Source organism: Desulfofustis glycolicus DSM 9705, assembly GCF_900130015.1.
In the GTDB taxonomy this organism is placed as follows: domain Bacteria; phylum Desulfobacterota; class Desulfobulbia; order Desulfobulbales; family Desulfocapsaceae; genus Desulfofustis; species Desulfofustis glycolicus.
The window spans coordinates 115,343-173,013 of sequence record NZ_FQXS01000007.1 but is presented as its reverse complement, the minus strand read 5'-3'; the positions used below and the strand labels follow the sequence as shown (position 1 = coordinate 173,013).

The window sequence follows — 57,671 nt, the reverse complement described above, 5'->3', positions numbered from 1 at the left end:
TCCCTCCTTCTTCACAGAATTGAGTGGTCGCATTCCGACTTTTTCAGGCTTCCTCTATTCTACCAACCTCATTGATGGAGGAAAAGGGGAAGTCCCCTTTTCCATCTCCTTTTTCTAACTGCGAAACAACCGTCGCTTGCCCGGCACCGCCAGGGATTTCTGGTAATCGCCGCTTTTTTTGAACAATATGCCGAGGTAGGGGATTTCCCTGACCAATGCGTCGCCGCTATGAAAGTCCGGATCAGCCTGCAGGGCGCGGATCCAGTTAATCAGCTCCCGGGTCGCCGGTTTCTTTTCGACGTTTTCCAGAGAGCGAATCTCATAAAAAACCCGAATGGCCGCGGCGGCAAGCGCCTCACTGATATCGGGGAAGTGCGCGGCGATAATGCGGCGCATCATATCCGCATCGGGAAAGGCGATGTGATGAAAATTGCAGCGACCGAGAAAGGGGTCGGACAAGTCTTTCTTGGCGTTCGAGGTGATGATGATCACCGGCCGATGCTTGGCTCGAATCGTTTCATCAGTCTCAAGGATATCGAATTGCATCTGATCGAGAACATCGAGCATATCGTCCTGAAAATCGGTGTCGGCCTTGTCGATTTCATCGATCAGCAGAACACAGCGCTGGTCCGCGGTAAAGGCCTGGCCGATCTTGCCCATCCGGATATACTCTTTTATACTGCTGACATCTCTCCGGGAATCACCAAATCGGCTGTCGTTGAGTCGGGTCAGAGTATCATAATGATAGAGGGCCTCGATGAGCTTCATACTCGACTTGACATTGAGCACGATCAACCGCATGCCGAGCCGTTCGGCAATGGCGTGGGCCAGCATGGTCTTGCCGGTACCCGGTTCACCTTTGATCAACAGCGGCATCTCCAGCTTCCTCGAGATGGTGACGATCCGCGCCAGTTCTTCGTCAAGCACATACGTGATGGAGCCGTCAAATGTGTTATCCAGCATCATTACTCCTTGTTGATCACTCTCGTCTCATTACCGTTCAGTTTTTCGAACGTGGCGCCCGACGATCCGTTCGGCGCCGACATACCAGAGCAGGGCGAACAGCTGCAGCGTCGCCATCAGAGCGAAACCGGCCCGGTATCCTTCCGGAGCATAACCTCCATCCGGCCCGACCGGCCACCACTCGATAATAGTGCCGATCAGCCACTGCCCGAAGAAAGCAGTGGAAAAAACCAACAGATTGAGCGCCGTCGATACCCGGCCCGATAAATGCAGATCAAAGGCCTGAGATAATGCAGGATACGCGAGAATACCCGATGTACCAAAGAAGCCAAAGGCCAGCCACAGCGGCAGCGCCCAAGCCGTCGGAGCGATAAGCAGCAGGATCTGGATGACGAGAAACAGCCCCATGCCGATCGCCGCGAGCGACATCAACCTGCCGCCGCGACGGACATAGCGACCGGCTCCGCTGCCAAGAAAGATGAAGCCGCAGATCATCGCAATGGCTATTGCAAACAGCGAGACGGCCACCCCATCCCGATCCAGCCCGGCCACATCCCGAAACCACGGACCGGCCCAGAGCCCCTGAATTGCCAATAACGCCGTCTGGGACATGGTGGTCAGCGGGGCTGCACGCCAAAATGAATAACTCGAGAAGACCTGTTTTACCCCCTGCAACTGACGAGCCAGCGGTTCGACGGCTACCCCCTCGTTTCGTTCCGGCACCACGAGAAACACGATAACGGCAACCGCCACGGTCGCCCCGGCCAGGACCAGGAAGACGCCGCGCCAGTCGGTCAGCCCGAGCATCAGCTCCACCGGGTAGGTGGCGGCAAGCGCCCCCAGGCCGCCGCTGGCCATCTGAAAACCGTTGATCAACGGCCAGTACTGTCGATCAAACCAGATCGTATAGGCCTTGAAAGCTGCCATCAGGCAAGACGAAACACCGAAACCGATCAGCGCCCGGCCGACAATGAGCCCGATCAAACTTTCAGCCCGGGCGAACAGCAGTGCGCCGAGTCCGGCAAAAAGCAGCAGCAGCGCCTCGATGCGGCGAGGTCCGAAGCGGTCGAGCAAAACTCCGAGCGGCAGTTGAAACGAGGCAAAAGCGATGAAATAGGTTGCCGTCAGCAGACCAAGTGCCGAGGGTCCGATACCCAGGTCGACCGTGAGATCGGCGGCAATGACCGCATTGACGACACGATAGAGATAGGAGAGAAAATAGCCGGCGGCAAATGGCAAAAATACCCGCCCGAGGATCTGCGGCAACGACAGGTTCAGCATCGATCGATGGCCCGGCAAAGTGCGGGCAGGGTTTCAGCGGCGTCACCGGCGAAAAAATAATCGGTCATGATGTTTATCCCGCCGAAGCCGTGCTGGCCGAGAACCTGTTCCCGGTTGAACTCGAAAATTATCCCGCCGTTGCCCTTAACTGCCGGTACCAGCCCGGCCGCCGGATAGACCTGGGCCGAGGTGCCGGCAACGAGCAGCAGATCGCACTGGTCGATCAACTCCTCGATCTCGGCCAACGCCCTAACCGGTTCACCGAACAGCACGACGTTTGGCTTGAGCGGAAAGGTACATTGTGCACAGCACGGTACATCCTCGACGTCGAGCACGCCCTCGTCCATTGGGGCCAGCAACCCGCAACGCAGGCAGTGCAGGTGCTGATGCTCACCGTGCATCTCGTACACCGCCTGGCTCCCCGCCTGCTGATGGAGGCCATCGACATTCTGGGTAATCACGCCGTGCAGCAGCTGCCGTGCCTCCAACTCCGCCAAGGCCCGATGGGCTGCATTGAACCGCCTGCCAACCAGCACCCGGCCAAGCGCCCGATACAGCCGCCAGGCCTTGGCCGGATCGGCATAAAACACGTCGAGCGTGGCATATTCATCCGGTGAAAAATTGGTCCACAGACCACCGGGACTGCGAAAATCCGGGATACCGCTGGCGACAGAAACGCCGGCGCCGGTCAGCGCCAGCGGCAGCCGGGCCGACTGCAGCGCCCGGGCCGCGGCCTGCAAACCACTGCCGGTCTCTTCACCAGTGATGACAATCACTGCGCCTCCTCTTTTAAACAATGCCGCTCATGAGCGGCAGCTACTGCCCCGCTGGTCGATTCTCCACCGAACACCATGCCCATTGCTCGCCTGTTACCACACTCATAGTTGCCGGTTGCCGGGCGATATGCAACTTCTTTTTCTGCGCTCAGCCGCGAGACAGGCGCCAGCTGGGATTACCATACTGGTCGGCCTGACCCGACGCAGGTCGTCAGACCTTGAAGGCACCGACGATCTCATTGAGTTCGGAAGAACGGTCGAGCAGGGCCTTGGCGTTGTCTTTCACCTCGTTGCTGCTGCCGGAAATATTCTGAGCGGCCGAAGAGACTTCGGTGATGTCTTGAGAGATGACCGAGGACATGGTCGAACTCTGGTTGACATTCTCGTTGACCTCCTGGATCCCCTGACTCGCTTGGGCGATATTTTCGGCAATCTCTCTAGTGGTGGCCGTCTGTTCTTCGACCGCCGTGGCGATGGTGCCGACAATTTCGTTGACTCCGCTGATTACTTCGGAGATACGATTAATTTCTCCTCCGGTCGACCTGGTGGTCGTTTGCACGTCATCGATCAAGGTCTTGATGTCAAGCGTTGCTTCCGCCGTCTGCTTGGCCAATTCCTTGATCTCGTTGGCGACAACGGCAAATCCTTTGCCCGCCTCACCGGCCCGGGCCGCCTCGATGGTGGCATTGAGGGCGAGCAGATTGGTCTGTTCGGATATCTCGGTGATGGTCTCCGTCACCTTGCCGATCTTATTGGCCGCTTCGCCGAGTTCAACCATCTTTTCCGAGGCATTTTGCGCCTGCTGGACTGCTTCCGTGGAAACTCCACGCGCCTTTTCGGCATTCTCGGCGATCTCGTTGATCGTTGAACTCATTTCTTCGGCGGCCGTCGCCACCATATTGGTGTTGGTCGCCGACTGTTCCATGGCCGCCGCCACGTTGCTCAAATTGGTACTCATCTCTTCGGCGGCGGAAGCAACGCTGACGGCACGCTGGGATGTCTGCTCGGCATGTTCGAGCAGGCTTTCGGAAATGCGCGACAAGAGTTGCGAACTCGATCCGACACTGGTGGAGTTGTCGGCAATTTTTCTGATAATATCCTGTAGCCTTTCAATAAACGTGTTGAACCAGCGGGCCAGTTCGCCGACCTCGTCGTTTGTCTCGCAGGGGAGTCGCTTGGTCAGATCGCCCTCTCCCTGGGCGATGTCCTTCAGGCTGACAACAGCGGCGTTGATCGGATTGACAATCGCCCGGCTCACCGCCCAAACGAGGCCGAGTCCGGCGACGATACCGACCACGATGCTGCCAATCAACAGCATCATCGCGGTGTTATAGGTTGATTCAGCGGCATCGCTTGCCGCCTGGGCGCTGGCCAGATTCATTTCGGTCAACTTGTCCATTTGATCACGCATCGCTTCAAATTTGCTGCTCGTTTCCCCAAGGGTCAGGGTCAGCGCGCGTTGCCGCGATTCTTCGGAATTTCGAGCCACCTCCTGGAGAACCTGGCGCGATGAAGTCTGCCATTGTTGGCGAGCCTGATCATGGATATCGACAATCGCCTTCTCGTCGGCGGACGTGGACAAGGCCTTGAAATTTTCCCAGCGCTCGAGGGATTGGTCGAAATTTGTCTGATAGTCGTCAAGCAGCTGTTTCGCCACGTCCGAGCCGGGTTCGGCAAAGATCAACGAACGTTCGGCGACGAGGAGTTGCTGCAGATCTCGATCGGCCTCGATCAAGTAGTCGATACTCGGCAACCGGACACTGTAGATATCGATGAGATTTGCCTGGATGCTCTGCATGCTCCGAATGGAAAACAGACCGATCACCGCCATGATGACCAGCAAGATGAAGCACACAAAAAAGATCTTGGTCCTGATACGCACGTTGTTCAAAAAGTTCATAAGAAACTCCCCTTCAATCTGGCACTATCGCCATCAACCTCACCATAGAGCGGCTGCATTAACGTCAATAAATGCTATCGCAGATAAGAGCAGCTGGTCAAGCTCGGCGGGAAAAAGAATTATTGCCGTTGGGAAGGAAACACAGATGGAAGCGCCGCTGATCAGCTATTCACGTTCAAGGCAAGAAAATCAGCCGGCGTGCAGCCGTCGATCCGGAAATGTTCGGCACAGGCCACTGCATGGCTCGAGAGAACCCGGGTCAAACCGCGACAGAGGCAATCGAAGCGGGAATCATGCACGTTACCGGTCGCTTCGTCCATGAACACCTTTTTGATCTCGATCGGCAGGCACAGGCCACCGGGATGATTGTTGCTGAGATATTCGGCCTGGTAACCTTTGCCGGCGAACACTTCATCCACCGCAGTCCGGTTGATGATTCCCGGCACCTCGATGGTGTGCAGCCCGTCCAACAACAGATCAAGCAGCGGTCGGAAACGGTCCCGGTCGACAAAATGGGTGCCGACGTTGAACAACGGCGGATCTCCGGGAAGCCGGGAATAGTTGTAGGAGTGCAGATCGTAGACGACGTAGCCGGAAAAACGCTGCTCGAGTGCGCCGATCACGGCGTCGAGAACCCGGTAATAGCTGCGGTGCAAATCGAGAATTAGCCGTTTCTGCCGTTCGGGCGGTACCCGCTCCCTGACCGTTTGTCCCCAGGCTTCCCGGTAGATACACTGTTCCGGACAACGGTTGATATCATAACAATATCGGGAATGATGCACGGTTAGAGAGATGGCGAACGAATCGGCGATCGCCCCGGTAAACGGATCCTCCTCGAAACGTCGTTGCTCTTCGGAAACCAGCACATCCCCGGCGATCTCAGCTGGAATGTCATGGCCATCGTGGATTGCCGTGACCACCGCCGGCACATAGCGGGCAATGGCAACACTGTATGCGCCGCCGGTAACGGTGGCCCGGAACCGTTTGCCGGCGGCGATGCGTTTGATGATTTCAGCTTCCGTCAGCACGTCCATCTCTCATTCTCCCGATAAAAATGAATCAGCGCACGGAAAGCGGCCGCTCCCGTGTCTTCCATCTCAATATCTCGACCGGCACCGCGGGGGCATGCCCCGCGGCTTTTTAACGAACGAGGGTTATTGTAGAGCGCTTTGCCAGATCTCTCAATGACGTATCGCTGCCATTGGCACAAAAGCGTCGCTCGCCGGCCGTCGCCATGGTACATTTTGTCTCCAAGCGGCCAGCCCTGCATGTCAACGGTACCGCCGAGAAAACGATACTCGCATTTCAGAGACACCGACTATGAATTTCATTTATGAGAAAATCACCTATCTGTTCGATCCGCTCCATCATCGATGGGAACACGAACGGTTGGCAAAAAAAATATCGGTCGGCCTTGTTCTGTTTTTCCTCGCCGGTCTACTGTGTATCGAGTTGCAGCGTCTTGGGCTGCTGCCGGCCTCGCTGGCCGCCCTGATCCCGCGGAGCCATTTTTCGGCAATCGAAATGGCTTTTACCGTGGTGCTCATTCTGGAAGTCATCAGTCTTATTTTTACCCTGCCGTGCTCTTTTTCCCGCTCGGTCGGCAAGCAATTCGAACTGCTTGCCCTGATCCTGCTGCGCAACTCGTTCAAGGAACTCTCCGAGTTTCCGGAACCGATCGCTTTTGCCGGTAACGAAGAGGCGGTGCTGCGCATCCTCTCGGACGGGTTCGGCGCACTGGTAATTTTTGCGCTGCTCGGCGTGTACTACCTGATTCAGCGGAAAAAGCAGGACGAGACCATGACATCGACCGACCTGTTTAGCTTTGTCGCCGCCAAGAAGGGAATTGCGCTGCTGCTGCTGGCTGCTTTTATTTTTATGGGATTACGCAGCATTTACCTGACCCTGACCGATGTCAGCCATTCGGATTTCCTGCACGACTTCTACACGTTGCTGATCCTCACCGATATCCTGGTAGTGCTCATCTCGCAATGCTTTCAGCCGGGGTTTTACGCGGTCTTCCGCAATTCCGGTTTTGCCCTGTCGACGGTGATCATCCGGATCGCGCTGGCAGCCCCACCCTATTTCAACGTACTGCTCGGCATCGCCGCAGCGCTGTTCGCCATTTTGCTAACCATCGTCAGCCAAAAGATCTTCAGCGGACTGCCGGGCAAGCGTCGCTGACGCCTCCCGTCAGATCCAGATACCGGCCACCGGCCGCTGACACTGCGGGCACCGACCATTTGTCAGGTGGTTGGCAACAACGAGAAATCCGCTCCGTTCAATCAAGGTGCCGGAACAGGTAGGACAATGGGTCGTTTCACCGTCGCTGCCACGCATATTGCCGACATAGACATAGCCAAGACCGGCCGCATGGCCGATATCTCTGGCGGTCAACAGTCGCTGCGCCGTGGTTGACGGACGATCGAGCATTTTGAAGGTGGGGTGAAATCCGGAAACATGCCAGGGGATTTCCGGGTCGCAGCTGACCAGAAAATCGGCAATCGAGCGCAACTCCTCGTCCGTATCGTTGAGTCCCGGGATGATCAGCGTGGTCACCTCGACCCAGACCCCCTGCTCCCGAAAAAACCTGACGTTGTCGAGAACGGGTTGGAGCCGGCCACCGCAGACGGTCCGGTAGAATTCATCACGGAAAGACTTGATATCGATATTGATGGCACTCAGTACCTCCGCCAGCATCTCTGCTGCCGCTCGGCTCATGTAGCCGTTGGAGACAAAGATGTTGTGCAGCCCTTTTTGCTGAGCGGCCCGGCAACAATCGTAGGCAAACTCGAAAAAGACCGTCGGCTCGCTATAGGTGTAACTGATCGATCGACAGCTCGCGGCGGCCGCCTCGTCGGCGATTGCCGCCGGTTCCCGGTAGCGGTACGGTACCACCTCGTCGACCTGACCGGATATCTGTGAGAGCGTATGGTTCTGACAATGCAGGCATTTGAAATTACAGCCGGCCGTGGCCACCGAGTAGGTCAGGCTGCCGGGCAGAAAATGGAAGAGCGGCTTTTTCTCGACCGGGTCGATGTGCTCCGCGGCGACCTGACCGTAAACGAGTGAATAGAGCTCTCCGTCACGGTTTTCCCGAACACCGCAGATACCCCGCCGTCCCGGTTTGATGGTGCAGTGATGGGCACACAGATCACAGGACACTGTGCCGTCGGCAGCGTTTTGATAGAGGCGCGCTTTCTTCATCTTCTCTCCGGCCGTGTTACCTCGCCGATCCGGACCGGCTCAACAGCGCGGCGAGTCGTTTTTTCAGGCCGGCCAGCCGTGAATCCGGACGAAAATCTATCTTCCGTTTCCCGGAAAACAGGCCATCCGTCCGCCGGTCGGGAAGAGCCAGTCTCTTGAATCGACGATTCCCCGAGTTATCGACAATACTCTCCAGATGCCACCGCTTCATAGACACCCCCGCGACCAACGAGACCGATCCAATACCGCGGTTCCTGACATATACTATCATACCGAACGGGGTCCTCGTCAATTCAGGGGACACGTAAATGGCAAGATAAGCGCTCAGCACTCGTCGCAGCGCTGCCAGGTCTCGCCTTTTTTCAGATAGTGGGGACGAAACCGCGCTTTGTAGTCCATGGCCGGAACGCCGGCGATATAATAGCCGAGATAGAGATAGTCAATCCGTTTCTGGAGACAGAAATCGACCATGGTCAGGATATTGAAGGTGCCGAGGCTTCGCTGGGCCTCGTCGGGATCGAAATAGAAATAAACGGCATTGAGCCAGTTCTCACCAATGTCGATAATACCGTTACCGATCAGCCGACCGTCAAGCCGATAATGCAATTCCAGGGACGTGACGATATGGTTGAGAAAAAATCCGGAATAGTAACCAAGAGCGGTGTTGTTCTTCTGCGGGTAGCGCTGCCGCAAAAACCGCTCACAGAGCTGCAGGTTTTCATCATTCATCTGCACCGAGTTGAAATGAACGGAGAGATCGTTGTTTTTTCGCAGGACTCGGCGCTGGCTACGGTTCATACTGAACTCGCCCGGGTGGAGCCGGATCGGGATACACGCGGAACAGGAGGTGCAGCGCATGGTGTAGAGGCTGTTGCCGTTGCGTCGATAACCAGCGGCGAGAAACAGCTCCATGACATGATCGGTCAGCGGGCCGAACAGCGCCTGATAAAACGTCGCTGTGTAGGGCAACTGATAGGGGCAGTCCATGCGCATATTGACGAAATATCGGTCGAGCTGCCGCTCGAGCCGGGCGATCTCAAGACTGCACTGACGATCATACCAGGACATCTCCTTGACTCCCGCTCTATCTGCCGGACACGCTCACCCCTGTCGATGCGTCGGCTGGGGTCGCGGCGGTTGGGGACGCGACGCCCCCTTTCGTTTGCTGATCATGCCGACCGAGCTGCGGCCGTCGCAGGTAACGGACAGGGGCCGCTGCAACCTGAGATGGCGGACCCAGCGTCCGTCATGGGTCGGAGCGGCCTGCTGCAGCCACTGCCAATCGATCCGATCCTGCCCGTCAGCTTCCTTTGAACCGTTGTTTTCGTCAACCGTCAGGTAGGGGATTCCCAGAGAGGTAAGGTTCTGGAAAAAATGCGACCCCTGCGACGGATCGGCACGCAACTGCCGATTGCGCACCTCAACGATGGCCTGGACATTGGAGATATCACTCCACTGCACCGGGATACCGAGCCAGTGGTCGTTGGTCCCCCAGCGCCCCGGGCCGACCAGCAGGAAGTGGCGCTTCTCAGTCACCAATTGCCGGTTGAGCTGGCCGATCTCCCGCGCGATATCACGCGTTGCTGTGGTATCGAACGTATCAGGTTTGACATAGATGATATCCCGGATCGTGGTGATCTGGCCATGACCAAGGCTCTGCGTTGAATAGACGATCGCCGTCTCGGCATCCTCCGGATGGATTACCACATCCACCCGCTCTGCGCCGGTCACCATTGGCCTGATCTGGAGCAGGTAAAAGGTGCTTTCCGCCAGCGTCGGACCGAGTTGCACGGCAAACTCGATCTCAACCTCGCTGCCCATACCCGATCGGCCGATGGCCAGCAGTTCGAGCAGAATATCACCCAGCGGATAGGCGGAGTATTTGAGGATTTGGGCGAACGTCAAGATCTTGACGCCCGGCATATCGACATCGCGAATACGATGTTCGTCCGGAATATAGGTCGAGGCAAGCAGTTGCACTGGCAGGTCGGGGGCGACATCCTGGACGTTGTAACGCACCAGGTTTGCGTTATACCGGTTCAGGCAATCACCGGAAGACAGATCGAGTGCGTAGAGCTGCCGCTGGCAATTGGCAAGGACGTCTTCAACGGCCGAAAACTGGATCAGTTTTTGCGGATAGGCCGGCGAAAAACGCAGGTTTTTCTCACCCTCCACTACCGTCTTACCGATCCCCAACGCAATATGGGCGATCCCCTCGTCCGGCAGCATGCCCTGCACCGGATAATAGTTATGGGACTGGGCCACCCCGGAAATGGCCGGATACCACCTGCCGTTGTAGTCCTTGCCGACCAGCTCCTGGATGATCACGGCCATTAAATCCTCGCGGGAACCAGAACCGACGCCCCGGGAGTAGGCCTGCGGGCTCTCGAACCAGATGGAGGCATAGACCATCTTGATCGCCGACTCGAGTTGACCGAGACGGATCGAAAAATCGGGATGGTTGTTGGCCAGAAAGTAGGTCGAGTAGAGCCCGGCGTATGGTCGGAACTGCCCGTCTTCAAGCAGGCTGGAACTGCGTACTGACAACGGAAAATCACATCGCTGCAAAAAGATTTCCAGCTCCTGACGGAGCCAGGAGGGCAGCCGGCCGTCGATAAACAGATCGGCGATATGCTCGTCGGTTACCGCCAGCGGCTGGGTGAATTGATTCTGGCTGATAAAATCGTCGAACCCCTGGGCGGTAACCACCGCCGTTTTCGGAATGGCGGCAGGGTACCGCTTCAGGATGGAGTGCTTGTTTCCCGGTCGCTGCAGGCACGCCCAGATAAATGCCAGACCGCGGGCCTTGCCGCCGATCGGTCCGTTGCCGATCTTGACGAATTCGGTAATCTCAGGGTCGTAGTGTTCGGGATCGAAACCGGTAATAACGCCTTTTTGCCGGAGCCTGCGCAACGCCCGCACTTTTTCGACGATGTCATCGCGCATTGACGGAATTTTGTTGATATCGCCAATAAAATCACGATGCAACTGGCGCGCCAGACCAACTTCTGAACGGGCCATCATCCAGTTGGAAAAATGGTTGCGCACCGCATGGTAACGCAGGCTCGCCTCCGGCACCATGCCGACCGCCCGTTCGAACTCCATGACATTGGAAGCACTGCAGACCGGCGTCCCGTCAGGCATGCGAAAGATGAAATCGCCAAACCCCAGGTAGGTCAGGCAGAATTCATGGAGATCGTTATAAATCTCAGACGACTGTTTGGCGATGAAAACCGCCGGGATGGATTCCGCCCGGATCCGGTTCTGCTCCTCCGAGGAAATCATCAATAACGGCAGATCCGGTACTTCTGCTCGAATATCAGCCAGTAGCCGCTCACCGGCGCAGGCATCGATCCGGCCGTTACGGGGAAAGCGGGCATCGGATATCACCGCAAAGACATACGGTTGATACGCCTCGTAGAGTCGTCTCGCGTCCTCGTAGGTGTGGGCCATCAGAATCTTCGGCCGAGCCCGCATCCGCAGGAGGCGATGCCGCTCATTGATGCTCTCGTCGAGCACCGCCTGAGTCTGCTGCACCACTTCACGGTAGATAGCCGGCAAAAACAGCGAACGAAAATCGGGCGAGTCCTCGACGTAGATAATCACCCGCACCATGGCCCGGGCCGTATCGTTATCAACGTTCGCGTGGTCTTCGACGTTCTTGATGATGGCCATCAACAGATCGTCCTCACAGCACCAGAGAAAAATATTATCGATATGGTTGGCCTGGTAATCCAGCGGCAGCGGGTAAACGGAACGCAGGTTGTGGGCCATCAGGATGACCGGCAGCCGTGGCCGGTTCTCCTTGATCCTCCGGCCGAGCTCAAAGGCGTTCATACCGCTCAGGTACGGCATGGTGATAACCAGGTCGTAACGCTTCCTGGCCAATACCTCGAGCGCCTCTTCACCGGTTGACACCCGGGTCACCTTCGGCGCCTTGCTCAGGTTGAGGCCGTGGTATTCGTGAATCAACCGGGTGGTGATACTGCCGTCCTCCTCCATGATAAAGGCGTCATAGAGACTCGAGACCAGGAGGATTTCCTGGACCTTGAAAGGCATCAGTTCGTGAAAAACCTTGAAATGCGGATCGAAAGCCGTCGGCAGGATTGTGGGATGTACGGTCATGGTGATGGCACTCCGGGTTGCGGGGCGAGACGTCGGTCGCGTTTATCTGCTTGCAGTGCCAGTCTATTCTTGATCAACAAAAAATGAAACGACAAACAAACCCGGCCGGGGGGTTTTGACCGAATCCGCCGCCGGTGACTTACAAGTCCTCGGCCCGATTGACGTTGCGCCAGGCACCGCAGAGATCGGCGGGGATCTGCGGCTGATGGACACCGGGCCGGCCGCGCAGCTTGCTGATCCGCAAAATGCCGTCGGCAAGCAACTGGTCGAGCAGCGGTGCACAGCGAAAATCGTACCAGGCAAAGAGCGGTTCGCTCCGGCCGCTCAGCGGATTGAACGGAATCACTGCTATCGCACCCGGTCGACGCTGCTCCAGGAGCCAGGAGATGGCCGGCGCCGATGCATCGGGCATATCGCAGGCCACTACCAGCCAGGAGGTCCAAGCGCGGTAGTGCAGGGCCGCACCGATACCGGCGAGCGGGCCGGCCACCCCCGGCAAGTCGGTAATTCGGGTGAGGTTTCGGCACGCTTCAGGCATGGCGCCGCCTCCGGAAACAACACATTCGTCAACAAACGGGCGCACCCGCTCGACCGCATGTTCCAACCAGGTTCGCCCATCGCTGGCGGGCAGCAGGTGCTTCGGCCGGCCCATTCGCGAACTCCTGCCGCCGATCAGCACGCACCCCCAGACCGGCGTCAGACCGCTGCACCTATCGAGCCAGCCCTCGAGCACGTCGCAACACACCGCCACTTGCTGCCGCCCGGTGCAGTAAAAGCGAGGACGCAACGGCTCGGCCGGCACCGATTCGGCCTTCTCTCCATCGCCGCAGACCAGCAGCTCCGCCGTCGCCGCGAGCCGCCGACCGGCGACAAAAACCAGATCAACGGCGATTGCCGCCCGGGCAACGCGCTGCCGGCAGGCCTCGTCTTCGACGGGCCATGGCTCGTCAAGAACCCTGGCCCTGATGCCGCGGGCGGCCAGGCAGTCGATCAACTCGGCGAGCAGGGACTGCGAGTCAGAGTTGCACTCAACCCGATGAACCGCGCAAATCGGCAGATAGCTGGGAAACATGGTGATGGGGGCGGTCAGCCGCGACAAAACGGAGACGATGTTCCGGCCGGCAGCGCGCCGCAGCTGCGGCCTCGCCGGAAAAACTCCTCCACCGCAGCGCGGCCGGCAGCTCCCGGATCGAGTGAATAATCATTGACGTAGAGACCGATGTGATTATCGATTACCGACTCCTCGGTCTCCTGGGCGTGGCTGCGAATATAGTCGCGGCAGCGCTGCGGGTCGCGACGGGCAAACAGCAGGCTCTCCCTGATCCGCTCCTCGATTCCGGCCAGTGTTTGCTCCGGGAGGGTTCGACGCGCGGCGATACAGCCGAGCGGAATGGGCAAACCGGTCGTCTCTTCCCACCACGCCCCGAGATCCTGCAGACATGTCAGACCATGCTGCCGATAGGTGAAGCGGGACTCATGGATGATTACCCCTGCGTCGACTTCACCGGCGGCAACCGCCGGCATGATGCGGTCGAACCGCATCTCGACGGTCTCCACTCCAGTCGGGAGAAACAGAGAAAAGAGCAGCGCCGCGGTCGTATAGACGCCGGGAACGGCGACCCGGCCTCCGGGAATCGTATCGAGTGTGCGGTTATCGGCGGCGACCAACAGTGGCCCGCACCCCCGACCGAGAGCGCCACCGACACTGAGCGCGCAATAATCATCGAGCAGATGACCGAGGGCATGAAACGACAACTTGGTCACCGCCAGGCGTCGTTTAAAAGCCCAACGATTCAAGGTCTCCACATCTTCGAGCAACGGCTCGGCGAACTCCGGCTCACGCTGAGAGCACCAGCTGTTGACCAGCGCGGCAAAGATGAACGTGTCATTGGGACACGGCGAAAAACCAAGCGTCAACAACGGTTTCATAGCACCTCCCGGAGACCGTCGAGCAGCAGCGCCGTAACCGAAGCGGCCCGCTCACAAGCCTCTTCGATCTTCCAGGCCGCACCGGGGCGATCCTCAACCAGATTGGAGATGACCCGTACCTCGACCATGGGCAGCGAATACTCCCGACAGGCACGGGCAATTGCAGCGCCTTCCATATTTTCGCACAGGGCCTGATACCGCCGCTGCAGGGAATCACCGCGGGCTGCGGTGCCGCTGGCCCCGGCAACGGTGACGAAGGTGCCCAGGCGATAGCTCAACGAAGCCGCCTCGAGAATCTGCCGGGCTCGCCGCAACAACGCTGCATCCAGGACAAAGTCGCGGCATCCGGCGCCTGACGAGGCATCGAGCGGCTCGATGTCGGTGCCGAAACTAACGCCGAAATCCCCGAACAGCTCCCGTTCGGCGAGACAAATGTCGAGCAGCCGGGCTGCCGGGCCATCCGGTTGGCGACGGCGATAACCACCGGCGATGCCGAAATTGACGATGGCCCGCGGTCGTTCGTGCTCAGCGGCCAATCGCCGCGTCACCGAAACGGCAGCCTCCAGCGGACCGACTCCGGACAGACAATAGGCCAGATCGCCGGCGTCACGGCAACGCGCCAGCAGCGGCTTCATTTCAAATTCTGTTGCAGCGACAGCTAGGAGCATGGTAGAAAAACCCGCTTTACGGTAATGGAGGTGACGTGCTAACGTGCTGCTCTCTTTCTAACCCACATGACGGGACGTCACAACGAACAATGAAAATCGGCGGGGCGTAAGGGCTGGCCTGTCCCGCCTCCTGCTGCTGCGTTGCGGCCTGATCGTCTAGCCTCCAAGGCCAGCAGACAGGCCATCCATGGCCTGGAGAGAACCGTTCGGACCTGATTTTCCGGCCCGCCGGACCTTCGCGATGCAGCCTCCGGCAGAACCGGTCAGCTCGGAAAACCGATTCTCATATAAAAGAAATGGACTCTGCGATGCAAGAGGATTTGACTCTGGCAGCCTACGATTACGATCTGCCGGAAAGCCATATCGCCCACTATCCCGCCAACCGACGGGACGACTCGCGTCTGCTCGTCCTCAATCGGGCCACCGGTGTTCGGCGTCACCTGCACTTTCGCGATATCGTCACCTTCTTTCAGCCCGGAGATCTGCTCGTCGTCAACGATACCAAGGTCTTCCCGGCGCGATTGTTCGGCACCAAAGAATCCGGGGGGAAAGCCGAACTGTTCCTGCTCTCCTATCCCGCACCAGTATCGGGTGAGAAAACGGACGGGGCGGTGCGGTTCGACAGTGAGGCCCTGATCAGGTCGTCGCGCCGGCCGGCTATCGGCTCCCGAATTATCGTCTCCGACTCCTGCTCCTGCCGCGTTCTGGCCCACCGCGGCGGCGGCAAATGGCTGGTCCGTCTCGCTATTTCTGCAACCGGCGGACTCGACCAATTACTCGGTGAAGCCGGTCATATCCCGCTGCCGCCCTATATCAAGCGACCGGCAGGCCCAACCGTCGAGGACAAGCGGCGTTACCAAACGGTATATGCCAATCGCCCCGGCGCCGTCGCCGCGCCGACCGCCGGCCTGCATTTCACCACCGATCTGCTGATGGCCCTCACCGCCCGAGGCGTCCGACAGACCACGATCACCCTGCACGTCGGTTACGGCACCTTTGCACCGGTACAGAGTGAAGATATCAGAGATCACCATATTCATCGGGAATTTATCGATATCTCAGAAGAAACGGCAGAGCTGGTAGCGGCAACGAAACAGGACGGCGCCAGGGTCTGGGCGGTGGGAACCACCACCGTCCGAGCCCTCGAATACGCCGCTTTGGGCACCGGTTCAATCGAGCCGGTCTGCGGCTGGTGCGATCTTTACATCACTCCGGGATTTTCATTTCAGGTGACCGATCACTTGCTCACCAACTTTCACCTGCCCCGCTCGTCATTGCTCTTCCTGGTGGCGGCACTCTGCGGCAGGGACCGGCTTCTGGCCTGTTATCGGGAGGCGATTGATCGCGGTTATCGATTTTATTCCTACGGCGATGCGATGGCCATTATCGGCTGAGTTGCGACACCGACCGTTATTTGCCGGCAGCGGCGGGGCAACCGGCACAACCCGTCCCGGTCTGGCAGGCCGGTGGCGGCGCCGCCGGGGTGCTTGCCGGTGTTTCTTTCGGTTTGTCTTCTTTCGGCATATCCTTGGTTGAGGCGTATCCGTCGCTATACCAGCCACCCCCCTTGAGCTGGAAGGAGGTCATCGATACCAGCTTCCGAACCGGCCCGCTGCAGTGCGGGCAACTCTTCAGCGGCGGATCGCTCAATTTCTGCTGCACTTCAAAAACAGAATCACAATCTGAACATTGATACTCGTATATCGGCATGGCAACACTCCATCATGTATCTCCCCAGTTGCTCGAAATTTCGAACAAACCGAAGCGAGTCGGGGGGCAGGTTTTTTTCCCGTCGCTACTGTAATGACCCCACCTGCAGATGTCAACACAATCGCCCGATTTTCCCATCTCCCGTTCGACGTCGGCACCACGATGGTAGTTGTCGATGGTGTCGGGCCGGCCGAACCCTCCCCCATGCTTGTTGTTGTGCCGGCGATCTGGTATAGGTTACACGTTTATCGTGACCCTGCAACCGGCAGGATCCCGATCCCCCAACACAATGGAAAGAAGCGATGATCGGCGTCTATGATTCGGGAATCGGTGGATTGTTGTTGGCCAGGAAACTGGGCGAGCGTTATGCCGATCGGTGTGTCAGTGTTTTCTGTGATACAGCCGCGTCCGGCCTCGCCGCCCGAACGCTCGAGCAGGCCGCCGAACGATGCCGTAGCGGGCTCTCTTACTTGACCGAACAGGGCGCCCGGCTGATTGTCATCGCCTGTCATGAAACGGTGATGGACGTACTGGCCAGACCGGGAAAACCGTCGGTGCCCGACCTTCCGCTCATCGATGCGGTCGGCGTAACCGCACGAGCAACCCAATCGGTCTCGACCGGCGGAAGAATTGGCATCATCACTTCGAGAACCGTCGTCGAAGGCGGCATCTACGAACCACTGCTGCAGACTTCAGCGGGGGAAAAAGCGCTCTTTTTTCAAGCCTGTCCATTGCTGCTGCCATTGATCGAAGAGGGATGGTACAATACGGTGGCAACCAGGATGATCATCAAGCGATATCTGCGCCCATTGAAAGAGCTGCAGATCGACACGCTGATTCCGGCCTGCTGCTCGTATCAGCTGGTACTGCCCCTCATTGCCGCCCGGTGCGGTCGCCGGACACGGGTCGTAGACCCCGGTGGGGCACTGATCGACGCCGTGGCCGAGCAATTGGTGTACGATGATACGGACGGCGCACACCCGGGCCGTCCGCGCTATCTGGTCCATGTAACGCAGTATCACGATGGAATCAGTCGGGTACTGCAGACAATCTTCGGTCGATCAACCGATCGCTACGAGGTTCTATGATTCTCTTATCGCACGCTCACCGTCTCGCCGTGCTACCGACAATTTTCCTGTTGCTCACGCTGCTGCCGCCGCTCTGTGGTGGTGCTGCCGGAGAAACTGCAGAGCTCGTGGTGCAGCGTCTGCAGGTTCGCTATCAGCAACTGACCAGTCTCCGGTTCCAGTTTGCCCAACAAACCAGCGGCCAATTTGCCGGCCGTCCGAAAATCGGCAGCGGCAGCGGCATCCTGGTTAACAACGAGCAGCAGACGCTGATGCGTTGGAATTACGACAGCCCCGACCAGCAGGTCGTCATCAGCGACGGTGTTTCGGTATCCATGTATTTCAAGGATCTCAACCAGATGATTATCGCTCCCGCCGATACCGCGCAAACCGACGTACTACTCTCGTTCTTCACCGGTGATCGTGCCCTCGGCGAGACCTTTCTGATCCTGCCACCCGAGCCAATGGTGGCTGCAGCTGCAGCCGATCAGGGACGGCACTTCACCGGCGCGCAGCTCGTCCCCCGGCAACCGCACACGCAACTGCGCAGTGTGCATCTCTTTATTGACGACGATTCACTGATCAGGCGCATCGACATGATGGATCATTTCGACACGAGGACGATAATCGATTTCACTTCGATCGATCTCGATCCCATTGATCTCCAGGACGCGGCCGCCATCGAGCAGGCTTTTTCGTTCACGCCACCACCCAGCACCGAGATTATCCGGCAACAACAGTAAAATGCGGCAGAGGCCGCTGCCGCTCTAAGAGCAGGTCCGGCCTGTCGACCAGTCTTCAACAAAACGGATTACAACCATGCCATCTGACAACGACACCTTCGAAGCACTACTGAAAGCCAGCGAGGAAACATCATTTAGAAAACTGTCCCCCGGACAGAAACTGACCGCGACAATCGTCGGCATCGACGGCGAGACATTGTTTCTCGATGTCGGCGCCAAGAGTGAAGGAATTATCGATTCGTCTGAATTCGTTGATGAAAACGGGAAAGTAACGGTAACCGTCGGCGACAATATTGAAGTCTATTGCCTGAAAAGCGGCCCGTCCGGACAGGTTTTCACCCGGCGGCTCGGCGCCGGCAGCGCCGGCGCCCATCTGGAAGAGGCCTGGCGCAATGCAATTCCGGTCCAGGGAACGGTCAAGGCGGAAATCAAAGGAGGCTTCGAGGTCACCGTGTCATCGTCAGTCCGGGCCTTCTGTCCCTATTCGCAAATCGGTCTGCGCCGGGTCGACGACCCGGCTGCAGAGTATCTCGGCAAGCAGCTGGAATTTCTGATCACCCGCTTTGAAGCCGGTGGTCGCAACATTGTCGTCTCTGCCCGCGCCCTGCAGGAAGAAGAGCGGCGAATCAAGCGGGAAGAACTGCAACAAACCCTTACCGAAGGTCAGGAGGTGGACGGGGTTGTCTCTTCGATCCGCTCCTTTGGATTGTTTGTTGATATCGGCGGGGTTGACGGCCTGGTACCGATCTCCGAGGTAGGCTGGAGCCGGGTCGACAATCTGGCCGACACGTATCAGGTCGGGCAACCAATCAAGGCGGTTATCAAAGGTCTCGATTGGCAAAATGACCGAATCAGCCTGAGCATCAAGGAAACACTACCGGACCCCTGGCAACAGGCCGCTACACAATTCGGCACCGGCAGCCGACACACCGGAACCGTCTGCCGGCTGGTCCCATTCGGAGCCTTCGTTACCCTGGCACCGGGTGTCGACGGTCTACTCCACATCTCGAAGCTGGGCCAGGGGCGCAAGGTAAATCACCCCCGGGAGGTGGTTGAGGAAGGTCAGCAGATCGAAGTGATCATAGAAACCGTCGATCCCGATGGTCGCAAAATTTCCCTGGCGCCGGCCGACTACGTGTCGCCGGCAGCCGCAATCGAAAAGGAATACGAGGAGTTGCATTCCTATCGGACGACGCGCCAGCAGAAGCGGAAAGAAAGTGAATCGCTGAGCAGTTTCGGAGCCCTGCTGAAAAAGAAACTCGACCAGAAAAAGAGTTGACCGGCCGCCGACAGAGCCTCAAACCCGCTTCAACGAGGCTGATCGCCCTTGTGTACCAGCAGGCTCTGCCGATGCATCTCGAACATGATTACCGCACCGGCCACACTGCTGTTAAGCGACTCCATACCGCCGGCCATCGGAATGGTCACCAATCGATCGCAATGGCGCCGTACCAGCGGCCTGATCCCCTGTCCTTCATTGCCGACGACGAGGCAGACCGGCAGGTCGAAGTCGGTCTGGTAAATAGATTCAGCCGCCTCGTCCCTGACCGCGCCGAACACCCAGGCACCCGCCTTTTTCAAGCTCTGCAGCGCACCGGCAAGATTAGTCACCTGGCAGAGATGAACCAGCGACAAAGCGCCTGCGGCCGCTTTTGCCGCCGTACCGCCGAGCGGGGCCGAGCGTTCCCGGGTCGTGATGACAAACCGCACGCCGGCCGCGTGCGCCGAACGAATGATTGCTCCGAGGTTATGCGGGTCTTGCAGCGAATCGCAGGCCAGGAGCCGCGGCCGCTGCCCGGCGGCAACCGCTTCGGAGAACAGGGCGAGCAGATCATCGAATGGCATGAGCCGAGCCGCCGAACCGCGGGCCACCACCCCCTGATGATTGATATTCCCCTCCGGACTGCCGGTGATCTTGATGCGTTGCGTAAAGGAACACTTGATCCCCGCCGCCCGGGCGCTCTCGATCAATTCCTGCCAGCGGTTTCCCTGTCGATCTTTTTGTAGGATCAACTCGGTGATCCGTTCCGGATCCCGGCGCATCGCCTCGGTTACCGAATGAACACCCCAGAGCAGATCTTCGCTATAGCGGATACGCTGCTCACCGGTACGGGGCCGCTCTTTTCGACGTGGCTCCGTCATGTTCGAAAACCGCTCAACGGACTGCCGTCGATGCCTCGCCGGCAGCGCGCCCGCTCCGCAAAGATGATGCCACACAACATGCTGACCGCATCATCGAGGCGATCGTTAACAATCAGGTATTCATAGTCGTGCCGCTGCGCCATCTCCTGACGGGCGTTCGTCAGGCGCCGGCTTATCGTCTCTTCATCGTCACTGCCTCGACCACGCAACCGCTTTTCCAATTCATCGAGATCGGGCGGAGCGACGAAAATCGATACCGCCGGGAAGGTTCCGGCCGCCCTGACAAGGGCCGCTCCCTGCACGTCGATATCGAGAATCACGTCATTGTCCTGTTCCAATCTGCTCGACAGTGGAGAAATGGCGGTCCCGTAATAATTGTCATGGACCTTGGCCCACTCGAGAAACGCGTTATCCTGGATCATTGCGGAAAAACGATCGGTATCGACAAAATAGTAGTCTCGCCCGTCAACCTCTCCACGTCGCGGCGACCGGGTGGTATGGGAGATGGAGAAGACAAGGTGCCCGACCTCTTGCATGACCCGCCTGAGCAGCGTCGTCTTTCCGGTACCGGACGGCGCGGAAACGATAAAGAGGCTACCGCCCATCAGCGCTCTCCGTCTGCTTCCAGGCGCGTCGCCTCGCGCGCCTCGGCCAGATGCGGGACAGTCTGCAGCGCGGCGACGCGCTGGGCTAGGGTGTCGGGCTGCACCGAAGAGAGAATGACATGATTGGAATCGGTGATTATGATCGAACGGGTCCGGCGGCCTTCGGTCACATCAATCAGACGCTCAGCATTTTTGGCCAGTTCCTTGAGCTTGCGGGCCGGGGACGAGCCGGTATTGATCACCGCGACAACCCGCTCCACCATAACCGTGTTGCCGTAACCGATATTGAGCAGTTGCATTGTGTTGTCTCAACAAGCGAAGGTTGTTCGTGGTCGAAACCCGGCTATTCGATATTTTGGACTTGTTCCCGCATCTTTTCCAACTCGCTTTTCAACGCGACGGTTTGCTGGGCAATGCGGGCATCGTTGATCTTTGAGGCCATGGTATTCACTTCCCGCAAGAACTCCTGGATGAGGAAATCAAGGGTGCGACCGACCGGTTCGGGCGACTCGAGCAAATCATCAAATTGCTTGATATGGCTGTGCAAACGGACCAATTCTTCGGTAACATCGGTCTTGTCTGCCAGCATAGCCACTTCCTGGGCAAGACGGGCCGGATCGAGCTCGACATGGCCGAGCAATTTGTCCAGCCGTTCCTTGAGGGCCGTCTCCCGCTGGCTGATCAACTCCGGGAGATGATCTTCAATACTTGCCAAAACGGTGGCAAACGAACGCAATCGCCTGCCGAGATCTTCGCTGAGGTGAGCCGCCTCTTTTACCCGCATTTCCAGGCAGCGCTGCAAGGCTTCGCAGACCACCCGATCGATGGACGGCGCGATGGCATCGAGATCTTCAGAACGCTGCTCCCTGATCAGGATGTCGGGCAGATTGGCAAAATGCAGCAGATCGATGTCCGGGGAGAGACCGGTATGCGCGGCAAGACTGTGCAGCGCCTGCTGGTACGTAGCCGCAATCTTGGCGTCAAAGCGAATCGACACCAGATCGGAAAAATCGCCCCCGACCGACAGCGACAAATCTACCCGGCCCCGCTGGTGAAACTCGGCAACCCGCCGGCGTATCCCGTCTTCCAACTGGCCGTAATCACGCGGCAGCCTGATCTTGGCATCGAGAAAACGGTTGTTGACACTGCGCACTTCAACACTCCAGATCCTGCCATCACGCTCACATTCAGCCCGGCCGTAGCCGGTCATACTCTTCCATCCCATGATCATTCCCCGACCCGATATTCCTGCCGGCTCTCTTGAAAACTATTTGATGAAAAAACGGAGCCGTTCGGCCCTTCCGCTGTTGGCAAGGCCCCTCGTTCATCGCCTGCGCCACTCGGCCGTAGCCTACATGACAGATATAACGTGCCGGGCCTTTCGCGGCAAACAGCAAAAAAAAAGCACGGGTCGATCACCGCACCCCGTGCTTTTTTACAAATCCATCGCGACCCTTGGCCACGCCTCTGCTCAGCCGGCCGTGATTACTTGGCCATGGCGGCATCGAGTTCGACGATGATCTGATCGGTAATATCTATCCCCTGGGCAGCATGCAAGACACCGCTCCGAGAATCGATGAGCAGCGAATAGCCGTTGGCTTCACCGTAATCCTTGACCACTTTCTCGAGGGTTTTCAAAATAGGGTCCAACTCCTTGTCCTGCATCGCCTTCAGTTCAAAGCGGGCATCTTCAGCTTTTTCCTGAGCCTCCCGCCGTTTCCTCTGAAAATCCCGCATCTTCTCTTGCTTCGTATCTTCACTCCAGGCGGAACTCTTCTTTTCTATGTCTTTCTGCATTGCCAGCAACTCATCTTCTTCGCTCTTCAGCGTTGCCTGCAGTTCCTGCATTTTGTCATCAAAGCGAGCCTTGGCGGCTTTACCGGCGGCACATTCAACGAGTACCCGCTGGACGTTCATCACTCCCAGTTTCACATCCTCGGCCTGAACGCCTCCGGACCACAGCAGCAAGACAGCGCACACCCCGATACCGGCACTGCGCAAGAATCGTTTCAACATGACTCCCCCAAAAATAGATTGCGGGCCCGCAGGCCCGCAATCAAAAAAACAAAGAACAAAATTATTCGGCAATGACAAAGTCGTCACGGCGGTTCTGGGCATAGGACAACTCATCCTGTCCATGCACCAGCAATCGCTCTTCACCGTAGCTGATCGTCGTCAACCGCTCCTCAGGAACACCAAGATTGACCAGGTATTTCTTGGCACTGAGTGCGCGCCGTTCACCCAAAGCCATGTTGTATTCGTTGGTGCCGCGCGGATCGCAATTGCCCTCGATGCGAACCGTGCCGTCATCGCCTTTCATGAAATCGGCATTGACCTGAATCCGGGAAACCTGATCCTGCCGGATGTCAGAGGAATCGAAATCGAAATAAACGGGCAGCATACCTTCCGAAGTTCGTCCCTCGGATATTCCAACTCCTTTCGACTCAAGAGACTCTTCCTTGCCCATCGCACCGGCGTCGCCGGTGGAAGGTTTCATCGCTTCATCCGTATCGCTGTCGGCACAACCAGAAAACAGGACAAGACTGAGAATCATCAACGCGGGCAGTAAGGCCCGTACTCTGCTCCACATGGTAAAACCTCCCGAAATTGTATTTTTTTTAAGTGCGACGTGTGCTCGCGGAAACGCGCTGATAGTTCCAAGCGGAGTTTCAGCCGGAGTTTGCTTGGAACCTCTTATTGGACTCTAAATATAAAAAATCGTGTAAAAAAACACAAGAACAATCGACAGTCGCCGGCGCTTATTTGTATTCCAGCCAAAACCACTTTGCTCTGGTGCTATTTTTGATTTCAGTTTACAATAGACTGTTGATTTTTCAAAAATCCCGACAACTCCCCGTATCACCGGCATTGCCCAGGAGACAAATAGATGGCCAAAATGCATGTTAATCCCAATCGCGCCACCGACAAAGCCGTGCGAGCAATCGACCGCAAACGCGAACAGGAACGCCGCAAGATGTTTATCTTTGCGAGAGATCACGCAGATCTACTGGCAACCAAACTGGTTCAGCGACTGATTGATAAAAAAATTATCGAAACGACATCGGTTGAAGATATCCGCAACGCTTTTGAAAAACAACTCCGCTCCTTGCATCTGCTCGAAGAGTTCGATCTGCAACTGAAACTCGCCCCGGTGCGAACACTGGTCCAAGACCCCAATATCGTAACCCTTTATTTGACGCAGTTCATCATCGAAGACCTGGTTGACCACGGCAGCATCCAGGATGTCTTTGGTGAAGATATCGACATTTACCGGGCCGTCGATTCCGTTACCAAGGCGCTTCGCCCGAAGTGAAGCACCCCGTCGCGACGCCTGCACTTGTCTTTGCCGACGAGCAGGGTCGTATCCGTGATTTTCCAGATCTGGCCATGGCCGGCATGGCCCATGAGCAGATCGTCCGCCCGGCCACCGCCGACCTGATCGAGTTGCCCGAGGGCAGTGAATTATTCGTCCTGCCGGGCCGGTTGCCGGTCGGTACCGACCCGGCAACCGGCGAACCGCTGCTGCTTGAAGAACATCCCGGTCAACCGGGCAAGCCGATCCTGGCGGTGGCCGCCTTCATGGCCCCTGCCCATACGGCACTTTACACCGCCGCTTATCAGCGCCGTGCAGACGCACCGCTCCTGCCGCTCTTCGCTTACACCGCCGTCGGCTGGCACCTGGGGCGTTTCTGGGTTACTGGTTTTCGCAGCGATAGCGATCAGCGCCAGGATGCACGCAATTTCAGGCAAGAGCAGATTACCCGCTTGACCCAAAAGTTGTTGAAACGACACCGGGATAATCGTCTGATTCAGCATCTCGGCATCTGTTGCCTGACCTACCATTGCCCGGCTGCCCGGAATTATTTTCTCGGGCGCTGGGAAGCCCCGCTGCCCTCCTCACCGATCTGCAATGCTCGCTGTCTCGGGTGTATTTCCCTCCAGGAATCGGGTTGTTGCCCGTCCACCCAGGATCGCATCGCATTCGTGCCAAGTTCTCGGGAGATCTGCGAGATAGCCGTGCCGCACCTGCAAACAGCACCGTCACCGATCGTCAGCTTCGGCCAGGGATGCGAAGGTGAACCGCTCCTGCAGGCCAATCTGCTGGCAACATCAATCCAGGCCATCCGCCGACAGACGACCAGGGGAACCATCAACTGCAACTCCAACGCCTCGCTGCCCGACGCCGTCGATCGCCTGGCCCGTGCCGGCCTGGACAGCCTCCGCGTCTCGCTCAATTCCGCCAGAGCGTCCTACTACGAAGGCTATTACCGGCCTCGGGGTTATCGGTTTGCCGATGTTCGTCAATCAATCCGCACTATGAAAAAGCGGGGTAAATTTGTTTCCCTGAATTACTTCATTCTTCCGGGTTTTACCGATACGATCGGGGAACTCGAAGCGCTTGCCGATCTGGTGCAGACCGACGGCGTCGATTATATCCAACTACGTAATCTCAACATAGACCCGCATTACTATTTTTCATCCCTTGCCGTGCCAGCCGAACCCGGTATCGGCCTGCGCCACTGGCTGACACAACTGAAAACACGATTGCCCCATCTGCGCTTCGGCTACTTCAATCCCCAGGTGAATGCTGATCGGTAATGATTGACAGAACATGGCAGGCTGACTGAACATTTTCTATTGAATTTTTTTTTCATTCTATTATGCTAATAAGAAATTTTATCAATTTTTATTCATCTCGGGATAACTATTATGGATATTGATGATCAGTCACCGAAAATGAGGCTCACCGCACAGCGCCAGATCATCCTTGAAGAACTCGGCAAGGTGACCTCGCATCCGACCGCCAACGAGGTCTATGATATGGTCCGCAAACGGCTGCCGCGGATCGGCCTGGGCACCGTGTACCGTAACCTCGAATTGATGGCTGAGACCGGGCTGATCCTCAAGCTGGAGGTAGGCGGCACGCAGAAGCGCTTCGACGCCACGACAATTCTCCATTATCACGTTCGCTGCAGCGAATGCGGACGTGTCGACGACATCGAACTGCCGGTCCAGAGCAAGCTTAATCGGCTCGCCGCCAAAGCCTGTGATTACCAGATCCTCGGCCACCATATCGAATTTTCCGGAATCTGTCCGGATTGCGCCCGCGCCGCCGCCAAACAGGTAACGATCAACTGAGAACCTGTAGCCGGCATACCGGCATGAGACAAAACGAAACCGGCCCCTGCTCTTTCACAGAGCAGGGGCCGGTTTCGTTTTTTTATATGAAAATCAGTTCCACAGGCTGAACTCCCCGGGCTGGTTGGTTCTCTCGGAGGCTGCATCGCGTAGGCCCGGCGGGGCGGAGAATCAGGCCCGAAGGGTGGCGGCCAGGTCATGGATGGCCTGTCTGCCGACCTCGGAGACCAGCCGATCAGGCCGCAGCGCAGCAGCCGGAGGGAGGATCAACCAGCCCATCCGACCACGATACCGATTTTCATGCTTCGTTGTGACCATCAGTCATGGAGGTTAGAACGACAGGAGAAGGCGCGGGTCAATCAGAGAAAAACGACCCTGCAGAATCGCCGTTTGCCGACCTTGACTATCTTCGTGCCGCTCGGCGCCACCGTACAGCCGCTGTCGGTTATCTTCTCACCATCGATACTGACAGCCGACTGATCGATCATCCGCCGGCCTTCCGAAGTAGACGAGACGAGACCGGCATCGGCGAGCAGTTTCGGCAGCCACACCGCTTCGGTCGCCGTCAGTGCATATTCAGGCAGGTCATCGGGCACTTCATGTTTGCTGAAAACGCTGGCGAAATTCTCCTCTGCCTGGCGGGCCGCGTCCGCAGAATGAAAGCGCGCGGTCAATTCCCTGGCCAGTTGCTGCTTGACCGCTTTCGGGTGCAGACGACCCTCTTCCATTCCCGTTCGGAGCGCGGCGATTTCCTCTATCGAGCTGTCGCTGAGCAATTCGTAATAGCGAAACATCAGTTCATCGGAAACAGACATGGTCTTGCCGTAGATATTGGCAGCGCTTTCGCTGATGCCGATGTAGTTGCCCAACGACTTGCTCATCTTGTTAACCCCATCCAGCCCTTCCAGCAGCGGCATGGTCAACACGACCTGGGGTTCCTGATTCCGGGCGCGTTGCATGTCCCGACCCATGAGAAGATTGAACAGCTGATCGGTACCGCCCAACTCGACGTCCGCCTTCATGGCCACCGAGTCATATCCCTGAATGAGGGGGTAGAGAAATTCGTGAATGGAGATCGGTCGTCCACTTTCAAAGCGCTTCTTGAAGTCGTCGCGTTCGAGCATTCGCGCAACGGTCAACTCCGAAGCCAGATGGATCATCGCAAAGGAATCGAGCTCACCGAGCCACTGACTGTTAAAGGCAATTTTCGTCTTCTCGGCATCGAGAATCTTGAACACCTGTTCTTTGTAAGTCTCAGCGTTTTGGGCGATATCTTCACGGGTCAGCGGCTTTCTCGTTTCCGATTTGCCGGTCGGATCACCGATCAACCCGGTGAAATCACCGATCAAAAACCAGACCTCATGCCCTAATTCCTGAAAATGCTTCAGCTTCTGAATAAGCACCGTATGCCCGAGGTGCAGATCCGGCGCGGTTGGATCGAATCCCGCCTTGACCTTGAGCGGAACGCCGGTGTCGATCGAGCGTTTCAGTTTATTCGCCAGTTCTTCCCGGGAAATAAGGTCTACGACTCCCCGCTCGATCAATTCCAATTGTCTTTCCAGTTCACCCATTGCCTTTTTTCTGCTCCTTCCTGCTCCTCATTTCCGGACACCCGTGTTATCTGGCATATTCGACGGCCCGGGTTTCCCTGATGACCGTCACTCTGATCTGACCCGGATAGGTCAATTTTTCCTCGATCGATTTGGCAATGTCTTGGCTGAGCAGCACCGCTTCGCTATCGCCGATATGCCCGGAATCGACCATGATGCGCAACTCGCGGCCGGCCTGGATGGCGTAGGATTTTTCGACCCCTTTGAATGAATTGGCAATCCCTTCCAGATCCTCCAGCCGCTTGACATAGCTCTGCAGCATTTCCTTGCGGGCGCCGGGCCGTGCCCCGGACAGCGCGTCCGCAGACTGCACAAGAATATCGAGGACGCTCTGCGGCGGAATATCTTCATGGTGGGCGCCGATGGCATAGGCGATCTCGTCGACCTCACCATACTTTTTAGCCAGATCACGCCCGATGATGGCATGCGATCCCTCGACCTCGTGATCAACTGCCTTGCCGATATCGTGCAACAAGCCGGCCCGTTTGGCCAACTTGACATCCAGGCCTAGTTCGGCGGCCATAATGCCGCAGAGGAAAGCGACCTCCAGGGAGTGCTGCAAGACGTTCTGGCCGTAACTGGTCCGATACTTCAACCGACCGAGGATCTTGATCAGCTCTACGTGCACGCCGTGGGCTCCGACATCGAAGGTCGCCTGCTCACCGGACTCGCGCATGTCGGTATCCAGTTCCTTGGTCACCTTGGCGACCACCTCCTCGATACGTCCGGGGTGAATGCGCCCATCATTGATCAATTGATGCAGGGCAAGGCGCGCCACTTCCCGGCGAACCGGGTTGAAGCCGGACAGGATGACCGCTTCCGGAGTGTCGTCGATAATGATATCGATTCCGGTGGCTGCTTCGATGGCTCTGATATTGCGACCTTCCCGGCCGATAATGCGGCCCTTCATTTCGTCGGAGGGCAGGGGCACCATGGATACCGTACGATCCGCCACATAGTCGCCGGCATATCGGGAAATCGACAGCGCAATGATATTTTTAGCCTTTCGATCGGCCTCCATCTTCATCTCGTTCTCGATCCGCGCCAAGCGTTTAGCAGCATCCATGCGAGCCTGGCTTTCCAGCGAATCCATTAGCAGCTTTTTGGCTTCTTCCTGGCTGATCTCGGCTATCCGCGCCAACTCGTAGCGCTGCTTGTCCAATAGTGAGTCTATTTCAGATGATTTTTCTTCAAATTCTCGTTGCCTGCGCTTCAGCTCTTCTTCGACATCGAGCAACTCCTGGCGCTTCTGGTCGCAACTTTCCCATTCATTTTTGAGCAACTCCCGCTTCTTGTTAAGCTGCTGCCGATCTTCTTTTATCTCGCGGCGATCGGCCTTCAATTCCTCTTCCGCAGCCTGCTTTACTTGATAGGCCTCCTCTTTGCTCTGGAGCTGCGCTTCCTTTTTCAGCTGCTCCGCCTCGACAATGGCATTTTCGATCAATTGCCGGGCCTGCTCTTTGATGTTGCTGGCATGCCCATCGACAAACCGTTTACGTAGATAAAATCCAAGCAGGCCGCCGAACAGCAACCCGATAAAGACAAAAACGGAAGGGTGATTTAATGCATCCATGGAAGGCTTCCTCAATAATATGATACGATTACGGGAAGCAGACAGCCTATTTCAAGCGTGAGTGGGAGCGAACGTGAATAGGACTGATAAGGGTTGACAGGAACGGTGCTGTCAGTTGCCCATGATGCCGGAAGATCGCTGTCGCCGGCCGTCACCTGTTCGGAAAGAGTGTCTCCGTTTGTTTGCCGACGCCGGAGGAACATGGCGCCGAAGGCAAGAGAACATACGCACCATCTATCGAGAAAAACCAGCCGCCGGCAGTGAACTCGGTTTTTCGACCGACTCCAAGCCACCGAGACTGATGAGCATCCCGTCAACCATCCTTACAGTCCTGCCACCCCGAGGCGCTGCTGTAATCAATCGTTTTTACTCTGTTGCGGCAACTGGAAACTTCACTCCTTGACAGGCACCGGTTACCGATATAGTAAAACGATGGTCGGTACTGGTACCGGCCATCGTTGTTCACCAATTTTCCCCACCCTGCCGTGTTTGTAGAACACGTTAAACCTATCGAGATAGGTGGGAACCGCATATCAACGTCTGAGAAATCGTTGGATTGCTCATCTGACTGACAGTGGTGGCTCCCTAACTGTGAGGGTTGGCTCAACAACACTACAAATCACCAACAGCGCAGGGAAAACTTTTGTACTCTTCGCGTTCCCGCTCACGCCGCTTGCGGGGACGCCGTATCATCTCCTTATGACAAAGCTATAATCACAATAAAAACAATAAACAACCTCTGTTCCATATGATTCTATCATAGCAGATATTACCAAAAACAAAAGACAAAATTTAGCGGCCGCCGAAAAACGAACCCGACCGACAACCACAGCCCACCACCGACCAAATTCCTCGTCTGCAAAGCCCCTGCCGGAGCACATCCGCCTCGCTGGTCACGACTCGGCTGTCACAACGAAGCAGGGACATCCTCCCACACCCGGCAGGACCGATTGACTATGGGCAGGCTACATCAAGGAGGTCCGGTGGTTTCGTGATGGTGAGCGGAGGACAGGTTAAAACCTGTCCTCCGCCGGTTGAGATTGCCTCCGGTTGAGACGTTCAACCGGACTACCGATCCGTCGTCAATACCGCCGCCACCTTTTCGTTGAGGATTCTCACTTTCTCCTCGGCGCTGCGCCGGTAACTCTCATGTTCGTTTTTTAGTCGCAGATAGCGGGAAGCAAGATTGAGACAGGCCATTACCGCGACCTTACTCACCGGAATCGTGCCGCTACCACGGTCGCCGTTCTCCTCGATCTGCTTTTTCACCAGGGTCAGAATGGCATCCATTTCCTCTTCCGAGGCCCCGGTATAAAAAGCGAAATCCTGGCCAAGCAGATGAAACCTGATCAGTCGTTCTGTCTCGGACATGTGCTGCTACTCCTCGGGACTCGCGGTCGGCAAGCACCACCAGCATTTACAGCGAACAGGCGGTAACCGGTCAACGGGAAAAGAGGCTCCCCTGGATACCGCCGTCCCGTTCTTGCTTATTCTCAAGGTCCGTTTCCACTCGAGCCGTCGCCTGCTGTTCGCCCGTTTCTGACTGTTCTTCGGTCGTCGACGGCTGGCCGGCCGGAGCGTCATCGACCGGCACGGTCTCGTCCGGCAACTCCGCCTGCCAGTTCTCTATCCGGTCGATCAAAGAATCAACCCGTGTCGTCATCTCCTGGCGCTCTTCAGTCATCGTTCCGAGCTCCCGCCTGAGCTGCTCGTTATCGGCGACAGCCGTCGACAACTCCCGTTCAAGCCGCCGATTTTCATCCCGAACAGCGGCAAACCGCTGCAACAGCTGTTCAATGTGACGCTCCAAACGAAGCAGTTCGTTATCTTTTGCCATGATTCTCCTCGATGATTACCGCCTGTCTCAAAACCTTTGCTACGGTCGGCAGAAGCTTCATTGGTTGGTTTCCCGAGCAAAAGGCAGGTAAAACCTGTCCTGCCTGGTTTAGTTAGCGGAGGACAGGTTGAAACCTGTCCCGCCGATAATAAAGATTGGAATCAACATCTGGCGAAAGTCCAGGCCAACGGCTTATTGCCGGCGTAGGGCATGTATCCGTGAAAAAGACGCGGGTCGTTATCGAATACCAACGGCAGGAAATGCCTGTCTCCGTCCCACATCGGTAACTCCGCCAGGCGCTCGATCGGGTGCCAGAGCAACCGGCCTTCCTCGTTGCTGGTGAACGGCACACCGGTGAAGCGATCTATCCGATAAATAAAACCGAACCAGTCCTCACCCTGCGGCCCGAAACCGGTCCAATTGATCGTCCCGCGAAGAACCACCCGGTCGCAGATAATTCCCGCCTCTTCCTTTATCTCCCGGCAAATACACTGATAGATGGATTCCTGCGGCTCCATTTTACCGCCAAGCCCGTTATACTTCCCGGCATGGGGGTCGTCAGGGCGACCGTTACGGTGCACCAGCAGGGTCTGCCGTTTGTCCGCGGACAGCACATAACCAAGCGTCGCGACGATCGGAGTGTACAAACTCTCTCCTTGTTATTCAGCCAGTTTTCGGTACAATACCGGAAGACTCATCGTCCTATCGGGCAGCTGCAGCAGGCCTGCGTGCCACTGTCGTTTCCCTGGACAATAGAGTAACTCGAACGACACTGCAAGCAGGCATTGATCGCACCCCTCCACCGTTTCGAACAAGAGATAATCTCCCGCATGACCAGAATCGTCGCCTGTTTTTCTTTTTTTCTCCGGCGTTATTTCTTTTTTCAGATGGTTCTGGCGGCTCTGCTGCCGGCCGGACTACAGGCAAACGCCGACCCGGCATTTTTTCCGCACTACTCATCGATTTCGGCCAACGTCGCTTTCTGGGAAAAAATATACTCCACCTATTCCGTTAATACCGCAATAATTCACGACCGTGAGGACCTCCGGCGCGTCTATGCAATTATCGACCTGGCCGACCAAAACCAACCGGGAGCAGCACACAAAAACGAGGCACTGGTGGCAATGACAAAGAAGCGCTACGTCGATCTGCTACTTCGGCTTGTACACGCTCCGCCGCAAACAGCGGAAGAAAAACGGGTTGCAGCTCTGTTTCCTGGGAAACCTGATCCAGCCACGTTAAAACAGGCAGCCGGTGCGATCCGCTCGCAAACCGGCCTGAAAGAGCGGTTCATCGAAGGCGTGATTCGTTCGGGCGCCTACCTGCGCACCTTCAAACGCGTTTTCCGCAGCCACGGTCTCCCCGAAGACCTGGCCTACCTCCCCCATGTCGAATCCTCCTTCAACCCCCGGGCATTCAGCAAATTCGGGGCCGCCGGCATGTGGCAGTTCACCACCGGCACCGGGCAACAATACCTGCGCATCGACTACATCATCGATGAACGACGCGACCCGTTCCTCTCAGCCGAGGCGGCAGCTCGCTTTCTCAAAAGCAACCACCGGGTCCTTGAATCCTGGCCGCTGGCCCTGACTGCCTACAATTACGGCACCGCCGGCATGAAGCGGGCGGTCCGGGAGCACGGGGCCTACGAGCAGATCTTCCACAAGTATCGCAAAGGATGGTTCAAGTTCGCCGCCCGCAATTTTTATCCATCGTTTCTCGCTGCGGTAAAAGTGGCCAAACATTTCGAGAAATCCGGCACTCTGACCCTGGACCGGCCGGTTGCCTCGGTCTCCGTGCGGGTTCCCGGTTTCGTCGCCAGCGCCGCACTCTGCAACCACCTCGGTATCAGCCAGGCGACCCTGGCCCGTTACAATCCGGCACTGCGCGATCCGGTGCTGCAGGGAGAAAAATACATCCCGAAAGACTACCTGCTCAACCTGCCGGCTGAGTTAAAGAACAGTGCGGCTTTGACCTCTCTGCCAGCCGCCTTGTTTTACCCGGAACAGAAGCGAAGTCTTTTCTACCAGGTTCGCCCCGGCGACACGGCCGGTGCCGTGGCCCTGGCTCATAAAGTGCCGCTCAAACGCCTGATCGAGGTCAACGGTCTCGATCACCGGGCAACCGTTCGGGTCGGCCAGAATCTCAGGATCCCGGCCGCTTCGACATCGCATTCACCGTCGCCGAAAGCGCCATCCCGCGACATCGCCGTGGTCACGCTGGCCAACACGAAAAAAAGCGAACCGATGGCAGCTGCTGTCGCCGCCCCGCCACCGGTCGATCTGACGGTCAGCGGCAATCTTAAAGTTTTCGACACCACCAGAAAAGGCGATTTGCTGTCCGGCAGAATCGAGACACAACCCGATGAAACAATCGATCTGCTGGCCCACTGGCTGAAGGTGACTCCGCAGTCGCTTCGCCTTGCCAATCACCTTGCCGATCAGGCGGACGTCGCGCCGGGACGGACCATCACTGTCGATTTCGTCAATGTTCCGATAGCCGTTTTCGAAATCGCGCGATTCGACTTTCACCAGGAAAAACAAGAAGATTTTTTCAAAACATACAATGTCGTCGACGTTCACAGCTACACGGTCAAACCGGGAGACACCCTGTGGGAACTCTGTTATAACACGTTCGAGATTCCGCTGTGGCTGTTGAAAAAATACAACGACGAACTCAGTTTCACCCGGCTCGATTCGTCCACCACGTTGCAGATACCGGTTATCAGAGCATTATAGAATTCACCCCACGGAGACGCGCCATGGACATCAACGCAACGATCGCCGCCCTGAAGGCCAGGCCGGATTTCGCCGATCACGTCGGCATGATCCTCGTCCATAACGGAACGGTACGTTCCTGGTCACGGTCCGACAAGAAAGCCGTGGCAGCACTGGAAGTGACTGTCGACCACGAGCGGGTCGATCACCTGCGCCGGGAGTTTTTACAGCACCAGGGCATCTATGATATCATAATCGAGGCCCGGGAAGGTCTCCGCCGACCGGGTGACGACCTGCTTTTTATCGTCGTCGCCGGCGATATCAGAGAGCATGTCAAGGATGTCCTTGCCCGTTTGCTCGACCGGATCAAGGCAGAAGCAGTCAGCAAGCGCGAGCTGACCGCCCTGCCGTAATCACCGGAGATACTGGTTATGACCGCCGCCCAGGAGTTGATTGCCAGCTATCGCAGCTTCAAGACGCTTCCGCACGTGGTCACCAAGCTGTCGCAGCTGATCAACGATAGCAACACGACCATGAAAGACTTCGAGGAAGTCATCAAGATGGACCCCACTCTGGTGGTCAGACTCCTGCGTCTGGTCAACAGCCCCTATTACGGACTCAGCCAATACATCGAGTCGATCGGCCGGGCGGTGGCGCTGATCGGCATGAAAAATCTTTACAATATCGCTGTCACCGATGCGTTGAAACACCTGTTCCGGGAACGCGAGGTGTCCAGGATTTTCTCTCGACAGAAACTCTGGCTCCATTGCGCCGCCGTGGCGATCTGCAGCCAGATGTTGGCCGAGCGCGTCTTCGGCATTAACGGAGACGACGCCTACCTATGCGGTATTCTGCATGATTTTGGCCTCATCGTTGAAGAACAGGCCGCTGGCGCCGTCTTTTACGACATCTGCCGGGCAGCCCTTGAGCACGGCTCCCTGCCGGAGCAGGAGCGAAAGCGGCTCACTACCGATCATGCTGAAATCGGCTATCTGATCACCGATGACTGGGGTATTCCGCATACCATCAGGGAGGCCATCCGGGATCATCACAGCCTCCGCGATGCTATCGAGCCGACCAGTCTTACCGGCATCCTCCAGATTGCCGAATATCTCACCGGACAATTGGGTTACACCATTCTCGCCATCCCTGTCACCGAGCTGTCCCCGGTGCTTGCCGACCATATCCAGGATAATATCGACGAATACCGGGTACTGCTTGACGATCTGCCGGCGGAAATGAGTAAGGCCAGCGAGATTTATCGTTCCACGGAGCACTGATATGGCGGCCCGGACCGATCTTCTCTTCGATGCGCAGACAACCGCCAGAAAGACGATTACGCGCCTGCTCGCCTACCTGGAACGGCGTCAGCAGAATGGTCGATATCTCTGCATCGACCGCCACCTGACCCACCACCAGGGATCCCGCCCGCTGACCCTGCCGGCCACAATTGTCCCGACAACCCCCGCTTCGGATCGCTCGACCGCCCCCCCCCCGGAACCGGTCTATCTGGAAGGCTCCATCTACCTGTTGCCCGTGCCGCAACTCGAGGCAACCTTGTATTTTCAAATCACCGCCACCCCCGATTCGGCTCAGGTGGCAGCAACTAACGTGACCCTGCTGACCGAAGTGTTTTTCTCCCACCTGCGTCTCGATGATGCCATTAACAGACAACAGGTGCAGAAGAACCAGTTTGACCGGAAGATCAAGGTACTCGAGAACAAATACCAGGAGATGCTCGAGGAAACCCAGCACAGCTATCGCCTCATTCAGCAGCAGCAGGAACTCTATTCAAAGACATTGCAGATCGAGATCGACAAACAAACCATGGAACTCCGTGCCTCTAAAGCGGCGGCCGAGAGTGCCAATGTTGCCAAAAGCCAGTTTCTGGCCAGCATGAGCCACGAAATTCGCACGCCGATGAACGGCATCATCGGATTCACCGAAATGCTGCTCGGTTCAGAGCTCGATGAAGAGCAACGGGAATGTGCCGCAATCATCAAGCGCAGCGGCGAGGCACTGCTCGGGCTTATCAACGACATTCTCGATTTTTCCAAAGTGGAGGCCGGTCAGATGGGGCTCGAGTACATCGATTTCGACCCGGAGATCACCGCCCACGATGTCTGCGAAATGATCCGTCCCCGGGTGTCCGGCAAGCGTATCGAGGTGCTGTGCCGCATCGGGGAAGACGTCCCGGCCCGAGTCAAGGGAGACCCCGGCAGGTTTCGCCAGGTACTTGTCAACCTGCTCGGCAATGCGGCAAAATTCACCGAACGCGGCGAAATCGAACTTTCCATCGACCTGCTCGATGAAAACGTGGAGACCATCACCTTGCACAGTGCCGTCAGGGATACCGGTATCGGCATTCCCGAGGACAAACATGAGGCCGTTTTCGCTGCCTTCAAGCAGGCCGACGGCTCAACGACCAGGAAATACGGCGGCACCGGTCTGGGCTTGTCGATCTGTCGCAGCATCGCCGAGCTGATGAACGGTCGGGTCTGGGTTGAGAGCCGGGAAGGAGAAGGCGCCACCTTCCACTTTACCGCCGAGATGTGTGTCGCCGATCACCTGCCGGAAAGCCGCAGCCCCAGTGATGACCTGCAGGGAACCAAGGTGTTGGTCGTCGATGACAACCGGGCCAACAACGAAATTCTCCGTTCGGTACTCGAGCAGGCCGGGATAACCGTCGCTGCGGAAACCGACGAACGCTTGGCCATTGCCAAGCTCCGGGAGGCCGCCGAAACAGGACGCCCGTACGATCTGGCCATCATCGATATCATCCTGCCCCACATCCCCGGGTTTGATCTGGCCACCCGAATTCGTGCCGATGAATCATCAATCAGGACCATCCCGTTACTCGCCTACACCTCATCCACCGAACGGATTGCCGCAAAATGCCGGGAAACGGGGTTTTCCGCCTTCCTGACCAAACCGGCACGCCGCTCCATTCTCTACAAGACCATCGCCAGGGTGTTGGGTGATAGCACCACAACGCAAACCGCAAGCAAACCGCTGATCACGCAATATTCGGTACGCGAGGCGATCAAGCAATCAATCAGACTGCTGCTTGCTGAAGACAATCCGGTCAACCAGAAGCTGGCATCGATGATGCTGCAGAAAGCCGGGTATGCCGTGGAAATCGTCGATAACGGCGAGAAGGCTGTCGCCGCGTATCACGATGATCCACGCCGCTTCGACCTGATCCTTATGGATGTCCAGATGCCGGAAATGGACGGCCTGGAAGCGACCCGGCAAATCAGGCTGAAAGGGCACCAGGTACCGATTATCGCGATGACTGCCAACACCATGAAGGGCGATCGTGAAAAATGCCTGGCGGCGGGCATGAACGACTATGTCGCCAAACCGCTCAAACGGGAAACTGTTTTCAAGCTGATCGAAAAATGGCATGAACAATAACTCGACACAATCGCTCCTCCGCAAACGCTCGTCCCGTTTCCCGCATCGCCTTTTACGTTGGGCCGACGGGCCACCCCCCACCATTCCTCCACTCAGATGGCTGCACAGCTTGACCAGGATCGCGCTGATCGTCCTGCGCGAAATGGAGTTGAACTACCTCAACCTGCGCACCGGCGCTCTGACCTATGCCCTGCTGTTGTCAATGGTTCCGCTGCTGGCCATGAGCACGGCGGTGGTTAAGGGCCTCGGTGGCGGCGACCAGTTGCGGGACATCGTCTTTTCCTATATCGACACACTGGAACAGACGGCACCGACCGTTATTGCCGGCCCGGACCAGCAAGCTACGACGCAGCTGTCACCACCGGCCTCAACATCGGCCAATCCCCCGTCCGCCACAGAACCCGCAGCCGATTTGACCGGTCACCTACGCGCCGCCGCTGCTCGTCTCTTCGATTACGTCGACCGAACGAGCTTTGCCACGCTCGGTACATTCGGCATTCTCGGGGTCTTCCTCTCGGTGATCCTGGTACTCAGTCAGATCGAAGCCGCCATGAACACCATTTGGCATGTCGAGAACAGCCGGTCGCTGCTGCGCAAAATCGCCGACTACCTGACCCTGATGGTCCTGCTGCCCATCGCCATCAACGTCGCCCTGGCTGCCGGCACGGTATTGACCAGCAAATCGCTCAGCGGCCATCTGGACCGCATCATCCCCGCTGCCTGGATGCAATCCGTACTACTCGGCGGCATACCGATCCTGTTTTTGACGGCGGCCCTCTATGTCGCCTACATCTTCTTTCCCAACACCAAGGTCAAAACGATCCCGACCCTGATCGGCGCCCTGCTCGCCGGCACCCTGTGGTTCGCCACCCAGAATCTGTTCATCGGGCTGCAGGTCGGCGTCGCCAACTATAATGCAATATACGGATCGTTCGCGACGATTCCGCTGTTTCTCGTCTGGATTTATTTTGGCTGGCTCTTCGTGCTGCTCGGCGCCGAGGTTGCCTATGCCATTCAGCATCACTCGTCGTATGCCCTGCAGGAACGGGCAAGCGATGGGGTACAGCAGCTGAGCGCGGCATTTGACATCTGCGCCACTGTCGCAGGCAGGTTCGAAGACGGCCGGGGAACCACCATCGATGATTTGGCCGCCGCCTCCCCCTGCTATCGTCGCGGCCTTCTAACGGCGACAGTCGACAAGCTGGCGGCCGCCGGTCTCCTGCACCATAGCGGTGAAACCGGGGCCTTGATGCCCTCCGCTCCGCCCGGCAGTATCGACCATCGCCGTCTGATCAGCGTTATCTTCGGCAGTAGTCCCCCCGACACCACCGGCGGCAAGCGCACCGCCGAGCTAATCGCCGCCGCCCAGGCCGGCCTGCAGCACAGGGATCCTGCAGAATCCGGGGATGCACCAACAGACGACCACCGCACCGATCAATCGTCCGCGCCACGGCCGGTATCGTCGCCCTGATCGGTTCCACGTAGAGGCTGCCAGGGACAACATTCGGGCACTACCACCGAGAAGACCGAACCGCTACCGAGTTGTGAATTAACCTCCAACGTCCCCCCATGCGCCTTCAGAATATCCTGACAGAAAAGCAGGCCCAGTCCACTGCCCGGCTCGCCGATCGTTCCCCTGCTGCTTGTCTTGACGTCGACCTTGAACAGGTTTTCAACATAATCCGGACTCATTCCCTTACCGTAATCTCTGACGGCAACGATCATCGGTCGACTCCGATCAGGTTGGCAGATCTCGATGGTTCCGCCCGGCTGGCTGAATTTGATGGCGTTGGACAGCAGATTGTTGAGGACAACGAAATAGAGGTACTTGTCGGCATACACCGGACAGTCGAGCGGCAGCAGGTTGATCAGGTGCAGCGATTTTTCCGAGGCGAGGTGATTGAAATTGGTTATCACCTCGGCCGCCATATCGGTTGCATTGAAAAAGGTTCGTTCCAGTTTGACCTCGGCAGACTCGAAACGATCCATTGACAGCAAATCGTCGATCATCTGCAACATCCGGTGGCCGTTGGTGACGATGTTTTCCAGGAACTGCCGGTGCACTTCCGAAGAAAAGGTCTCCCGCTCGAGGATCCGCTTGAGCATCTGGGTGATCGAATAAAACGGCGACTTCAGGTCATGTGCAACCAGTGCCACGAAGCGGCTTCTCATGTTTTGGGCGATCTCCGCCTGTCGCCGAGCTTCCTGCAGAAAATGCTGCAATTGTTTCTGCTCGGTGATATCGATGGCGATCTCGAGCTTGACGTATTTACCGTTGGACCACCTGATCGCCAGATCCTTGGCGTTGTACCATCGCTTGTTGAAAGGATTTTGATATTCCCATTGATACGGTCCGGTCGGCTCGCCGTCTTCGCCCAACAGATGGTTGTTGACGCAGAACGAACAGGGGCCGTCACCGCTGGCGTGAATGAATTGCCAGCATTTTCTGCCGATCGGGTTGAATCCGAACAGTTTTTTCAAGTAGGTATTGGCATAGAGGATTTCGTGGGTATCAAAATCGGCGACATAGATAATGCCGTCAATACTCTCAACCATCCCGGAAAACAGCTCGTTGGATTGCCGCAGGTGGATCTCCGCGTTAAGCCGTTCGGCAATCTCGGCGCTGAGCTGCAGGTTTCGATCATCCAACTCCCGGGTTCGCTCACGCACCTCCTGCTCGAGCCGGACCAGGTGTTCAACCTGTTCAATGGCCCGCAATTCCGTCTCCCGCCGAGCCCTGACCCGGGCCTTGGCCCAGAAAAGACAAACGACAAATGATGGGATCAGCAAAGCCAGGGCCAGAATTGCGAGGAAGAGGAGATAGCTTCGTTTCTGGGCAACAAAATATCCGGCCGGCATCTCGGAGACCACCGACCAGTGCTCAACTGCCGCACCCCTGCCTTCCGGCGTGGTTTCTGGACTCGTCTCCCCGCGGTCGCCGGAGGTGGACAGAGCGGAGAGGGTGAACTGGGTATAAGAATAGAGACTACCGTCCAGGAAGAGGGAAGTGGTGTCCCGCCCACCGAGCAATCGCTTCACCGCCGCGATTCGAGCTGCACCTCCACCCGTCTCTTGATTTCCGGCAAGCGCGCCGGCGAGTTCACCCTGGTCCCGAAAGATCATCAACGTTCCCCGCTCACCCGTTCCGATTTCACTGACCAGATCGTAAACGACAGACATCCGGTAATCGATAATGGCGATCGGCTTCGCTCGTCCATTGTCGGCAGAAGAGGTCAGCCCGACACTGATCCGTTGTTTGCTCGTTGTACAAGGAGCGCCGCGGCAGAGGCTGAGAACCGGGGGTGAAACCTGCAGTTCCCCAGGGGAGGTGGCAAAAAATGCAGCTAGCGCGGAGCGATCGTCAGCATTTCGATTTGCCGTCCCAAATGCTGCCGCCTCCTGGTTACCGCCTGATCGAAGCCGGGCTATTTCTCGCCCATTGGGCTCGAGCAGAAGCACCTGCTCATAGAGCGGATGCTTCGCCAGCGTATCGGCCAGCAAGTCGGCCACCTCCGGTCCTCGAAGCGCTGCATAACCGGAATGCGCAAGCAGCGAATCGATGTCGTCGAGAAGCTGTTTCAGGTCGGTGGATGCGGCATGATGTCCGCTCTCCAGGAAAAGCGCCACGGCGCGTACCAGCAGCGTTTCTTTCTGAATCGTCAACTCGTTTAAATTATGGACTCGATCGTAATAGAGCGCCCCTGCCACCAGTACAACAGTCAGCAGCGGCCAGAGAAACAGACCGATGACCTGTCCGGCAAAACGCTCGCCAAACGTCGGTACTGCTGGGTCATCTCTGATCTCATCCATGGCATCGAATGGCTGGGCCGAGCACCAATCATATCGGCCTGTTCTCTTTTACCGGGATATTACGCTGCAGCGCTTACAAGAAGGGAAAACGACCGGAGACCGTGTCGGAGACGGCAGGAAAATCAGAATTGACGGCCGCGTCAATTCCCTCGACAGGCCAGCATATCCCTCGGCCATTATCACACAAGCCGAGGGAAAAGTCCATGGCTGCCGATAGTAGGACCGAACCCGGCCGGCTACCTGGCCGCACGCATCAGCCCAAGGGCAGGGTGATGGTGAAGGTACTGCCGGCACCGATGGCACTGTCGACCTCGACGGAACCGCCGTGCGCCTGCACGATATGCTTGACAATTGCCAGGCCGAGGCCGGTACCGCCGGCCTTGCGGTTGCGCGCCCGATCGCTGCGGTAAAAACGTTCGAACAGGCGCGGCAGGTGTTCCTTAGAAATACCAATGCCCTGATCGACGACACTGATCTTGACCAGTCGCCGCGACGGATCATCGACCTCGGCGACGCTAACCTGCACACTGTCACCCGGATCGCTGTAAGTTATGCCGTTGGTCAGCAGATTGACCACCGCCTGCTCGAGCAGGGTCCGGTTCATCCTGACAACGAGCTGTTCCGGACAACCGAGCGTGAGGGTCACCTGCTTTCCTGCGGCTTGTTGCCGGCAGGTTTCCAGAGCCCGGTGAAGGACTGGAGATAATTTCTCGGCAACGAAGGAAACGCCGGCTTCCTTGGTATCTTTTTCGATTCGGGATAGAGTCAGCAGGTCATCGATAATGGTGCCGAGCTGTTCCGACTGACGCAACACGATCTCCAGAAAACGCCGCGCGTGCTCCCGATCGTCAAGGGCTCCGTCGAGCAATGTCTCCACATACCCCCGAATGGAGGTAATCGGCGTTTTCAGTTCATGGGAAACATTGGCCACGAAATCGCTGCGCAACCGCTCAAGTTTGCGTAAACGGGTCACATCGTTGAGCACCATCAGAGCACCAACCGTCCGCCCATCGCCACCGTACAGCATCACCACATTGGTATGCAGATAGACGTTGTCGCCCCGCCTGGTCAGCACGATCTCGTCTTCAAAGGCCTCGCCTGTTTTCAGGATACGGGCCAACTGGTCATACAGGTCGACGTTGCGAATAACCTCCTGCACCAGTCGTCCCGGGGCTACCTGTTGCCGGACACCGAACATCCTGGCTGCGGCCCCGTTGATGCTGACGATCCGCTCTTCACGATCGATGGCGATGACCGCTTCGACCATGCTGGAAAACACCGTCTCCAACTGGTTGCGCTGATTGATGATGGTATTGATTTTTTCATCGAGTTGACCCGCCATTCGGTCCATCGCGGCCGCCAGCATGGCCACTTCGCGGGATGCCGTTTTCTTTTGGTTGATCAGCATCCGCTGGCTGAAATCGCCGTTGGCATAGGATTCGGCGCTGCGAGTCATTTCTTCGAGCGGCCTGCTGATATTGCGGACCACGAAAAACGTGATGACAAAGGCGACCAGCAGCGCCCCTCCGGTACCGATAACCAGTTCCCGATTGATATCGCTCAAGGCGGAATTGATAGCCAGTACCGGCACCGCGACCCGAAGAACGGTATTGACCCGGTTCCCGTCGCCGATGGAAGCCTCGCTCTTAAAACGCTCTTCAAGACCGATGGCACCATAAAGCATCCTTTGACCGAGGGTGTTGCTGAAGCGCAGCGAAAAACCGCTTACCCCGGAAAACGCAGTGTCGATCTCCGGGCGCTGCCGATGGTTGTCCATGACCCCCGGATTCTCTTTAGTATCTGCCAGGACCGTGCCGTCGGCAGCGACGACCGTAATCCGGGTATCAGCTGCCCGGCCAGAATCGACGACAAAGCTGCGCAGGCCGGCGAGATCGCCGCTGGTCAGTAATTCGCCGACCCGAGACTTGATCAGATAGGCACGATTTTCCAGATCGCGGCGCAATTCCCCGACATAGAAATCATCGATGGAGCGCGAGCCGAACCAGGCAACGCTGGCAATGGTTCCCAGGATGATCACCAGCGTGACCGGAAATATCTGCCAGAACAAGGTTCGCTGTTTTGCTATCATCCCTTTCCTCTATGCGTCGGAACGAAACCGGTACCCGACACCGCGCACGGTCTCTATCATCCGTCCCGACGAGCCGAGTTTCTTGCGCAGGCCGAAGACCTGAACGTCGATCGCCCGTGGCGTAATCAGAAAATCATAGCCACGGACCGAATCGATAATCTGCTGGCGGGTGAACACCCATCCCGGTTTGCCGGCAAGCAGTGCGAGAATACCGAATTCGGTCATGGTCAGGTGCAGCAGTTCCTTACCAAGCTTGACCTCGTGCCGCCCCTTGTTGATCTCCAGGTCATCAAGGATGATGACCCCCTGGTCATCATCGGCCTCGGCCTGTGTTTTTTCGAATCCCCGGCGCAACACCGCTTTGATCCGGGCAATGAGTACCTTCGGGCTAAACGGTTTGGTGATGTAATCGTCGGCGCCGTAATCGAGCCCCGAGACGACATCTTCCTCCTCCCCTTTGGCGGTCAGCATGATGATCGGGATATGGTGTCCTTGGCGACCGTTTTTGCTGCGGATCGCCTCGCAAACCTCCAGCCCGCTCATGCCGGGCAGCATCAGGTCGAGGAGGACACAATCGATATCCTCGCGCAGCAAACACTCGAGCGCTTCCTCACCGCTGTCGGCGCAGGTGACGTGAAAGCCCGCCTTGATGAGGTTATAGCTCACCAGTTGCTGAATGGCAGCTTCGTCTTCAACGACCAGAATGGTTATTTTTCCCATGGCTCAGTAGGTGTCTGATATTATCTCTCGGCAAGAAGTCAACTTCCCTTCCCACACCAGCTCTCGTGCCCGGGATCGCTCATCACGCGATCTATATGTTCTGCATTTTCCTGGGGCCCGCAAGGCTTTTCCGGCCGATAACCAAATCCTAATACTGCCGTAACCAACTCTGAACAGAGAGGGAGTATCGTCTGGAGCAGCTCGGGGATGGCGGTCGACGCCGCCACCTCATCACACCACCATAATCAGCTGAACAGCCCGCGGAAAGACTATGGGGTCATATTACACGTTCCATCTGGAATTGGAAAAACTCAACAAAAAACTGCTCAACCTGACAGCTCTGGTCGAAGACCGGGTACGCCGGGCGGCATTGGTCATCGAGACCCACGACCACGGGCAGGTGCAGTCGATCATCCTCTCCGACTATGAAATTGACGAGGCGGAAATAGATATCGAAGAGGATTGCTTGAAAATTCTCGCGTTGCATCAACCGGTCGCCAGCGACCTGCGCTTTCTCGTCACCGTAATCAAAGTCAACAACGAGCTTGAGCGTATCGCCGATATCGCCGTCAATATCGCCAATCGGGTCTCGGCCATAGGTACATCGCCGAGCCGTGAACTGGTCAAGGGCATCGATTTCTCCCAGATGTCCGACCTGGTGACGAGAATGTTGAAAATGAGCCTTGATGCCCTGGTCAACCGTGATGTAGCGCTGGCCAGGCAGGTGTTTCTGCTCGACGACGAAGTCGATGCCCATCGCAACCATGTCTACCATGCAATCAAGAATATCATCCGCCACCACCCCGAACACCCGGGCGGCCTGATCAACACCTACCTGCTCGCCCGACACCTTGAAAGAATCGCCGACCGAACCACCAACATCGCCGAAGAGGCCATCTATCTGGTCGAGGGCGTGATAACCCGAACCATCTCCTGACAGGCGGCCGCTCGATCATGACCATACTCTTCACCTACCTGCCGCCGATCATTCTGGCTATCGCCGCCACCGCTTTTACGGCCGGTCGCCTGCGCTCGCTGAAGGTGGCCGAATCGGCAGGTGGGATCAGGGCACTCCACTCACTGCCGAGCAACTATGGCGTACTGACGGCCCTGACCGGACTGTTGCCGGCCCTGGTTATCTATGGCCTCTGGCTGTCCCTGGAAACGGCGGTGGTCGATGCCCGGCTGATCAATGAATTACCGCCCGCCCTCGCTGCTGTCGCCGCCGGTTCCGGAGACCAGTCACTGATCCTAAATGATATCAAGAACCTGTTGTCAGACAGCGTGATCGTCAACCGCAGTCCGGCCATCGAGCAGGCCGCTGAGCGCTACGAACAGATCAGAGATTCGTATCGATCTGTGCTCACCGCCTCGGTGCTGCTCTTATCTACGGTGCTCAGTTTTCTGGTCTACCGACGTATCACGCCATCTCTGCGCGCCCGTAACCTGGTCGAAGGCATTATTCGCTTTCTGCTCCTGCTCTGTTCCGGGATCGCCATTCTGACAACGCTCGGTATCGTGTTGTCGGTATTGTTCGAATCGATCCGTTTCTTCAAGGCCATCCCGCTGCAGGAGTTCCTCTTCGGCCTCAACTGGAGCCCGCAGATGGCCATCAGGGCCGATCAGGCCGGCTCGTCGGGGGCTTTCGGGGCCGTACCGATCTTCGCCGGCACCTTTATGATCGCCGCCATCGCGATGATGGTCGCCATTCCCATCGGCCTGCTGTCGGCCATTTACCTGTCTGAATTCGCCAACCAGACCTTCCGCACGGTGGTTAAACCGCTGCTCGAGATCCTGGCCGGTATCCCCACCGTGGTCTACGGGTTCTTCGCGGCACTGACGGTGGCGCCGCTGATTCGCGACAGCGGGGGACTGCTCGGGTTATCGGTCGCCTCGGAGAGCGCCCTGGCCGCCGGCCTGGTCATGGGTATCATGATCATCCCCTTCGTTTCATCACTATCCGACGATGTCATCCACGCCGTACCGCAATCCCTGCGTGACGGGTCCTACGGTCTCGGCGCCACCAAATTCGAGACGGTGCGCTACATCATCTTCCCGGCGGCGCTGCCCGGCATCGTCGGTGGCATTCTGCTCGCCGTCTCGCGGGCCGTCGGCGAGACGATGATTGTCGTTATGGCCGCCGGGCTTGCCGCCAACCTGACTGCCAACCCGTTCGAAGCGGTGACCACGGTCACCGTCCAGATCGTCACGCTGCTCGTCGGCGACCAGGAATTCGACAGCCCCAAAACGCTGGCAGCCTTTGCTCTTGGCCTGGTGCTCTTCGTCTTCACCCTGATTCTCAACGTCATCGCCCTGCGCGTGGTACGAAAATACCGGGAACATTATGAATAGCGACAACCACCGGACGATTATACCGGCAACCGCGCTTGACAAGTCGGCCAGCGGTTTTTCCGTGGCTTTCAACAAACGTTTGCAGCGGCGCTACCGTGCTGAACAGCGTTTCAAGTGGCTCGGCATCGCCGCTATTTTCAGCGCCCTGGCCTTTCTCGCCTTCCTGCTGACCACCGTCATCGGCGACGGTGCCTCCGCTTTCAGGCAGACGGTTATCCAACTGGAAATTTCCTTCGACAAAGAAGAATTCACCCAAGAAGACTTGTTGCAGGCCGATTACCAGCGCCTCGTGAAAACGGCCCTGAGCGAGCGCTTCCCCGAGGTGGCCGGACGACAGGACAAGCGCTTGCTCTACGATCTGGTCAGCAGCGGTGCGTCCTATAAACTGTTGAATATGGTCCGGGACAACCCGAAGCTTATCGGCAGCCGGCAAACCATCTGGGTACCGGCCAACGACGATGTAGATATGCTGATCAAGGGCAAGATCGACATGGATCAGCCGGAGGGCAATCGGCGGATCAAAGACCGTCAGTTCCAGTGGATCAGCAGCATCCGAGAAGCCGGACAGGTCGAGCTGCGTTTCAACCGCGCCTTCTTTACCAATGGCGATTCGCGAGAACCGGAACTCGCGGGCATCAGGGGCGCGATCAAAGGATCGTTTTATACCTTGCTGATCACCCTGCTGCTCTCCTTTCCGATCGGCGTCGCTGCCGCCATCTATCTCGAGGAATTCGCCCCGGACAATCGCTTCACCGCGTTCATCGAGGTCAACATCAACAACCTGGCCGCCGTACCGTCGATCATTTTCGGGCTGCTCGGCCTGGCCATCTTTATCAATTTCTGGGGGGTACCTCGCTCCACCCCGCTCGTCGGAGGCCTGGTACTGACCCTGATGACCCTGCCGACAATCATTATCGCCGCCCGGGCCTCACTCAAGTCGGTACCGCCATCCATCCGCGAGGCTGCGCTCGGCGTCGGAGCCTCTAAGATCCAGACGGTCTTTCACCACGTCCTGCCACTGGCACTGCCGGGCATGCTCACCGGCACTATCATCGGCATGGCCCAGGCCCTCGGCGAAACCGCACCGCTGCTGATGATCGGCATGGTCGCCTTTATCGTCGACGTCCCCGGCTCGATCACCGATCCCGCTGCCGCCCTGCCGGTGCAGATCTATCTGTGGGCGGACAGCCCGGAGCGGGCGTTTACCGAAAAAACGTCGGCCGCGATCATGGTCCTGCTCGGCTTTCTGGTGATCATGAACGCCCTTGCCGTATTTATGCGCAAAAAATTCGAAATAACCTGGTAACAAATTGATTTTTAATCTGATCATATCGATCAGACAGGCAACAAACAACACATCACGTAGCAAAAAAAGGAGAACAGTATGAAAGTAACAGGACTGATTGCCGCAGGTGCCCTGCTGGCAGTAACGGCGATGACCTCGCCGGCCCAGGCTAATCGTGACTACATCGCCATTGTCGGCTCATCGACGGTGTATCCGTTTGCCACCGTCGTCGCTGAACAATTCGGCAAGACCTCCCAGTTCAAGACCCCGAAAATCGAATCCACCGGCTCGGGCGGCGGCCTGAAGCTCTTCTGCGCCGGCGTCGGTGTCGAACACCCGGACATCACCAATGCTTCACGGACGATCAAGAAATCCGAGCAGGAGCAGTGCGCCGCCAACGGCGTCACCGACATCGTCGAAGTCAAGATCGGTTATGACGGCATCGTGCTCGCCAATGACAAGACGGCACCGCAGATGAATCTGACCCGCAAGGACATCTTTCTGGCCCTGGCCAAGGACGTTCCAAACAGTGACGGGAAGCTCGTACCGAATCCCTACAAGACCTGGCAGGACGTCAACCCGGAGCTGCCCGCCGTGGCAATCGAAGTACTCGGCCCGCCCCCCACATCGGGGACCCGGGACGCTTTCGTCGAATTGGTCATGGAAGAAGCTGCCGGAGAGTTTGAAGCTATCAAAGAACTGAAGAAAACGGATAAAAACGCCCACAAAGCGGCAACCCAGAGCATTCGCGAAGACGGCGCCTATGTCGAAGCCGGCGAAAATGACAACCTGATCGTGCAGAAACTGCAGGCCAACCCGGACGCCTTCGGCATTTTCGGCTTTTCCTTCCTCGACCAGAACGCTGATGTTATCCAGGGCTCTATGGTCGAAGGCGAGGCACCGACGTTTGAGAACATTGCTGCCGGTAAATATCCGGTATCCCGCCCGCTGTTCTTCTACGTCAAGAAGGCTCATGTCGGCACTATTCCGGGCATTACCGAATACCTGGCCGAATTCACCAGCGAGAAGGCCTGGGGGCCGGAGGGTTACCTTGCCGACAAGGGTATGATTCCGATGCCTGATGCAGAACGCGCCCAGTTTGCCGCCGACGTCAAAGAACTGAAGCCGATGGCAATGAAATAAGTCGTTTGTCCCATTCAGAACCAGCACACCGCTCCGATCACCAGCCTGGTGGTCGGAGCGGCACTTTCCCGAAATGAGCGATTCATCACCGGCAGACACCATGAACACCGTAACGGACGTTATCACGCAGCCGGCCTTTCCGGCAATTACCGGACAGAGAGACACCATGGCAGTTACCAAGCTGGATACCCCACTCGAAAAAACCGTCGGCAATCCGTTTGTCGAAAAGCCGCGTATGACCTGCCGCGACGTGTTCGTTCACTACGGAGAAAGCTGCGCCATCAAAGACGTCAGTATCGACGTCGCCGGCAACGAAGTGCTGGCGATGATCGGCCCGTCCGGCTGCGGTAAATCAACCTTTTTGCGGTGCCTGAACCGGATGAACGATACGGTGTCGAGCTGCCGGGTTAGCGGTGAAATCCGCCTGGACGACATGAACATCTATGATGCCAGTGTCGACGTCGTTCCCCTGCGCGCCCGAGTCGGCATGGTCTTCCAGAAACCAAATCCCTTCCCGAAGTCGATCTACGACAATATCGCCTACGGTCCGAAGATCCACGGCCTGACCCGAAACAAGGCGGAACTGGACGAAGTCGTCGAGACCTCTTTAAAAAAAGCCGGCCTCTGGACGGAAGTAAAAGACCGTCTCGCCGAACCGGGCACCGGACTGTCCGGCGGACAGCAGCAGCGACTCTGCATTGCCCGGGCGATCGCCGTCAGTCCGGAGGTCATCCTGATGGACGAACCGTGTTCGGCCCTCGACCCGATCGCCACCGCCAAAATCGAGGAGTTGATCGCCGAATTGCGCACCCAGTATTCAATCGTTATCGTCACCCACGCGATGCAGCAGGCGTCCCGCGTTTCCCAACGGACCGCCTATTTCCACCTCGGCAACCTCGTTGAAGTCGGTGCCACGGAGCACATTTTCACCAACCCGAAACATCGGTTGACCGAGGATTATATCACCGGCCGCTTCGGCTGATCGGCCGTCTCGTGCGTTCTGCACCACCCCCCGGTCAGGTAGTCTTTCCGCTCGCTTATTCCCGGAAAATCGTACCCCGCTGCATTGCGCCCGAACCCGCTTGACCGTATAATAGGTGATGAACTGAGATAGAAACATCCGGAACATCATCATGGAAAGCACGCTCATCAAACACCCCAGGCTACGACTGAAAGGACCTGATATCGGCTACCTGACGGTCGATACCAACCTGATTGTCACGTCCTGTAACCAGCAGGCGGCGGCCATCATCGGCGTTGACCGGGAGGATCTGCTGCAAGCCGGTTTGGTGGAGGTCATCGCTGCCGATCATCGCTTCCGTCCCCTCCATGAGCACCTCTGCAAACCGCTCCACAAGGAGACCGACGAACAACTGCTGCTGGCCGACTATCATCCCGGGCAAAAAGACGGACTCGAGGTTCGCATCATCCACATGCCCGCCCGGGATGGCTCTCTGCTCGGCGTCTATATCGGCCTGATCGACCGTTCGACAACGGTCACCACCAGGACACTAGCGCTCAACAGCATCGCCGACGGGGTATTCACCGTCGACGAGGATATGAAAATCAGCTCGTTCAACGCCGCTGCCGAGTTGATGACCGGATGGACACAGAAGGAAGTGCTCGGCCGGCCCTGCAAGGTCATTTTCAAATCCAATATTTGCGGCCATGCCTGTGCCGTTGCCTCCAGCATCATGAAAAACTGCCGGATTTTTCATGACCGCGATGTCTATATGGTGCGCAAGGACGGCACCACTTTCCCGGCCAGTATCAGCGCCTCACCGCTGATCGATGCCGAAAACCGGATTATCGGCGGCGTCGAATCATTTCGCGACATCAGCGAGACGATCAAGAGTGATCTGATCGTCAATGCAGTTGCCGAAGGGGTCGTCACCTTTGATAAACATGGAGTCATCACCTCGTTCAACAGGGGGGCGCACAACATCACCGGCTGGACCGAGACGGACGTGGTCGGCCGCCCCTGCGACGAACTCTTTTTCGCCGCCGACGGCGTGTCCGCCTGCCCGCTGATCGACAAAAAGGGCGAACCGTGCAACATCATCGACCAGGACGGTTACGTCACCGACAAGGACGGCTACAACCTGCCCATCTCGGTATCGATCACGCCGATGCTCGACGCCGACGGCCAAGCCATCGGCTGCGTCCAGACCTTCAAGGACAATACGGACGCGCTGCAAAATCGTCTCATTCTCGATTCGATCGCCGACGGCGTCTTCACCGTCGACAGAAATTGGAAAATCACCTCGTTCAATCTCGCGGCCGAAATCATCACCGGCTGGGAACGCGAGGACGCCATCGGCAGTTATTGCAGCGATGTCTTTCACTCATCGATCTGCGGCAAGAACTGCGCCGTCGCCGAAAGCCTCTACAAAGGGCGACCGGTTACCAACCGGTCGATTACCATCATCGATGCCGACGGCAAAAACAAATCGATCAGCATCAGCGCCTCACCGCTGGTCGACGTAGTCGGCAACGTAATCGGCGGGGTGGAAACTTTCCGCGATCTATCCGTCGAGGAAACGCTGCGTAAACAACTGATGCAGCGCTACACCTTTGACGAGATCATCAGCAAAAGCCCGGCGATGCAGCGCTATTTCCAGATCCTGCCGGACATTGCCACCAGCGACAGCACCATACTAATCCTGGGTGAAAGCGGTACCGGGAAAGGCGTCATGGCCGAGGCGATCGTCAACGCCTCAACCCGCAAGGATAAGCCGTTCGTTTCGGTGAACTGCGGTGCCATCCCTGAAACCCTGCTCGAATCGGAGCTGTTCGGCTATCGCTCCGGCGCCTTCACCGATGCGCGGAAAGACCGTGAAGGGCGCTTTGCCGCGGCCGACGGTGGCACAATATTTCTCGATGAAATCGGCGACATCCCGCACTCGCTGCAGGTCAAGCTATTGCGGGTCCTGGAAGAGCGCGTCTACGAGCCGCTCGGTGCAAACGACTCGATCAAGGTCGATATCAGGGTTATTGCGGCGACCAACAGGGACCTGAGAAAGGCCGTTGAAGAAGGGACGTTTCGTGACGATCTCTACTATCGTCTCAATGTAGTAAACATCAACCTGCCACCACTGCGCGAACGCCGGGAAGACATTCCGCTGCTGATCGATCATTTCGTCGATCGTTTTCGCGCTGAAAAGAAAAAAGACATTGCCGGTATCAGCGACAGCGTCATGTCCGTTCTGATGCACCACGGCTTCCCCGGCAATATCAGGGAGCTGGAAAATATCATCGAATACGCCTTCATCCTCTGTCCGGGCGGATTCATCCAGGAACATCACCTGCCCGAATCATTCCATCCGGAACATACCGAAAACGGTCAGTCGGCGATCGCCTCTCTGCCGGGTATGACCCTTGAAGAGATTGAGAAGGAAGCGATTCTCGGTTCATTGCAGCGGAACAAATGGCGCAAGATGATTACCTGCCGGGAACTAGGAATATCGAAAGATACCCTACGTCGCAAGATTGAGCGGTACGATCTGGAACAGACGATGCCCACTGGGCGTAGCCTGAAAAACCTCATGTTGTAACCCCTTCCCTCTACTCCCCTGATGAGATAGAGAATCACGACGGAACATGATAATCGGCTTATGGTCGGAAAGGCTGACCGGTCCTGCCTCCGACTGCTGCGCTGCGGCCTGATCGACTGGCTTCCGAGGCCGGCAGACAGGCCATCCATGGCCTGGCCGCCGGCTGCGGACGTCCTGTCCGCAGCCCTACGGGCCTGATTCTCCAGCCCGCCGGGCCTTCGCGATGCAGCCTCCGGCAGGACCGGCCAGCCCGGGGAGCTAGCTGTTAGGACAGATCAACGAGAATAGCCGATCTTATAAAGATCATTAAGATCTTCGATACCGCCGGCGCGGAGTTTTTTGATCAGCAGCAAGAACAGGCAAGCAGACTGCACCGCATCCTCGAAGGCATTGTGCGAGCTGTAACTCGGCAGGCCGAAACGTCTGCTCAAATCTGCAAGTCGATAGCTCTCCATGGTACTTTGCTGAAACAGATAGCTTTGGTGCCACCGACTGTACCCCTGGGCAAGTCGCATCGTATCAATACCGGGGTTGGCGAGAACGCCGCCCAGGTGGTCCCAGGTGGCCCGGTTGAGGAAATGCATATCAAGGTCGATATGATGTCCGACAATGAGAGAGGTGCCGATGAAACGCAAGAAATCGGGCAAAACGGCTTCAAAGGCCGGGGCCATCGACAACTCACCCGGCGCCAACCGGTGGATAACCGTCGAACCGGTACGCGCCAAAGCCTTCGGGCGGACCACCTGATAAAAGGTGTCACCGAGATCGATCTGCAGATTGGTGATCCGCACCGCTCCGATGGAGATTATCTCGTCTTTGCGGCGATCAAGTCCGGTCAGCTCGGTATCAAACGCCACGAACGAGCAGTCTGCGAGTCGTATGTACCGGGAAAAACTGCTGAAATATCGACGGTTTTCAACGATCAGCGGGTGTGCTCGACGAAACCAGTTACGTGGGTTGAGCCAGTACATCTGACGATACCTCGACCCGCCGGGCGCAGTCAGGGGGCCGGATAGATGGTTTCCAAAACCGTTTGCAGTCGCTCAAAAATCCGAAAACTCTCTTTGAGCATCCGCCGCTCCAAGTCGGTCAGGTCAGCCGGATCGATATGATTGTCCGGCAGCCCTTTCTCTTCCAACTGCCCGAGTTGATGCAACAACCGCAGCTGCATAAGCAGTTCGTAACTGTCCGCCGCAGCTCCGGCCAGCTGTCGATCGAGATGACCTTCGTCGGCCAGCACTTTTAACCGCGCCAGCGTATTGGTTTCTCTGACGCCGTATCTGAGAGCCAGGATTCGGGCGACGTCGACATACAGAGCAATACCCGTTCGTTTGATATCGAGTCGGTGTCTATATTCACCGTTTTTTTCGACGACGAAATTGCGAAAAAAGGAAAGCGGGGTACGAACGGCCAGTACCTGTCGAGCCAGGTGGAAGAGAAAACTATCCTGCCGTCTGATCAGCGTCACCAGCTCGTTGCGCAGTTCATCGGCCAATCGATTTTCTCCGAAACCGGCTCTGAAATCAAAGAAAATGGTGGAATTGAGCACTTCCTGTGGATCAGAGCGACACACCCACGAGGTAAAATAGTCGCGCCAGACCGAATATGGCTGGCGCCACCGAGGACTGGCCGCCATGACTTCTCCCGGGCAGGGCGGATAACCGCAATTGGCCAGATGATAGGCAGCCCGCTCGGCCAGCTCGGTGAAATAATGCTTTGCCTGGAGTCGCTGGGCATCGTTTTGCGGATCGGCGTAGACCAGGGCATTGTCCTGGTCTGTCTTGAAGGTCTGTTCGCGTCGTCCTTCACTACCGAGCAACAACCAGCAATAAGCAACCGGCGGCGAACCGAGTTCCGTCTCGAGCAGTGTCAGCAATCGAGACAAGACATGGTCATTGATGATGGCGATCATCCTGGTGATATGGCTTGCCTTGCCGCCCTCCTTGAGCAGGCCTCGGACCACGTCGGGAATCTTCTGGGCCAGAGGGTATAAACCGCTGATTTGATCCTGACTGATAATCTCCTTGAACAGATGGTAGGGGGAATTGCCCTGCAGCGACATGATGTCGCTGGAGGTGACGACAGCAACAATGCGATCGCCCTGCTCAACAGCCAGGTGGCGAATACCGCGGCTGAGCATCAGCAGCAGCACGTCGAAACACAACGCTTGGGAAAGTACCGTCTGTACCGGACTCGACATAATCTCGGCAACCGGTCGGTTTAAGGCACGACCCGCCGCCACCACCTTGACACGTAGATCCCGGTCGGTAATGATTCCGACAATCTGTCCGGGACGCCCCGATTCGTGAACGAGCAGCGAACCGATCCGCTGCTCGGACATCAATGCGGCGGCAGCCTGGATGGTAACTCGTGCATCGACGGTAACCGCCTGCCTCTGAACGATATCGCCCACCGTATTGCTAAAGAGCAGTAAATCCTCGAAAGATCGCCGCTTCAATTTGTCGCGACGCAACTCGCTATAAGCGGTGTGCGCCAGCTGGTCGGAGAAATCCTTGAGATAGTAACCTGCAAAGTGCGGCTGAGTGTCGAGCAACTCGAGAAAGTACCGTTTGGGCAGCAGGATGCAGAAGGTGTCTTCGACGGTTTTCACATCGACGTTCGCCCGGGAGCGCTGAATAATACCGAGTGCCCCGAAGAACTGCCCTTCGCCGCGCAGATCCTGTAGCGAATCGGTGCCCTGCGCATCAACGATATACTTACTGACCGCGCCGCTCTGGATCAGGTAGAGAAAATTCACTTCCGATTCCCCGGCGATCAGGATACGTGTACCTTTCGGATAGAAATCGAGCTTGCAGTGACGGGCGAGTGACCTGAGCACCCCTTCGTCAAGTTGGTCGAACGGCACGGTCTTGCGGAAATACGCGACGACTATCTCCGGATCGGCGCGATAATCGGACACTTTGTCTGCTGCCACCATAAAGATTCTCCCCGGCACCAGGCCTGAATGAACATTCACCGGCCAGACTCATTCTACCCGCTCCACCAAACAGAGGCAAAAACAAAGGTGCCGGCCTGCCCGACGGGTCGCGGTGATTGACGAGGCGTCGAAAATATGGGAAAAGACGAGCTGCGTTCACCTCGAGCGCGGGCGAGATCAAGCATTTCGACAACTGGTTATCACATGGTACACGTACTGATTATCGGCGGCGACGCGGCCGGCATGAGCGCCGCGTCCCAGCTCAGGAGACGGGCACCGGCCACACGGATCTCCGTCTTCGAGAAAGGCCCCTATACGTCCTATGCCCTTTGAGGCATCCCCTACTACGTCGCCGGTCTGGTCGACTCCGAGCACAGGCTCATCGCCCGCACGCCCGAAACGTTCAGAGAGAAGATGGACATCGAGGTCCACACCCGCCACGAAGCCATCGAGATCGACACTGCCAACAAGACGGTACTCGTGGCGGATCTCGATCACGGCACCACCCGGCGACACCACTTCGACCACCTTCTGATCGCCACCGGCAGCACGCCGATACGGCCGCACCTTCCCGGCAGCGACGCGGTCAATATCCACGATGTCAATTCGCTGGCCGGCGGTATCGCTCTGAAACAGGCGTTGCAGCGAGAAAAACCCCGCTCGGCGGTAATCGTCGGCGGCGGTTATATCGGCATCGAAATGGCCGAAGCGCTAATCATGCGCGGCCTGCAGGTACACCTGATCCAGCGCGGCGACCAGGTTATGTCTTCTCTGGATGCAGAACCTGCCAACCTGGTAGGCTCGGCCCTTGAGCGGCACGGGGTGAACGTGCACCTTGGCCAAACGGTTGTCGGATTCGAAACGATTAACGGCAGGGCTGTGCGGGTTATCACCGACCAGGCCACTCTAGCCGCCGACATCTTTCTGCTCGGCCTCGGGGTGAGACCGAACAGCGCTCTGGCCGGGAAAGCCGGTATCCCTCTCGGCGCCGGCGGCGCCATTGCCATCAACGACCGTCAGCAGACCAAGGTGCCGACTATCTGGGCCGCCGGGGACTGCGCCGAATCATTCCACCTGGTCGGCCGCCGCCCGGTATTCTTTGCCCTCGGCACGATCGCCAACAAACAGGGGCGTGTCGCCGGCATTAACCTGGCCGGCGGCGAGGCCCGTTTTCCCGGAGTGGTGGGCACGGCAATCACCAAGTTCATGGATACCGAAATCGCCAGGACCGGGCTGAGCGAACGGGAGATCAAGGAGTTGAATATCCCGTTCGTCACCGGACTCGTCGAGGCCCACACCCTGCCCCGCTACTATCCCGGCTCCGCGCCGATGACCGTCAAGGTGCTGGCGGAACAGGGTCCCGGACGGCTGCTCGGAGCCCAGATCGTCGGCGGCGCCGGTGCCGGCAAACGAATCGATCCGCTGGCAGTCGCATTGCACGCCGGTTTTACACTGGACGATCTGCTCTATCTCGATCTCGGCTATGCCCCGCCCTTCTCCGGAGTCTGGGAGCCGTTTGTCATCGCCGCCCGGCTGGCCCTGAAAAAAAGCTGACTGCGGCGATGATGGCTGGCATCCCGTCAAAACGGCTTAATCACCAACTGCGCTCATGGCGGCAAACGGCACGAATCGCACTGTGTCTGCCACCTTTTCTCTTCCTGCAACCGGACCGGGCTGCAGCACTCGATGTCGCCACTCCGGTTACGTACACTGCTCTGCTGATGGCGGTTGAATTCGCTGCGATCAATATCCTGGATCTCAACCACCACTCGATCAGTTACGACAATTTTGAGCGAACCGTCAAAGACCCGTCACCTCGGGAAGATGACGATAGCGATTTCGTCAATCACATCCTCCATCCGCTGATGGGCTCGGAGACCTACCTGCGCGCCCGCGAAGGCGACTTCGGCATACCCGGCAGCATCGGCTTCAGTCTGGCGGCTTCGATAACCTGGGAATACGCGGTGGAATCATGGACGGAACACCCGTCGGCAAAAGACATTTTCGTCACCACCGGGGTCGGTTGGATGATCGGCGAAATCCGTTACCAGATGAAACGATACGCCGTCGAAAATGATCTGTCCTATGTCCTGGTGGACCCGATCTGGGCGGCACTCGAATACTTTGATGTCTCGATAACCAAAAGGGACTCCGAGGTCACGGCGCTGTTTGGCTTTACCTTTCCACTGTGACCTCGGCACCGGCGCCATCACTCCGGCACTCCGGCAACGGTTGGAGCGCCTTGCTCCGGTACGTGCAGCAGACCGATGCCGAAACCACTCTGGTTGCCTTCGGTAACGAACTCCTCGGTCGGAGCCCGCTGTTTGAGGCGTTTCCAGAGATGATACACCTGGTTGGTCGGCAAAGGCTG

The 57,671-nt window shown here is 57.4% G+C and carries 52 protein-coding genes and 1 other RNA gene (1 of these 53 cut by a window edge); 21 read left to right on the top strand and 32 right to left on the bottom strand.

What is annotated here, in order from left to right; translation table 11 throughout:
• Window positions 1-114: 114 nt before the first annotated feature.
• The 5 genes from BUC26_RS08045 to BUC26_RS08025 all read right to left on the bottom strand — a co-directional run bounded on the left by BUC26_RS08045 (window position 115) and on the right by BUC26_RS08025 (window position 5,954).
• Entirely contained in the window at window positions 115-963 is an 849-nt protein-coding gene (locus BUC26_RS08045; RefSeq protein WP_073375006.1) for an AAA family ATPase, read from the bottom strand.
• A gap of 30 nt (window positions 964-993) precedes the next feature.
• Window positions 994-2,244, bottom strand: coding sequence for an MFS transporter (locus BUC26_RS08040; RefSeq protein ID WP_073375005.1), 1,251 nt, complete (start codon window positions 2,242-2,244; stop codon window positions 994-996).
• Window positions 2,238-3,020 carry an SIR2 family NAD-dependent protein deacylase gene (locus tag BUC26_RS08035; RefSeq protein ID WP_161949823.1) on the bottom strand — a complete coding sequence of 261 codons (783 nt, stop codon included), beginning with the start codon at window positions 3,018-3,020 and terminating at the stop codon, window positions 2,238-2,240. The genes BUC26_RS08040 and BUC26_RS08035 overlap by 7 nt, the downstream gene beginning before the upstream one ends.
• A 211-nt stretch (window positions 3,021-3,231) precedes the next feature.
• Window positions 3,232-4,920 (bottom strand): methyl-accepting chemotaxis protein, encoded by a 1,689-nt coding sequence (locus BUC26_RS08030; protein ID WP_073375003.1) that lies wholly within the window; start codon window positions 4,918-4,920, stop codon window positions 3,232-3,234.
• A gap of 161 nt (window positions 4,921-5,081) precedes the next feature.
• Entirely contained in the window at window positions 5,082-5,954 is an 873-nt protein-coding gene (locus tag BUC26_RS08025; RefSeq protein ID WP_073375002.1) for an N-formylglutamate amidohydrolase, read from the bottom strand.
• A 286-nt stretch (window positions 5,955-6,240) separates the two neighbouring features.
• On the opposite strand from BUC26_RS08025, the gene BUC26_RS08020 reads away from it, so the two are divergent.
• Window positions 6,241-7,104 (top strand): hypothetical protein, encoded by an 864-nt coding sequence (locus BUC26_RS08020; RefSeq protein WP_073375001.1) that lies wholly within the window; start codon window positions 6,241-6,243, stop codon window positions 7,102-7,104.
• Between the two features lie 9 nt (window positions 7,105-7,113).
• Here BUC26_RS08020 and amrS read toward each other — a convergent pair whose 3' ends face one another.
• The 7 genes from amrS to mqnB all read right to left on the bottom strand — a co-directional run bounded on the left by amrS (window position 7,114) and on the right by mqnB (window position 14,849).
• Window positions 7,114-8,127 (bottom strand): AmmeMemoRadiSam system radical SAM enzyme, encoded by a 1,014-nt coding sequence (gene amrS, locus BUC26_RS08015; RefSeq protein WP_073374999.1) that lies wholly within the window; start codon window positions 8,125-8,127, stop codon window positions 7,114-7,116.
• 16 nt (window positions 8,128-8,143) lie between these two features.
• The gene (locus tag BUC26_RS08010; protein WP_073374998.1) at window positions 8,144-8,338 is read right to left on the bottom strand and encodes a hypothetical protein; all 195 of its coding nucleotides are present in this window, start codon (window positions 8,336-8,338) and stop codon (window positions 8,144-8,146) included.
• A gap of 113 nt (window positions 8,339-8,451) precedes the next feature.
• Entirely contained in the window at window positions 8,452-9,195 is a 744-nt protein-coding gene (locus BUC26_RS08005) for an arginyltransferase (protein WP_073374997.1), read from the bottom strand.
• Between the two features lie 33 nt (window positions 9,196-9,228).
• Window positions 9,229-12,252: a PEP/pyruvate-binding domain-containing protein gene (locus BUC26_RS08000; protein WP_073374996.1), complete on the bottom strand. Its 3,024-nt coding sequence runs from the start codon at window positions 12,250-12,252 to the stop codon at window positions 9,229-9,231.
• Window positions 12,253-12,391: 139 nt separating this feature from the next.
• Entirely contained in the window at window positions 12,392-13,351 is a 960-nt protein-coding gene (gene mobA / locus BUC26_RS07995) for a molybdenum cofactor guanylyltransferase (RefSeq protein ID WP_073374994.1), read from the bottom strand.
• On the bottom strand, window positions 13,339-14,181 hold the full coding sequence (locus BUC26_RS07990) for a 1,4-dihydroxy-6-naphtoate synthase (RefSeq protein ID WP_073374993.1): 843 nt from the start codon (window positions 14,179-14,181) through the stop codon (window positions 13,339-13,341). Before BUC26_RS07990 ends, mobA begins: the two co-directional genes overlap by 13 nt.
• Window positions 14,178-14,849: a futalosine hydrolase gene (mqnB, locus tag BUC26_RS07985; protein ID WP_073374992.1), complete on the bottom strand. Its 672-nt coding sequence runs from the start codon at window positions 14,847-14,849 to the stop codon at window positions 14,178-14,180. The genes BUC26_RS07990 and mqnB overlap by 4 nt, the downstream gene beginning before the upstream one ends.
• A gap of 308 nt (window positions 14,850-15,157) precedes the next feature.
• Between mqnB and queA the strand changes: the two genes are divergently transcribed.
• Window positions 15,158-16,243, top strand: a complete 1,086-nt coding sequence (gene queA, locus BUC26_RS07980; protein WP_073374990.1) for a tRNA preQ1(34) S-adenosylmethionine ribosyltransferase-isomerase QueA — start codon at window positions 15,158-15,160, stop codon at window positions 16,241-16,243.
• Window positions 16,244-16,259: 16 nt separating this feature from the next.
• Here the strand turns inward: queA and BUC26_RS07975 are convergent, their stop codons facing one another.
• Complete coding sequence (locus BUC26_RS07975; protein ID WP_073374989.1) at window positions 16,260-16,559, bottom strand: FmdB family zinc ribbon protein; 300 nt, start codon at window positions 16,557-16,559, stop codon at window positions 16,260-16,262.
• Between the two features lie 302 nt (window positions 16,560-16,861).
• Between BUC26_RS07975 and BUC26_RS07970 the strand changes: the two genes are divergently transcribed.
• From BUC26_RS07970 to rpsA, 3 genes are all read left to right on the top strand, one after another.
• A complete protein-coding gene (locus BUC26_RS07970; RefSeq protein WP_073374988.1) occupies window positions 16,862-17,647 on the top strand; it encodes a glutamate racemase in 786 nt (261 codons plus the stop codon).
• Window positions 17,644-18,369, top strand: coding sequence for a LolA family protein (locus BUC26_RS07965; RefSeq protein ID WP_073374986.1), 726 nt, complete (start codon window positions 17,644-17,646; stop codon window positions 18,367-18,369). The genes BUC26_RS07970 and BUC26_RS07965 overlap by 4 nt, the downstream gene beginning before the upstream one ends.
• A gap of 76 nt (window positions 18,370-18,445) precedes the next feature.
• Window positions 18,446-19,648 carry a 30S ribosomal protein S1 gene (rpsA, locus tag BUC26_RS07960; protein ID WP_073374985.1) on the top strand — a complete coding sequence of 401 codons (1,203 nt, stop codon included), beginning with the start codon at window positions 18,446-18,448 and terminating at the stop codon, window positions 19,646-19,648.
• A 29-nt stretch (window positions 19,649-19,677) separates the two neighbouring features.
• On the opposite strand, the gene rlmB is transcribed toward rpsA, so the two are convergent.
• The 6 genes from rlmB to BUC26_RS07930 form a co-directional block, all read right to left on the bottom strand.
• Window positions 19,678-20,511 carry a 23S rRNA (guanosine(2251)-2'-O)-methyltransferase RlmB gene (gene rlmB / locus BUC26_RS07955; RefSeq protein WP_073374984.1) on the bottom strand — a complete coding sequence of 278 codons (834 nt, stop codon included), beginning with the start codon at window positions 20,509-20,511 and terminating at the stop codon, window positions 19,678-19,680.
• Window positions 20,508-21,116 carry a guanylate kinase gene (gmk, locus tag BUC26_RS07950; RefSeq protein WP_073374982.1) on the bottom strand — a complete coding sequence of 203 codons (609 nt, stop codon included), beginning with the start codon at window positions 21,114-21,116 and terminating at the stop codon, window positions 20,508-20,510. Before gmk ends, rlmB begins: the two co-directional genes overlap by 4 nt.
• Window positions 21,116-21,415 carry an extracellular matrix/biofilm biosynthesis regulator RemA family protein gene (locus BUC26_RS07945; RefSeq protein ID WP_073374981.1) on the bottom strand — a complete coding sequence of 100 codons (300 nt, stop codon included), beginning with the start codon at window positions 21,413-21,415 and terminating at the stop codon, window positions 21,116-21,118. The genes gmk and BUC26_RS07945 overlap by 1 nt, the downstream gene beginning before the upstream one ends.
• Window positions 21,416-21,459: 44 nt before the next feature.
• Window positions 21,460-22,341 carry a YicC/YloC family endoribonuclease gene (locus tag BUC26_RS07940; protein WP_084540545.1) on the bottom strand — a complete coding sequence of 294 codons (882 nt, stop codon included), beginning with the start codon at window positions 22,339-22,341 and terminating at the stop codon, window positions 21,460-21,462.
• Window positions 22,342-22,601: 260 nt separating this feature from the next.
• The gene (locus tag BUC26_RS07935) at window positions 22,602-23,132 is read right to left on the bottom strand and encodes an OmpH/Skp family outer membrane protein (protein WP_073374978.1); all 531 of its coding nucleotides are present in this window, start codon (window positions 23,130-23,132) and stop codon (window positions 22,602-22,604) included.
• A 61-nt stretch (window positions 23,133-23,193) separates the two neighbouring features.
• Complete coding sequence (locus BUC26_RS07930) at window positions 23,194-23,706, bottom strand: OmpA family protein (RefSeq protein ID WP_073374977.1); 513 nt, start codon at window positions 23,704-23,706, stop codon at window positions 23,194-23,196.
• Window positions 23,707-24,003: 297 nt separating this feature from the next.
• Between BUC26_RS07930 and BUC26_RS07925 the strand changes: the two genes are divergently transcribed.
• From BUC26_RS07925 to BUC26_RS07915, 3 genes are all read left to right on the top strand, one after another.
• Window positions 24,004-24,429 (top strand): hypothetical protein, encoded by a 426-nt coding sequence (locus BUC26_RS07925; RefSeq protein WP_073374975.1) that lies wholly within the window; start codon window positions 24,004-24,006, stop codon window positions 24,427-24,429.
• The gene (locus BUC26_RS07920; RefSeq protein WP_073374974.1) at window positions 24,426-25,715 is read left to right on the top strand and encodes a radical SAM family protein; all 1,290 of its coding nucleotides are present in this window, start codon (window positions 24,426-24,428) and stop codon (window positions 25,713-25,715) included. The genes BUC26_RS07925 and BUC26_RS07920 overlap by 4 nt, the downstream gene beginning before the upstream one ends.
• A 111-nt stretch (window positions 25,716-25,826) precedes the next feature.
• Window positions 25,827-26,255, top strand: coding sequence for a Fur family transcriptional regulator (locus tag BUC26_RS07915; RefSeq protein ID WP_073374973.1), 429 nt, complete (start codon window positions 25,827-25,829; stop codon window positions 26,253-26,255).
• Between the two features lie 171 nt (window positions 26,256-26,426).
• Here BUC26_RS07915 and BUC26_RS23395 read toward each other — a convergent pair whose 3' ends face one another.
• The 7 genes from BUC26_RS23395 to BUC26_RS07885 all read right to left on the bottom strand — a co-directional run bounded on the left by BUC26_RS23395 (window position 26,427) and on the right by BUC26_RS07885 (window position 31,922).
• A complete protein-coding gene (locus BUC26_RS23395; protein ID WP_153307077.1) occupies window positions 26,427-26,573 on the bottom strand; it encodes a hypothetical protein in 147 nt (48 codons plus the stop codon).
• 41 nt (window positions 26,574-26,614) lie between these two features.
• Complete coding sequence (gene tyrS, locus BUC26_RS07910; RefSeq protein WP_073374971.1) at window positions 26,615-27,826, bottom strand: tyrosine--tRNA ligase; 1,212 nt, start codon at window positions 27,824-27,826, stop codon at window positions 26,615-26,617.
• Window positions 27,827-27,872: 46 nt separating this feature from the next.
• Entirely contained in the window at window positions 27,873-29,438 is a 1,566-nt protein-coding gene (gene rny, locus BUC26_RS07905) for a ribonuclease Y (protein ID WP_073374970.1), read from the bottom strand.
• Between the two features lie 468 nt (window positions 29,439-29,906).
• Window positions 29,907-30,078, bottom strand: a non-coding RNA gene (gene ssrS / locus BUC26_RS07900) — 6S RNA.
• Between the two features lie 428 nt (window positions 30,079-30,506).
• On the bottom strand, window positions 30,507-30,809 hold the full coding sequence (locus BUC26_RS07895; protein WP_073374969.1) for a cell division protein ZapA: 303 nt from the start codon (window positions 30,807-30,809) through the stop codon (window positions 30,507-30,509).
• A 70-nt stretch (window positions 30,810-30,879) separates the two neighbouring features.
• On the bottom strand, window positions 30,880-31,275 hold the full coding sequence (gene zapB, locus BUC26_RS07890) for a cell division protein ZapB (RefSeq protein ID WP_073374968.1): 396 nt from the start codon (window positions 31,273-31,275) through the stop codon (window positions 30,880-30,882).
• Between the two features lie 161 nt (window positions 31,276-31,436).
• Entirely contained in the window at window positions 31,437-31,922 is a 486-nt protein-coding gene (locus BUC26_RS07885) for an NUDIX hydrolase (protein WP_073374966.1), read from the bottom strand.
• A 183-nt stretch (window positions 31,923-32,105) separates the two neighbouring features.
• On the opposite strand from BUC26_RS07885, the gene BUC26_RS07880 reads away from it, so the two are divergent.
• Genes BUC26_RS07880 through BUC26_RS07860 form a run of 5 tightly spaced genes read left to right on the top strand, consistent with a single transcriptional unit; the run spans window position 32,106 to window position 38,880 of the window.
• Window positions 32,106-34,013: a LysM peptidoglycan-binding domain-containing protein gene (locus BUC26_RS07880; RefSeq protein ID WP_073374965.1), complete on the top strand. Its 1,908-nt coding sequence runs from the start codon at window positions 32,106-32,108 to the stop codon at window positions 34,011-34,013.
• Window positions 34,014-34,036: 23 nt separating this feature from the next.
• Complete coding sequence (locus BUC26_RS07875) at window positions 34,037-34,405, top strand: molybdenum cofactor biosynthesis protein MoaE (RefSeq protein ID WP_073374964.1); 369 nt, start codon at window positions 34,037-34,039, stop codon at window positions 34,403-34,405.
• A gap of 18 nt (window positions 34,406-34,423) precedes the next feature.
• Complete coding sequence (locus BUC26_RS07870) at window positions 34,424-35,272, top strand: HDOD domain-containing protein (protein ID WP_073374962.1); 849 nt, start codon at window positions 34,424-34,426, stop codon at window positions 35,270-35,272.
• Between the two features lies 1 nt (window position 35,273).
• A complete protein-coding gene (locus tag BUC26_RS07865) occupies window positions 35,274-37,409 on the top strand; it encodes a response regulator (protein ID WP_073374961.1) in 2,136 nt (711 codons plus the stop codon).
• The gene (locus BUC26_RS07860; protein WP_084540536.1) at window positions 37,399-38,880 is read left to right on the top strand and encodes a YihY/virulence factor BrkB family protein; all 1,482 of its coding nucleotides are present in this window, start codon (window positions 37,399-37,401) and stop codon (window positions 38,878-38,880) included. Before BUC26_RS07865 ends, BUC26_RS07860 begins: the two co-directional genes overlap by 11 nt.
• On the opposite strand, the gene BUC26_RS07855 is transcribed toward BUC26_RS07860, so the two are convergent.
• The 3 genes from BUC26_RS07855 to BUC26_RS07845 form a co-directional block, all read right to left on the bottom strand.
• On the bottom strand, window positions 38,844-41,219 hold the full coding sequence (locus BUC26_RS07855) for an ATP-binding protein (protein ID WP_073374958.1): 2,376 nt from the start codon (window positions 41,217-41,219) through the stop codon (window positions 38,844-38,846). The genes BUC26_RS07860 and BUC26_RS07855 overlap by 37 nt on opposite strands.
• 253 nt (window positions 41,220-41,472) lie before the next feature.
• Window positions 41,473-43,308 (bottom strand): ATP-binding protein, encoded by a 1,836-nt coding sequence (locus BUC26_RS07850; protein ID WP_084540535.1) that lies wholly within the window; start codon window positions 43,306-43,308, stop codon window positions 41,473-41,475.
• A gap of 9 nt (window positions 43,309-43,317) precedes the next feature.
• On the bottom strand, window positions 43,318-44,028 hold the full coding sequence (locus BUC26_RS07845) for a response regulator transcription factor (RefSeq protein ID WP_073374957.1): 711 nt from the start codon (window positions 44,026-44,028) through the stop codon (window positions 43,318-43,320).
• 271 nt (window positions 44,029-44,299) lie between these two features.
• On the opposite strand from BUC26_RS07845, the gene phoU reads away from it, so the two are divergent.
• The 6 genes from phoU to BUC26_RS24395 all read left to right on the top strand — a co-directional run bounded on the left by phoU (window position 44,300) and on the right by BUC26_RS24395 (window position 52,362).
• Window positions 44,300-44,965 (top strand): phosphate signaling complex protein PhoU, encoded by a 666-nt coding sequence (phoU, locus tag BUC26_RS07840; protein ID WP_073374955.1) that lies wholly within the window; start codon window positions 44,300-44,302, stop codon window positions 44,963-44,965.
• A 17-nt stretch (window positions 44,966-44,982) separates the two neighbouring features.
• Window positions 44,983-46,380, top strand: a complete 1,398-nt coding sequence (gene pstC, locus BUC26_RS07835; RefSeq protein WP_073374954.1) for a phosphate ABC transporter permease subunit PstC — start codon at window positions 44,983-44,985, stop codon at window positions 46,378-46,380.
• Window positions 46,373-47,686, top strand: coding sequence for a phosphate ABC transporter permease PstA (pstA, locus tag BUC26_RS07830; RefSeq protein WP_084540534.1), 1,314 nt, complete (start codon window positions 46,373-46,375; stop codon window positions 47,684-47,686). Before pstC ends, pstA begins: the two co-directional genes overlap by 8 nt.
• A 78-nt stretch (window positions 47,687-47,764) precedes the next feature.
• A complete protein-coding gene (locus tag BUC26_RS07825) occupies window positions 47,765-48,808 on the top strand; it encodes a PstS family phosphate ABC transporter substrate-binding protein (RefSeq protein ID WP_073374952.1) in 1,044 nt (347 codons plus the stop codon).
• 100 nt (window positions 48,809-48,908) lie between these two features.
• On the top strand, window positions 48,909-49,790 hold the full coding sequence (gene pstB / locus BUC26_RS07820; protein WP_073374951.1) for a phosphate ABC transporter ATP-binding protein PstB: 882 nt from the start codon (window positions 48,909-48,911) through the stop codon (window positions 49,788-49,790).
• A 151-nt stretch (window positions 49,791-49,941) separates the two neighbouring features.
• Window positions 49,942-52,362 (top strand): sigma 54-interacting transcriptional regulator, encoded by a 2,421-nt coding sequence (locus tag BUC26_RS24395; protein ID WP_084540533.1) that lies wholly within the window; start codon window positions 49,942-49,944, stop codon window positions 52,360-52,362.
• Window positions 52,363-52,637: 275 nt separating this feature from the next.
• On the opposite strand, the gene BUC26_RS07805 is transcribed toward BUC26_RS24395, so the two are convergent.
• Both BUC26_RS07805 and BUC26_RS07800 read right to left on the bottom strand, forming a co-directional pair.
• Window positions 52,638-53,219: a 3'-5' exonuclease gene (locus BUC26_RS07805; RefSeq protein ID WP_208609749.1), complete on the bottom strand. Its 582-nt coding sequence runs from the start codon at window positions 53,217-53,219 to the stop codon at window positions 52,638-52,640.
• 143 nt (window positions 53,220-53,362) lie between these two features.
• Window positions 53,363-55,300: a DUF294 nucleotidyltransferase-like domain-containing protein gene (locus BUC26_RS07800; protein WP_073374948.1), complete on the bottom strand. Its 1,938-nt coding sequence runs from the start codon at window positions 55,298-55,300 to the stop codon at window positions 53,363-53,365.
• A gap of 204 nt (window positions 55,301-55,504) precedes the next feature.
• On the opposite strand from BUC26_RS07800, the gene BUC26_RS07795 reads away from it, so the two are divergent.
• Entirely contained in the window at window positions 55,505-56,854 is a 1,350-nt protein-coding gene (locus BUC26_RS07795) for an FAD-dependent oxidoreductase (protein ID WP_143165951.1), read from the top strand.
• Window positions 56,855-56,862: 8 nt separating this feature from the next.
• Window positions 56,863-57,492, top strand: a complete 630-nt coding sequence (locus tag BUC26_RS07790; RefSeq protein ID WP_073374947.1) for a DUF3943 domain-containing protein — start codon at window positions 56,863-56,865, stop codon at window positions 57,490-57,492.
• Window positions 57,493-57,509: 17 nt separating this feature from the next.
• Here BUC26_RS07790 and BUC26_RS07785 read toward each other — a convergent pair whose 3' ends face one another.
• Window positions 57,510-57,671, bottom strand: the final stretch of a protein-coding gene (locus BUC26_RS07785) for a class I SAM-dependent methyltransferase (RefSeq protein WP_073374945.1). The gene runs 567 nt beyond the window's last position; the window shows 162 of its 729 coding nt (coding positions 568-729); the start codon falls outside the window, past its right edge — the gene reads right to left on this strand; its stop codon occupies window positions 57,510-57,512.

What these genes read in the sequence shown, in the direction of transcription:
- BUC26_RS07850 (WP_084540535.1), bottom strand. Translation starts at nt 43,308, where the DNA reads ATGATAGCAAAACAGCGAACCTTGTTCTGGCAGATATTTCCGGTCACG.
- BUC26_RS07895 (WP_073374969.1), bottom strand. Translation starts at nt 30,809, where the DNA reads ATGTCCGAGACAGAACGACTGATCAGGTTTCATCTGCTTGGCCAGGAT.
- BUC26_RS07925 (WP_073374975.1), top strand. Translation starts at nt 24,004, where the DNA reads ATGGCCAAAATGCATGTTAATCCCAATCGCGCCACCGACAAAGCCGTG.
- BUC26_RS07975 (WP_073374989.1), bottom strand. Translation starts at nt 16,559, where the DNA reads ATGCCGATATACGAGTATCAATGTTCAGATTGTGATTCTGTTTTTGAA.
- amrS (WP_073374999.1), bottom strand. Translation starts at nt 8,127, where the DNA reads ATGAAGAAAGCGCGCCTCTATCAAAACGCTGCCGACGGCACAGTGTCC.
- BUC26_RS08020 (WP_073375001.1), top strand. Translation starts at nt 6,241, where the DNA reads ATGAATTTCATTTATGAGAAAATCACCTATCTGTTCGATCCGCTCCAT.
- BUC26_RS08025 (WP_073375002.1), bottom strand. Translation starts at nt 5,954, where the DNA reads ATGGACGTGCTGACGGAAGCTGAAATCATCAAACGCATCGCCGCCGGC.
- BUC26_RS24395 (WP_084540533.1), top strand. Translation starts at nt 49,942, where the DNA reads ATGGAAAGCACGCTCATCAAACACCCCAGGCTACGACTGAAAGGACCT.
- mqnB (WP_073374992.1), bottom strand. Translation starts at nt 14,849, where the DNA reads ATGCTCCTAGCTGTCGCTGCAACAGAATTTGAAATGAAGCCGCTGCTG.
- BUC26_RS07930 (WP_073374977.1), bottom strand. Translation starts at nt 23,706, where the DNA reads ATGTGGAGCAGAGTACGGGCCTTACTGCCCGCGTTGATGATTCTCAGT.
- BUC26_RS07870 (WP_073374962.1), top strand. Translation starts at nt 34,424, where the DNA reads ATGACCGCCGCCCAGGAGTTGATTGCCAGCTATCGCAGCTTCAAGACG.
- queA (WP_073374990.1), top strand. Translation starts at nt 15,158, where the DNA reads ATGCAAGAGGATTTGACTCTGGCAGCCTACGATTACGATCTGCCGGAA.
- tyrS (WP_073374971.1), bottom strand. Translation starts at nt 27,826, where the DNA reads ATGGGTGAACTGGAAAGACAATTGGAATTGATCGAGCGGGGAGTCGTA.
- BUC26_RS07940 (WP_084540545.1), bottom strand. Translation starts at nt 22,341, where the DNA reads ATGGGATGGAAGAGTATGACCGGCTACGGCCGGGCTGAATGTGAGCGT.
- BUC26_RS07865 (WP_073374961.1), top strand. Translation starts at nt 35,274, where the DNA reads ATGGCGGCCCGGACCGATCTTCTCTTCGATGCGCAGACAACCGCCAGA.
- BUC26_RS07880 (WP_073374965.1), top strand. Translation starts at nt 32,106, where the DNA reads ATGACCAGAATCGTCGCCTGTTTTTCTTTTTTTCTCCGGCGTTATTTC.
- BUC26_RS08040 (WP_073375005.1), bottom strand. Translation starts at nt 2,244, where the DNA reads ATGCTGAACCTGTCGTTGCCGCAGATCCTCGGGCGGGTATTTTTGCCA.
- rlmB (WP_073374984.1), bottom strand. Translation starts at nt 20,511, where the DNA reads ATGACGGAGCCACGTCGAAAAGAGCGGCCCCGTACCGGTGAGCAGCGT.
- gmk (WP_073374982.1), bottom strand. Translation starts at nt 21,116, where the DNA reads ATGGGCGGTAGCCTCTTTATCGTTTCCGCGCCGTCCGGTACCGGAAAG.
- BUC26_RS07800 (WP_073374948.1), bottom strand. Translation starts at nt 55,300, where the DNA reads ATGGTGGCAGCAGACAAAGTGTCCGATTATCGCGCCGATCCGGAGATA.
- BUC26_RS07965 (WP_073374986.1), top strand. Translation starts at nt 17,644, where the DNA reads ATGATTCTCTTATCGCACGCTCACCGTCTCGCCGTGCTACCGACAATT.
- BUC26_RS08000 (WP_073374996.1), bottom strand. Translation starts at nt 12,252, where the DNA reads ATGACCGTACATCCCACAATCCTGCCGACGGCTTTCGATCCGCATTTC.
- pstC (WP_073374954.1), top strand. Translation starts at nt 44,983, where the DNA reads ATGACCATACTCTTCACCTACCTGCCGCCGATCATTCTGGCTATCGCC.
- BUC26_RS08010 (WP_073374998.1), bottom strand. Translation starts at nt 8,338, where the DNA reads ATGAAGCGGTGGCATCTGGAGAGTATTGTCGATAACTCGGGGAATCGT.
- BUC26_RS07935 (WP_073374978.1), bottom strand. Translation starts at nt 23,132, where the DNA reads ATGTTGAAACGATTCTTGCGCAGTGCCGGTATCGGGGTGTGCGCTGTC.
- BUC26_RS07790 (WP_073374947.1), top strand. Translation starts at nt 56,863, where the DNA reads ATGATGGCTGGCATCCCGTCAAAACGGCTTAATCACCAACTGCGCTCA.
- BUC26_RS08030 (WP_073375003.1), bottom strand. Translation starts at nt 4,920, where the DNA reads ATGAACTTTTTGAACAACGTGCGTATCAGGACCAAGATCTTTTTTGTG.
- BUC26_RS07945 (WP_073374981.1), bottom strand. Translation starts at nt 21,415, where the DNA reads ATGCAACTGCTCAATATCGGTTACGGCAACACGGTTATGGTGGAGCGG.
- phoU (WP_073374955.1), top strand. Translation starts at nt 44,300, where the DNA reads ATGGGGTCATATTACACGTTCCATCTGGAATTGGAAAAACTCAACAAA.
- BUC26_RS23395 (WP_153307077.1), bottom strand. Translation starts at nt 26,573, where the DNA reads ATGGTCACAACGAAGCATGAAAATCGGTATCGTGGTCGGATGGGCTGG.
- BUC26_RS07915 (WP_073374973.1), top strand. Translation starts at nt 25,827, where the DNA reads ATGGATATTGATGATCAGTCACCGAAAATGAGGCTCACCGCACAGCGC.
- BUC26_RS07970 (WP_073374988.1), top strand. Translation starts at nt 16,862, where the DNA reads ATGATCGGCGTCTATGATTCGGGAATCGGTGGATTGTTGTTGGCCAGG.
- BUC26_RS07875 (WP_073374964.1), top strand. Translation starts at nt 34,037, where the DNA reads ATGGACATCAACGCAACGATCGCCGCCCTGAAGGCCAGGCCGGATTTC.
- pstA (WP_084540534.1), top strand. Translation starts at nt 46,373, where the DNA reads ATGAATAGCGACAACCACCGGACGATTATACCGGCAACCGCGCTTGAC.
- BUC26_RS07855 (WP_073374958.1), bottom strand. Translation starts at nt 41,219, where the DNA reads ATGGATGAGATCAGAGATGACCCAGCAGTACCGACGTTTGGCGAGCGT.
- rpsA (WP_073374985.1), top strand. Translation starts at nt 18,446, where the DNA reads ATGCCATCTGACAACGACACCTTCGAAGCACTACTGAAAGCCAGCGAG.
- rny (WP_073374970.1), bottom strand. Translation starts at nt 29,438, where the DNA reads ATGGATGCATTAAATCACCCTTCCGTTTTTGTCTTTATCGGGTTGCTG.
- pstB (WP_073374951.1), top strand. Translation starts at nt 48,909, where the DNA reads ATGAACACCGTAACGGACGTTATCACGCAGCCGGCCTTTCCGGCAATT.
- BUC26_RS07845 (WP_073374957.1), bottom strand. Translation starts at nt 44,028, where the DNA reads ATGGGAAAAATAACCATTCTGGTCGTTGAAGACGAAGCTGCCATTCAG.
- BUC26_RS08005 (WP_073374997.1), bottom strand. Translation starts at nt 9,195, where the DNA reads ATGTCCTGGTATGATCGTCAGTGCAGTCTTGAGATCGCCCGGCTCGAG.
- BUC26_RS07990 (WP_073374993.1), bottom strand. Translation starts at nt 14,181, where the DNA reads ATGAAACCGTTGTTGACGCTTGGTTTTTCGCCGTGTCCCAATGACACG.
- BUC26_RS07825 (WP_073374952.1), top strand. Translation starts at nt 47,765, where the DNA reads ATGAAAGTAACAGGACTGATTGCCGCAGGTGCCCTGCTGGCAGTAACG.
- BUC26_RS07860 (WP_084540536.1), top strand. Translation starts at nt 37,399, where the DNA reads ATGAACAATAACTCGACACAATCGCTCCTCCGCAAACGCTCGTCCCGT.
- zapB (WP_073374968.1), bottom strand. Translation starts at nt 31,275, where the DNA reads ATGGCAAAAGATAACGAACTGCTTCGTTTGGAGCGTCACATTGAACAG.
- BUC26_RS08045 (WP_073375006.1), bottom strand. Translation starts at nt 963, where the DNA reads ATGCTGGATAACACATTTGACGGCTCCATCACGTATGTGCTTGACGAA.